Below are 57,299 nucleotides of genomic sequence, written 5' to 3'. Positions count from 1 at the left end.
TGACCGACAGCGGAGAAAAGCTGCTCAGCCTGGCGCAGGAAATGGAGCAAAGTGCGTTGGCCATCGAAAGGCGCCTTGCGGGGGACAGCGCACAGCCAGAAGGTGTGTTGCGCATTTCTTCCGCTGACTGGTTCGCCTGCTATGTGCTCGCCCCGGTCCTGAACGAACTGGGGCGACGTTATCCGCTGATCGTGCCCGAGGTCATCGCGGGGCATCGATTGTTTGACCTTGCTCGTCGCGACGCCGACATTGCGTTTCGGATCGTTCCTTTCACCGAACCCGATATCGTTCACCGCAAGCTGACTACCCTGAGCTATGGGTTATACGCCGCCGTCGGATCTCCTGACCCCGAGCCACAGGGTGACGGGGTTGGTTTGATTACCATGAGTATTGCCCAGTCTCATTATCCCGATGTGCAGTGGCTGCAGCGGCGTTACCCTCTGGCCCGTACTGTGTTCACCAGTAGCAGCCGTACAGTCCAGGCGCAAATGTGCGCGCAAGGACAGGGTGTCGCCGTATTGCCCCGCGTCCTGGGCGACCAGTTAACGGCGCTGCGGCTGATTGATCCGCATGAACCGCCACCGGGTCGCGACATATGGATGGGTTACCACCAGGACATGCGGCAGATGGACAGCCTTCGTGCCCTTGCCGACCTTGCCTCGAGCATGATCGGCTCGCAGGAAGGCCGTTGACTCACTCTGCCGGGCGCATGGCTGCCGTTTGCAATGGCGCAGCAGGTTGGCGCGCCAGGGTAAGGCTGAGCCCCGCGCCCAAGGCCAGGCATGCCGCGATGCAGAGTATGGAAACGGTGAAGGCATGGGTGATGGCCGCCGCGTCTGTATCCGTGCCCAGAAGGGTGTAGAAAATGCCGCCTATTATCGCCACGCTCAGTGACGTGCTGATTTGCAGGGTGGAACTGGTAATGCCCGCAATCATGCCGGAGTACGCCGGCGCCACACGTCCTGTGATCATGCGCATCAATGTCGGAAGGGCCAGTCCTTGTCCGAAACCGATCAGAAACAGAATGACGGCAAGGGGCAGTGCAGGGGGCGTGACGGCCATCGGTGTGTGCGCCACGAGCCAGGCCAGGAGCACGAATCCCAACACTTCAAGCCCCATCCCGACCGGATTGACGTACGCGCCCAGAAAACGCCTGAATTGAGGCGTGGAGAGCGGTCCCAGCAAAAATCCCGCGCCGAAAGGAAGGAAGACGAGGCCTGCATTGAGTGGGCTCGTATGCAGCGCTCCCTGTAGATAAATGGAAAACAGCAAGAAAAACACGCCGATCGCGTAAAAGGTCAGGGCGACGAGCAATGCCCGGCCCAGCCCTGGCGCGCGCAGTGCGGCAGGATTAAGCAACGGTGCGCCTTGCGCCTGATGCAAACGGGCTTCGTAGCGCCAGAACAGCCAGGCCAGCAGCGGCACCGCTGCAAGCGACAGCCAGGCCCACAAAGGCCAGCCCGCTTCACGCCCCTCGATCAGTGGAACGATCAGAGCCGCAAGCGTCACCATCGACAACAGCGTTCCGCCCAGATCCAGCTTGCTTGTCTGTGGTGCGCGGGTTTCCTTGACCACCGGAATGGCGATCAGAATGACCAGCAACGCAATCGGTAGATTCACCAGGAATATCGCCCGCCAGCCCAAATCCATCAGGTTGAGCGATATCAATATCCCGCCAAGTGCCTGGCCGACCACCGACGCCAGGCCAAAGACCGCGCCATACAGGCTTAGCGCCAAGGGCTTTTCGGACTCGGGGAATATTGCCTGCACTGAGGCGAGTGCCTGAGGTGCCATGATGGCTGCCGTCACGCCTTGCAGCGAGCGTCCGGCGATCAACACCCAGGGTGACTCGGCGATGCCGCAGATAAGTGAGGCAACTGCGAAACCAACCAGGCCAAGGAAAAACATCCTCATGCGACCATAGATATCACCAAGCCGTCCGCCGGTGATCAGTGTCACGGCATAAAGCGCCGCATACGAGGAGATGATCAACTGTTCGGCGGAGGAGGCCGTGCCCAACGATTGCTGAATCGAGGGCAGCGCTACGTTCACGATGAAAAAATCCAGCGGCGGTAAAAACGCACCAACCAATAAGATGGCGAACATCAACCAGCGCCGCGGTTCTGATGGGGCGACTTTTTTCTGAAGCATAAGGTCTCCTGTCTGAAACCATTCGGTCCCAGAATATTCTCGATTGCGGGTCATGCTCTGAATCAGCTGGCTCCAATCTAAACGATCAAACCTTCGCTTACGCCTCACATAATTGAACGGCCAATGTTCATTTATGGCAGTGCCGCTCAGCTCCTGACTCCTCTCAAAATGGCCGCACTGTGGTTTCAGTCGAGCCACACAACCGAGACTGAGGAGTCAGATATGTCAGGTAAATTCGCTAATCAGGTTGCAGTCGTCACCGGCGCATCCACCGGGATCGGATTTGCGATTGCCCAGGGCTTGATTGCCGAGGGGGCGAAACGCGTCTACATCACTGGGCGTTCTGCAACCACGCTGGAAGCGGCGGTGGCCAAGCTCGGCGATAGAGCGGTCGCGGTCATTTCCGATGTCGCGCGCCAGGCTGATCTGGATAAGCTCAAGGCGACGATTGAGGCCCGCAACGATCAGTTGGACTCAGTGTTTGCCAACGCGGGTATTTGCGAAAAAAACCCGCTGGGCGAGACCACTGAGGCGGCTTACTTCAACATGTTCGACATTAACGTGAAGGGCGTCTTTTTCACTGTGCAGACGTTGATGCCTTTGTTGAAAAATGGCGCTTCGATCGTGTTGACGGCTTCTATCTGCTCCAGCAATGGGATGGAAGGGCTGAGCCTCTACAACGCATCCAAGGCTGCAGTGCGATCCTTCGCAAGGACTTGGGCCAACGAACTCAAAGGTCGCAAGATTCGAGCGAATGTCCTGAGCCCTGGCTTCACCCGTACCCCTCTGATGGATAACGGCTTGAAGATGAGCGAAAGCGACATTGTCGCGCTGCGCCAACATGTCGAGCGGATCACGCCGCTGGGGTATATGGCCCAACCTGAAGAAATCGCCTCGTCGGCGCTGTTCCTTGCATCCGCCGATGCGAAATATGTCAACGGTGTGGAGCTGATGGTCGACGGCGGCCTGTCGCAGATCTGAATACTCGCTCAACCGTAACGCAGCCCACGCAGAGGGTTGCTTTCAGCGCTTTTGCGAAGCCTCAGCAGGAAACCTCATCATGAACATTGAAGAACTGACCACCCGACTGGACGCCCTGGAAAGTCGCGCCGCCATCGAGTCGCTGATCAGCGCCTACGCCAATGCTTTCGACCGCATCGATGCGTCGCTTCTGAGCGCGATCTGGCACGAAGAATCGACACTCGATCTACCGGGTTTCGGCCAGGCCGGAAACCGTGACGAAATCCTGGCGATGGCGCAAAACAGCTGGCGCCAGATGCCACATATGCACCACTGGATGGCCAACCCGCTGCTCCAAATCGAGGGTGACAGCGCGGTGGGTACGGTGGCTGCGGATTGCCTGTTCCATGACATTGAAAAAGGCCCGGTGCAAGTCAGCGGGTTGTACCACGACAGGTTTGAACGTCGGGACGGAAAATGGGCGTTCTTGTCACGTCGTTTTGAACTGCATTTCCTGACACCGTTGAAAGATTGGGTACCCATTTTGGGTGATGAAAAGTACGCAGTGGAGCAACATCAGAGCCTGAGCACGCTTTCAAAGGGATAACGTGCTTGCATGATGTTCAGTGAAGGCGCGAACGACAAACGCTGCCCGCTGATGTCGTTCAAGCTGCTGGGAATGACAGCGAAAAACGGATAGTTCCGGGTTTCGGCTGTTCGACACGTACGTGCCCCCCATGCAGCTGCATGATTGCCACGACGATGGCGAGGCCAAGCCCGTAGGAGTCGGAGTTCTGGTGGCGAGACGCATCGCCGCGGTAAAAGCGGTCGAAGAGTTTGCCCAGGGTTTCATCGCTCAGTACAGGCCCTTGGTTCTCGACCTCAATCCGGGCACCGCCGTTGGTTTGCGTCACCCGCATCAGAATCTCGGTGCCCTCGTAGGCATAGCGAATCGCGTTCGCCACCAGGTTGCTCAAGGCTCTGCGCAGCAGCAAGGGGTCGGCGAGCACGTTGCCATCGCCTGTTATCCGGAAGCTCATTTGCCGCTCTTCGGCCAAGCCTTCAAAATATTCGGCAATACGCTGTGATTCGTCATGCAGCGATAGCTTTTGGCGCTCTACCACTGCTTGCGCTTCATCGGCGCGCGCAAGGAACAGAATGCTCTCGACGATGCGCGAGATCCGTTCGAGCTCTTCAAGGTTCGAAGCGATCAGTGCCTGATAGTCGTCCTCGCTGCGGCGCTGGCGAAGGGCGACCTGGCAATGCCCCATCAGCGATCCCACCGGCGTGCGGATTTCATGGGCAAGGTCGGCGGAAAACTGCGTCAACCGCTGATAACCCTGGGCAAGGCGATCGAGCATCGCGTTGTAGGCGTCACTCAGCTGTTGCAGTTCAACCGGCGTATCGGCGCTGTCCATGCGGCTGTGCAGACGCTCGGGCGTTATGGCTGCCGCATGGGCGGCCATTTTGCGCAACGGGCGCAGCCCTCGACGCAGTACCAGGTAACCCAGCAACGCGGTTGCCAGAAAGGCAAGGGCAACGGCCAGGTAGATACGCTCGCGATACGCCGCGAGCATTGCCATTTCCTTGCCCATGAGGTGCGCGGCCGTCAGTCGGACTTCACGTCCACCCGACGTCGTGACGACGGTCGCGGCGCGCAGCATTGTCCCCGAGTCGGTCACGCCGCTGCGCAGGTCACTGACGCTCAGCTTTGTATCCTGGCCGATCACCGGCAGTTCAGGCAGCGTGACGTTGAGTGGGTTGACCTGGATTACCGGTGGCTGCCCCGGCTCTTCAATGATGAAGATGTCGTCTTCACTGTCGAGCATGTTCTTGAAAATCTGCGGGCTGTCGCGCAGCTTTTCGATGGCGAGCTCGTAGTGCAGCAGCTTGCGGAAATGCTCCAGACGGCCCATGACCGCATGATCGCTGTATACCAATACCGAGGCTTTCATCGTCTGATACAGATAAACGCCTGCACCGGCCACGGCCAGCATCGCTACCATGGAAAACGCCACGGTCGATCGCAGGGTCAGAGAGGGTTGGCGTCGGGACCGCATGGCCTCACCTCGCAGACATAGCCAATACCGCGAATGGTATGGATCAGCTTGATCGGGTAGGGCTGGTCGACCTTGTTGCGCAGGCGCTTGACCGCTACGTCCACCACGTTGGTATCGCTGTCGAAATTCATGTCCCAGACTTCCGAAGCGATCTGTGTCCTGGACAGCACATCGCCTGCCCGACGCAGAAACAGATGCAGCAGGGCGAACTCCTTGTTGGTCAGCACAATCACCTGCTGTTGGCGTGTAACGCGGCGCCGCACCAGATCCAGCTCCAGGTCGGCGAGGTGAAAATGGTCGGCTTCGCGCACTACACCGCGACGCAAAATGGTGCGGATGCGTAACAGCAGTTCGGTAAACGAAAAAGGTTTGACCAGGTAATCATCGGCGCCCAGTTCCAGACCGCGAATGCGGTCTTGCAACTGGTCGCGCGCGGAGAGGAACAGCACGGGTACGTCTTGTCTGGCGCGCAAGAGCTCGATGATCTGAAACCCGTCGATCCCGGGCAACATCACGTCCAGCACGATCAGGTCATAGGTCGTATGCAAGGCCATGTGCAGGCCGTCGGCACCATGCTGGGTCCAGTCGACGTTGTAACCGGACTCGCCGAGCCCCTTTTTGAGGTACTCACCTGTTTTGGTGTCATCTTCGATCAGCAGGATATGCATCGTGAGGCGCGCTCGGGTCTCTTCATTGCAGGATTCATTCCGCGACACGGGTATCTCGGCTGTGCAGTGTAACGAGATGAGCCGGCGCAGTCGGTTACATTTCTGTCATTCAAGGGCAGGGCTGGCGAATGACAAAAATGTCATTCGGCGGTCATCGTGACGTCCCGGTCTGCGGTCGAGGATGGCGGCACATCAACCCATGAGGAATCGTCGCCATGCAACTCAAACACGCCCTGTCTACCACATTCGGTTTGTTGATGCTCAGTGCTGCCGTCATTGCCACCGCGGCCGACATGCCGGTCATCAAGCCGTTGCGCGGTACGGTGGAGAGCGTCAGCAACAACACGCTGACATTCACTGTCCGCTCCGGCGCCCAGCAGACTATCGGACTGACAGACAAGACCGGTATCAACCGGGTATCGAAGGCCAATATCGACTCGATCAAATCCGACAGCTTCATTGGCTCGGCGGCCATCCCGCAGGCCAACGGAACATTGAAGGCGCTGGAGGTCACGGTATTCGATGCCAGCCTCAAGGGCAGCGGCGAAGGTCATTACGGCTGGCAGAACGCGGATGGCAGCACAGGCACCATGACCAACGGTACCGTGGGCAAATTGTCCAAAGCTGACGGCCGCACATTGACCGTCAACTACAAGGGCGGCGAGAAACAAATCGTCGTACCGGATGATGTGCCAATCGCCTACGTCGAGCCAGGCAAAGCCGATGAACTGGTCAAAGGTACGAAAATTGTCGTGTTCCCCGCCGCAGATGGCACCACCGCACGCGGCATCGCGGTCGGCAAGGATGGCTTCCAACCACCGATGTAATCACCTGAAAAAGGCTGGGGCGCTGTCGTCTGGCAACGCTCCGCTACATGGATGGCTTCCAAGGGGAAACACGTGAGACAGAAAAAGCTTCATCCCTGGCCGATTCGCCTAACCCACTGGCTCAACGCCGCCTGCATGGTCTGCATGTTCATGAGCGGCTGGGCCATTTACAACGCCTCGCCGCTGTTCGGCTTCAGGTTTCCGGTGGCGGTTACCGTGGGCGGATGGCTGGGTGGGGCGCTGGCCTGGCATTTCGCATTCATGTGGCTGCTGCTGGTCAATGGCGCGATCTATGTGGTGTATGGGGTCGTCAGTCGCCACTTCAAACGCGAGTTGCTGCCCATCGGGCTTGCCGCGTTGAAGCATGATTTGACGGATGCTTTGCGCTTTCGGCTGGTGCATGAAAAGGGTGTCTATAACGCAGTACAGCGCCTGATGTACTGGATGGTGCTGGCGGCAGGCGTGCTCGTCGTCATCTCGGGCGTGGCGATCTGGAAACCCATTCAACTGCAAGAGTTGGTCGCGCTGCTGGGCGGCTATGACGTTGCTCGTTATGTACATTTCGGGGCGATGGCGATGATTGCTGCATTCGTCGTGATTCATCTGGCCTTGGTGATTTTGGTACCGAAAACCCTGCTGCCAATGATTACGGGTGGAGTGCGGTCTCTTGATACCGGGAAAAATGGCCATGACTGAACCCAGGAAAAAAACTCTTCAGCGCGTCAGGCTTGAGCCTGCGCAACAGCTTGAACTTGAGAACATTCAGCGCCGCCATTTTCTTCGTGCCGGCTTGACCGTGGGCGCGATGTCGATGCTGACCGGTTGCAACCTGCAGGACGGCGATCAGGTCGACAAGGTCCTTTGGGCCATGTCGCGCTGGAACGATCGGGTCCAGGCCTGGCTGTTCAGCGGACATAAACTGGCGCCGACCTTCACCCGCGCGCAGATCACCACGCCATTTCCGTTCAACGCATTCTATGGTCAGGACGACATCCCGGAGGTGGACTTGGCAAGTTACTCGCTCGCCGTCTCCGGCCGGGTCAGGGACAAGGCTCCATGGACACTCGAAAGCTTGCGCAAACTGCCGCAACGTGGCGATATCACTCGGCTGATCTGTGTCGAGGGCTGGAGCGCCATCGGACAATGGGGAGGCGTACCGCTCAAAACCTTTCTGGAACACATCGGGGCCGACACCACAGCGAAATTTGTCGGCTTCAAATGTGCTGATCATTACTACTCCAGCCTGGACATGCCGACGGCCTTGCACCCGCAGACACTGCTGGCACTGGATTACGCTGACGTCGCGTTGCCGCCCGAGTACGGCTATCCCCTCAGGGTTCGAGTACCCACCAAGTTGGGCTTCAAAAACCCCAAGCATGTTGTCGAGATTTTCGTGAGCAACGACAACCCGGGCGGGTATTGGGAAGACCAGGGATACAACTGGTTCAGCGGGATCTGATGAGGAAAAAACCTGGACACTGAACGGCCGATTGGAAACAGGCCGCGTTAGCGCAACTCCTTCCTGTTGCTACACAGTAGCGCCAGGAACACTGGCGCGACTCATGACATCAGGCTTGATACAAGGCGTTCCTATGACCGGTATATCTGCAGTACCACCCGCTACATCAATCTTGCCGACTCCAGAAAACAAGATGCGGGCAACGACCAACGGAGCGGACTTCCGCTCCCAATTGCAGGCTCAGTCCAGGTCAGGCGTGCAGCAGGCGGACACGACCAGCGCACAGGTGTTATCTGATTCGGCCTCGAATGGGTCACGCCGACCGGAGATAGAAGCCATTCTTCAATTATTGGCATGGCGCAAGAGCGCCGACAGCATCCCGAGCAGACCAGGTCGATCAGTGCCAGGTACGCGAGCCAGTGGTCTGGATATTGCGGACTTCAACTTTCCCGATCGAGACGTTTTAGCTAGCAGTGAGGTTATCGAACAGGCCTGCGCAAATGAGGAGGGTAGAGGGCCCTACTCAAAGTCCTTTGATGAGCGGACCGTGTGTACTTTCAATGGCGAAGAAAGCCAATTCCCTTCTGACGTTATCTGCGAAGAGGGGTTGAATGCGTTCGCTACCGCAGTGGCTCTTTCCCCGATAACCCTCACCTGGTTACCGATTGAAATTGTTAGAGCACCACTACGATCGCCTGGCATACGGATTTTCCGCCGTCGCAAGCCCTCTTCAGCCGAGAGTTACCTTCTCGACCGGTCAAATCCAGAGGAGGGGGGTTAGAAACAGACGGATCTCGATAGCTCTTTCGCCGTAGACCAGTATTTCTACGGAGAAAGCAGCTACGCCAATGCTCGCCTCTATCTATGATGGTCTTTCGATTTCTCAGCGACATGGAATGTGATCTGGTTGCAGCTCAAACCACTACGCCATATTTTCTATCTGGCATATGGACCAAGTGTTTGATGGACGACTATAGACGTGCTCGCGAAGCGATCTCCTTGATCGCCCCGCGAATTGACTTGCCCTTAAGTCTCCGTCACTCCAGCCATACACCAACCTGCTGCTCAGTTCCCTCTATAAAAACCAAAGTCTCAACCTGACCTGCTTCGATCAAGTCCTGGCGAACGCCTTTTATCATCTCCAGTTGCGCAGCCCTGTCTACCAGCTCAACGCGTGCTACCGAAGCCTTCATGGATAGGCGGGCGTCAGATTTTGCTTTGCGAATCGCAGATAGCACGGCACTAACGCTCACCAATAAGCTTTCAATAGACGCGTCAGTAGAAGCATCCCCTTGCGGCCAAGACGCATTGTGCACTGAGCCGCAATTCCAGGATTGCCAGACTTCCTCACACACAAATGGCAGAAATGGCGCAAACAGTCGCTGCTGCACGCTCAGTGCATCTGCCAAAGCATTACGGGCCGAATGGCCTTCCGGTCGATAGGCACGACGCTTGACCAATTCGACGTAATCATCGCAAAACCACCAGAAGAACCCTTCGATACGCGACAACGCCACGCTATAGTCGTACGCCTCCAGCGCGAGGGTAGCGTCCTGGACTACGCCCTCCAAGCGTTTAAGCATGGCCTGATCCAACGGTTGGTCGATATCCCCGTTGTCATCCCTCTCAAAGCCTTGAACCAACCTTGATAGATTGAACAGCTTGACGGCCAAACGGCGGCCGATCTTCATCTGCTGCTCTTCAAAGGCTGTATCACTACCGAGCCGCGCTGAAGCGGCCCAGTAGCGCACACCGTCGCTTCCATACTGGTCGAGCAAGGCTAGAGGCGTTACCACGTTCCCCTTGGACTTGGACATTTTCTTGCGGTCGGGATCAAGGATCCACCCGGAGAGCGCGACATTGCGCCATGGCACACAACCCTCTTCAAAATGGCTGCGTACCAGTGTCGAGAATAGCCAGGTACGGATTATGTCGTGACCTTGGGGCCTGAGATCCATAGGGTATATTTTCGCGAACAGCTCGTCGTCATCTCCCCAGCCTCCGGCGATCTGAGGCGTCAGGGAACTGGTGGCCCAGGTATCCATGATGTCTTGTTCGCCGATAAAACCATTCGGTTGACCTCGTTGCTCGGGCCTATAGCCGGGCGGGGTGTCTAGACTCGGATCAACTGGCAAGCTTTCCTCGTAGGCAATAATCGGAGCGCTGTAGTCCGCTTCGCCTTGTGCGTTCAGGCTGTACCAGAACGGAATCGGCACGCCGAACATGCGCTGACGACTGATTAACCAATCACCATTCAAACCACCGACCCAATGCTCGTAACGCCTGAGCATATGCGGCGGATGCCAGTTCAGCGCCCGGCCAGAGGTAAGTAACGAGTCCCGCAGGCTCGTATCGCGTCCGCCATTACGCAAGTACCACTGCCGAGTGGCGAGAATCTCCAAAGGTCGGTCACCCTTCTCGAAAAACTTTACCGCGTGTTGAATTGGTCGTGGTTCATCTCGCATAGCGCCACAGTCGCGCAACATCGATACGAGTTGCGTACGAACCTGGGACAAATTACGACCGGCCAAGCCTGCATAGGCCTGTTGGCTGCGCGGTGTCGTCAACCAGGAGGGCGTCTCAAGCAACAGGCGCCCATCTTTTCCCAGTATTGACCGAGTGGGCAACTGCAACTCTCGCCACCAAATTACATCGGTAAGATCGCCGAAGGTGCAGACCATCGCCAACCCGGTACCCTTGTCAGGATCACCCAAAGAGTGTGCTAACAGCGGTACGTCCAAGTCAAAAATCGGCGAGCGTACGAATTGCCCAAACCGCGGCTGATAACGAACGTCGTCCGGGTGAGCCACCAGCGCCACGCATGCCATCAGCAGCTCAGGCCGAGTTGTAGCAACCCTCAATGTGGCACCATCAGCCGCTTCAAAGCTGAGTTCGTGATACGCGCCAGCGACCTCGCGCTCCTCAAGCTCTGCCTGAGCCACGGCCGTCTGGAAGGTCACATCCCACAGACATGGGGCTTGCTGGCTATAAAGCTCGCCGCGTTGATAGTTGCGAAGTAACGCGCGCTGACTGGCACGTTGGGAGCGTTCATCAATGGTGGCGTACGAAAGGCTCCAATCAACCGACAAGCCCAGTTGCACGAACAGTGCACGGAAAGCTTGCTCATCAATGGCCGTCAGTTCATGGCACAACTCGATAAAGTTGCGCCTGCTAATGACAGCAAAATCAGCTCGTTTTAATGGAATGGGCTCAGGCGGTTTAAAATCAGCCTGATACGCTGCAAGCGAGTCGCACCTTACGCCATAGAAGTTCTCGACCCTGCGTTCGGTAGGCAAGCCGTTGTCGTCCCATCCCATGGGGTAGAACACAGCCTTGCCTCGCATGCGCTGGAATCGAGCGATGATATCTGTGTGGGTATAGCTGAAGACATGACCGACATGCAACGAGCCTGAGGCGGTAGGTGGGGGTGTATCGATGGAGAACACAGCATCACGTTGGGCCGTGCGGTCAAAGGCATACGTACCTTCGAGTTGCCAACGCTGAGACCAGCGTGTTTCAAGGTTTTCGAGCGAGGGGGTGAAGGTTTGATCGTTTAGAACTTCATCACGTTTAACGGTGACATAGCATCCTCCTGTTAATATCAAAGGGCGCAACAGTGGGTATACGCCGAGGTGAGATATATATTAAATCGCCTTCGAAAAGTAAACCCCCTTAATCAATACTTACCCATCGTAGTTCGGCGCAACTGGCCGCTTGTCCAAGAGGATGCATTCAGATTTAAATCACCTGCGGGGTCCATTTATGCGGTAGCAGTTCGGCGATATCACTTGCACGCTGTGTTGGCAGTCGCGCCAGAACGTCACTTCAGAGGTTTACCTTCAAACCCTTTCGCATTTGAATGTTCTGCCGTGTCATCCAAACGGTTGTATGTCCCTACTGCTCCCGAGCTTCGCGCTGGGATGGTCTGACTTCAGTGATTGCGAGTTCACGGCGGCTCTTCAGGTCGTTAGAAAGTTCTGTCTGCCGCCGAGATTTAAAGACCTTAAGCAAGCCTTAAAAGTTACTAAGCCCGTACCGGCATGTCCTTGTCAGGCATGAAATGGATAGTCAATGTAGCCATGCTGATCGCCCCCGAAAAAACTGCTCGGGTCCGCCGTATTGAGCGTCAGGCCATCATGAAGCCGACGCGGCAGATCAGGGTTTGCCAGGAATGGTCTGCCGAATGCAATGATGTCAGCGCGGCCCGAGGTCAGCGCTTGTTCGGCGGAGTCGGCGTCATATCCGCCCGCCAGTATCAACACACCGTTCCAGGTGTGGCGCAGTTGGGCGATGATCGCGTCCCAGCGCGGGTCGAAATGTTCGTCCTTGACTGTGCCGACCATCGCTGGCTCGACCAAGTGGAGGTACGCCAGATGCCATTGGTTGAGCGCTTCGACAAGGTGGCCGAACGTCGCCTCTGGGGTGTCATCGCCCATGCCCATGAAGCGCCCCATCGGCGTCAGGCGTACGCCAACGCGCTCGGCACCGACTTCTTCAGCAACTGCCGCAACCACTTCCAGCAGAAAACGCGCGCGATTCTCCACGCTGCCGCCATAGGCATCGTCACGCTGGTTGCTGTTGCTGTTGAGAAACTGGTCGAGCAGGTAGCCATTACCGGCATGAATTTCCACGCCGTCCATGCCCGCATTCAGCGCGTTGCGCGCGGCCAGGCGGTAGTCCTCGACGATGTCTGCGATTTCCGCCGTTTCCAGAGCGCGCGGCACGGGTACATCACCCCAGACGCCGTTGCCGTTTTCATCGACGATAAAAGTCTTGCCGGGCACCGGCAGAGCGCTAGGTGCTACGGGCAGGCCGGCGTCGGGTTGAAAGCTGGGATGTGAAACACGACCGACGTGCCACAGTTGCATGAAGATTAACCCGCCAGCCTCATGCACCGCGGTGCTGACTTCTCGCCACCCTTGGACCTGTTCGGGGGTGTAGATGCCCGGCGTCCACGCGTAACCCTGAGCCTGGCGAGAGATTTGTGTGGCTTCGGTGATGATCAGTGCCGCGCTGGCACGTTGGCGGTAGTACTCGGCGTTCATGGCCGTCGGCACATCGCCCGGTTGGCCGGCGCGTGAGCGAGTCAATGGCGCCATGGCGACGCGATGGGCAAGGGTGTAAGGACCAAGTGCGATGGGTTGGAACAGACGACGGGTCATGGGTAGCTCCAGATTTCAATAAATGGGATTCAAATGCGGCAGCAGGGCTGCGAAGCAGTGCAGGTAAATTAACCGGCGGCCGCGAGGGTGATAATCCATGACCGGCGCCACGCTGTTTTGCGCATGACGCAATGGCGCCCGTGCTCATCACCGATGAACACGGGCGTGGCTCAGGCGGGTTGTGTCGAGCGGGTCAGCGGCAGGTTCAGCCAGCGGCGCCCGGTCGCGTTGGCGACGGCATTGCCAAGGGCGGCGGCCATCGGGCCCTGCGCGATTTCAGCGGCACCGAGAAAGGGTTGTCCGGGCTGGTCGAGCAAATGCACATCGACTTGTTTCGGCAGTTGGGTGAAACGCAGAATCGGATAACCGCTCCAGTCGTAGCTGCGAATGCCCCCCGCGTCGTAAGCGACTTTTTCGTACAGGGTCCAGCTGGCAGACTGCACGATTGCGCCCTCGATCTGATTGCGCAGGCCATCGGGACTGACGATCTGGCCGACGTCCACCGCCGTGACCACATGATCGATGCGGATCTCGCCGTTCTGCGGATGCACCCGCAGCTTCACCGCGATGGCGCAGTAACCCATGATGTTTTTATAGCGGGCAAAGGCGAAACCGATGCCTGCGCCGGGCTCGCTGCTTTTTTGCGGCCAGCCGATAGCATCACGCACACGCTCCACGACCGCGCGAGCACGTGGGTCGCTCAGATGGGTCAGACGCAAAGCGACCGGGTCGATTCCGGCCTTGATCGCCAACTCGTCGATACTCGCCTCGATGGCGAATATATTGATATGCGCACCGAGCGAACGCATGGCCGAGGTGCGAAAGGGCATTTCGGTGACGAAGTTCATGTTGATGCGCGTCGAGTTCAGGTCGTACAGCGGCACTGCGTTGCGATCACCATCCCCTTCGGGCTGGGCGATCGGCACCGACGGTGCCGAGGTGTAGGGCTGCGCCAGCAGGCGGGCCGGCAACAGGCGTCCGGCGTTGACGATGCGTTCGTTGTGCGGAGTGGTCCATAACTCGTAGGCCCAGTCCTGCAAGCGGCCCTGCGTGAGGCCGACGTCGACTTCAGTGACCATCGCCGAGCTATAGGGCTCCCAAAGATTTTCCTGTTCGCGCATCCATTGCACGCGCACCGGCGTACCGGGCACGCGCATGGCAAGCAATGCCGCATCGGCGGCGGCATCATCGGCACCGTTGTGCCCGTAACACCCTGAGCCCTCGGTATGGATACAGCGCACCCGCGCAGGGGGCAGGCGCAGCATTTCGGCAATGCCGGCGCGCAGCGGGTAAACGCCTTGGGTGTGGGTCCAGACGGTGAGAGCGCCGTCCTTGAACCAGGCCACCGCACAGGACGGGCCTATCGAGCCATGCATCAGATATTGCTTGGTTACCCGCGCCTGGAAGCGCGTACCGGCCTCGCCGCTTGGCGTGCCGTTGTTGCTGATCGGATAGCGCCGCGAGGGCAGGCGTTTGAGCAGGCCATGAATCTGCGCCTCATCTGGAATCGCCTCGCCGTCGCTCCATTGCGCAACTTCGCTGGCACTGCGCATGGCTTTGATCGCTTGCCACTCGTCGCGGGCGACCACCGCCAGATAGTTTCCGTCGCGGATCACCTTGACCACGCCAGCTAGCGCCTCGATGGACGCTTCATCGAATGCTTGCAGCACGCAGCCCGGACGTGGAGGGCGGATCACCCGCGCATGCAGCATGCCCGGCAGGCGCATGTCCTGGACGAATGCCGCGCCGCCGCTGACTTTCGCCGGGATGTCGAGGCGCGGCAACGAATGCCCGATCAGTTTGAAGTCGGCGGTGTCCATCGCCGGTGACTGAGCCTTGGCGTATTGGTGCACATCGACATGCTTGACCGCCTCGGCGTAACTCATCCGCTGACCGGCTGGGCCTTCGATCGTACCGTTGCGGGTGCTCAGCAGCGCCCCATCGACATGCCAACTGCGCGCGGCGGCATCGACAAGCATTTCTCGCACCTGCGCGGCAGCGTTATACAACGCGGTACCGCTGTCGAAAATGCTGTGGCTGCCGGCGGTGTAGCCTTCGTTGGGCGTCAGCGCAGTGTCGGCGGTGAGCAAGTCGATAGATGTTGCCGGCACCTGCAAACGCTCGGCGGCAATTTGCAGCAGTGCGGTTTTCACCCCGGTGCCCAATTCGACCTTACCGGTGTAGACGGTAATGCCGTCGGCGCCAATGCGGATCCAGGCGTCGAGATAGGGGTTGGTGCGCAGGCTTCCGGGGAGGTCGGGGGCGAGTACCACGGTGCCGAGCGTATCGACTTCCGTATCAGCCAAAACACGCCGCGCCACCGGCATCAGGGTGAACGCCATCAGCAACGCACCGCCGCGCAGGAAGGCGCGCCGACTCGGGTTCAAACCATTCGAGTCACTCATGTCAGGCTCCCGTTTTGCCCGGCCACCTGTTTGATCGCCTCGATGATCCGCAAGTGCGTACCGCAGCGGCACAGGTTGCCGGCCATGTGTTCGCGAATGGTGGTCTCGTCCGGGTGTCGATTGCGTTCAAGCAATGCTTGCGCGCGCATCAGCATGCCCGCAATGCAGTAGCCGCATTGCGCGGCCTGTTTCTCGATGAACGCCGCTTGCAGAGGGCCAGGTTTTTCCGCGCTGCCGAGGCTTTCCACGGTGCGGATTTTTTTCCCATCGAGGCCGGCGCAGGGCGTCAGGCAGGCGAACACCGGCTGATCATCGACGATCACCGTACAGGCGCCGCACTGACCGAGACCGCAACCGTACTTGGCGCCGTTGAGGTTCAAATGATTGCGCAGCGCATACAGCAGCGGCATGTCCGGCTCCAGCTCAAGCGGTTGGACGGCTCCGTTGACGTTGAGAGTGATCTGGCTCATTTCGTCTCCTGACGTAACGCTTCGATGGTGGAAGAGAGTTCGGCCCAGGGCTGATCGGGTCTGGCTTGCTGGCGCAGATACGCGGCGAGTGCGCCGAGTTGCGCGTTGTCTAGGCTGGCGGCGAAGGCTGGCATCATCGGGCCGGGCGATCCGGGCGATCCGGGCGATCCGGGCGTGGCGGGCAAGCCTTCGAGCACGGTTTTGAGGAAGTTGCGTGGACTGGCCGCTTGCAGCGCCGAGGTGCTTTGCAGTCCCGGGCGCCCATCGATTACGCGCATCGGCGCCGCCGGGCCATGGCACCCGGCGCAGGCGCCGCTGAAGAGCAGGGCGCCGGTCGCATGGTCTGCCGGTTCACTGGCGGGCGTCTTCGACGGCGTCTGCGTCACTGTGTGCGGACTCTCCAGGCTGAGCAGGAATTCGGCAATCGCTTCGGCTTCACTGGCTGGCAAGCGTGCCAGACTCAGGCTGACCGGACGCATCGGGCCGGCGGGCGTACCGTGGCCATCGACTATGTCTGCGCGCAGATAGCCAACCAGTTGCTCGCGACTCCACGGGTTGTCGCGTTGGCCCAGACCGACCAGCGCTGGCGCTTGCCAGCCGTCAACGCTGCCGCCCTGCAAATATTCCGATGATTTTTCCGCGCCGATCAGGTTCAACGGCGAATGACAGCCGGCGCAATGGCCCGGACCGTCGACCAGATAACGCCCGCGATTCCACGCATCGTTGCGCTGTGCTACCGGCGTCGGTGGCTCACCGTGCAGGTACAGCAAGTTCCAGAACGACACCAGCGGGCGAATGTTCATCGGAAAATTCATCCGGTTTTGCTTGGCCGGTGCGTGCACGGCGGGGCCACTCATCAAGTAGGCATAGGCGTCGGCGATGTCTGCTTCGCTCATGCGCCGGTAGTGCACGTAGGGGAACGCCGGATAGAGGAAGTGGCCATCGCGAGCAATGCCCTGACGCATCGCCCGTTCGAACGCCGGCATTGACCATAGACCGATACCGGTCTGCGCATCCGGGGTGATGTTGGTGCTGAACAGGGTGCCAAACGGCGTCACCAGTGGCAGCCCACCGGCCAGATACTCACCGCCGGGGCGGGTATGGCAGACCGCACAATCGCCTGCCTCGACCACCCGCGCCCCTCGTTGCAACTGCGCGGCATCGAATGTCGTCGGGCGTTCGATGGGCGCAATCGGCGGGCGCCACATCAGCAAAACGGCGCCGATCAGGCCGAGCACGGCGACCAGCGCCACGCAGATCCATAGCGTTTTGGATTTCAGGAAGTGGCTGTTCATGGGACGGAGAAAAACGCGGCAGGCAATGGCAGAACGGATGGGATACGGGTCATGAAAACGCTCCTTGTGACGGCCGGGGAAGGGCGCCGACCTGGACGACTGCGCCAAGGGCCAAAGCGTAGAGAAACCACCAGCGCTGGAGAATTAGCGGCGCACGCAACAGCGTGTTGCGCCAGAAGCAATGCCTGCGACGTTGCGCGGGACGCATCACTGCGTTGCCTGCCACATGGATTCTGCGCATCGACACATGGCCGTAGCCTTGGCACCACTTTCTTGAACTTAACGAGGTGTCATCATGCTCACGGGCAACCCGGCCGTTGCGACCAACGCCGAACAGTCGGCGTCACTTTCCGGCCTGATGGTCGCGTTCCTGGCGTTCTGCTGTGGTGCGGTCGTGGCCAATCTCTATTACGCTCAGCCGATCGTTGAGCTGATTGCACCGCAGATCGGGCTGTCCAGCACCAATGCCAGCCTGATCGTTTCGCTTACGCAGTTTGGCTACGCGCTGGGCCTGTTGCTGCTGGTGCCGCTGGCCGACCTGATGGAAAACCGCCGTCTGGTGGTCGGCTTCACCCTCGCGGCGAGTGTCACGTTGTTGTGCGCCGGCCTGACCCATTCGCCGTCGATGTTCCTGGTGCTGTCTTTGCTGATCGGCCTGACGTCGGTGGCCGTGCAGATCCTTGTGCCACTGGCGGCGCACCTGGCGCCCGAGGCCAGCCGTGGCCGCGTCGTCGGCAATATCATGAGCGGTCTGCTGTTGGGAATTCTGTTGTCGCGGCCACTGTCGAGCCTGTTGGTCGAAGTGTTCGGCTGGCGCGGGGTGTTTTACAGCGCTGCGGCCCTGATGGCGGTCATCGCTCTGATTACAGCGTTGGCACTGCCGCGTCGGCTGCCAACTCATAAAGCCACATATGCAGCGTTGATCGGTTCGGTGTTTGCCTTGGCCCGGCGTTATCCGGTGTTGCGTCAGCGCTCGCTGTATCAAGGGCTGCTGTTTGCCAGTTTCAGCCTGTTCTGGACCCTCGCACCGATTGAACTGATGCGTCACCACGGCTTCACTCAGTCACAAGTGGCGATCTTCGCTTTGGTCGGTGCGGTGGGTGCCATTGCGGCGCCGATTGCGGGGCGTCTGGCCGATGCCGGGCATGGTCGCCGTGGCACGTTGGTCGCGTTGTTGCTGGCGCCGGTGTCGCTGTTGATCGCCGCGCTACCGGGCAGTGGCTATATCTGGCTGGTGGTGTGTGCGGTGCTGCTGGATTTCGCTGTGCAATTGAACATGGTGCTCGGCCAGCGTGAGGTGTACGCCCTCGATCCACACAGCCGTGCGCGCCTCAACGCTGTGTACATGACCAGCATTTTCGTCGGCGGCGCGGTGGGATCTCTGGTCGCGAGCCCGCTGTACGAGCATTTCGGCTGGAACCTGTCCGCCGTCGCGGTGGCGGTACTGCCAGCGCTCGCGCTCGGGCTGTTCCTGAGCCGCAAGGCCGATGTCTGAAAAACCGGCGGGTGCGTTCAAGCACGGCGGTACAAGACGACGGGCGAACAGTGATGCACAATCATCCGCGTTCCCTTTCGACCGGACCCCGCTTATGGACAAGTTGCTGGCACTGAAGATGTTTGTTGAAACCGTGCGCTGCGGGGGCTATTCCTCGGCAGCGCGCAAACTCGGGATTTCAACGTCGTCAGTGACACGGCAAGTGGCTGGGCTGGAACACGAGCTTGGCGCGAGCCTGCTCAATCGCACCACGCGCAACACCAGCGTGACCGCTGCCGGCCAGACCTATTTCGAAAAAGCCGTGGCAATTCTCGAGGCTATCGATGAAGCCGATGCCGTAGTCGCCGATCGTGGCAGCGAAGCGCAGGGCCGCCTGCGCATCAGCGTGCCGGTGGAGTTCGGTCGGCGTCTTATCGCGCCGCACCTGAGTCGCTTGCTCGAGCGGCATCCGGGTCTTGAGATCAGTCTGTCGCTGAACGATCAGGTCAGTGACCTGCTCAGCGAGCAGATCGATGTTTCGGTTCGGTTGGGATCGTCCGTGGTCAGTGAAGACATTGTCAGCAAACGCGTGGGACATTTCGAGCGGTGGGTGGTGGCCAGTCCGGATTATCTGGGCCGGAGTGCGGCGCTGTGTCACCCACAGGATTTGCTTGAGCATCAATGCCTGCGTTTCGACTACGGGGGCACACACCAGCACTGGACCTTTCAAAATGAAGAAGCGCCCATTCAGCTCAACGTCCACGGGCGCCTGCAAAGCAACAATGCCGACATCCTGCGCGAAGCTGCCATCGGCGGAGGCGGGGTGACGTTGCTGGCTGACTGGCTGGTGCGCGATGATGTGGCAGCCGGCCGGCTGACCCGGTTACTTGAGCATTACGAGGTCAATCCCGGCAGTGCCAGCACTTGCATCAACGCGTTGTACTTACCCAATCACCGTGGGTCCAGCCGGATCAATGTATTTATCGATTTTCTCAAGGAAATCCTCAGTCTCAATCCCTGTAGTACGCAAACCGAGTAGCCGTTTCCAGCTAACGTATCGGCAGTCGACCGGGGGGCATCCCCCACTTGGCCGCCCGGCGAAGCCTTGGGAGGTTGCTGACTTGATTGGTTTCCTGGCGTCGCCACGGCGTCTATCACGGAAAGTGAGTTACAACCGCCGTCGAAACGCCTCGAGAATTTCCCGGGTGCCTTTTTTCATCTGCAATTGCGCAATGGCCTCCAGTGGGTGCCAAAGGCAATCGCTGATTTCATTCTGTGGCCTGGCTGCCCTTGAGTTACCGACCGACGCTTCGAATACATGGTGTTCGGTCCCGCCGTCGCAAATTCGCATCAGGTACAGCAGATGGTCGGCGCTTAGCCCGGTTTCTTCCGCCAGCTCCCTGAGTGCAGCCTCGGCATGGGTTTCTCCGCGCTCGACGGTGCCTCCCGGCAGTGTCCAGCGGCTGTTGGCTTTGCGAACCAGCAGAACGTGGCGATCTTCCTCGCAAATGACGGTCGCTCGAATTTTCATGGCCGTGCTCAATCAGTGACTGTCATTAAATTGAAATATAACTGCAATATTTGAGCCTGACATCAATTGGCTTTGCTCAATCTGTCGATTTTTTTCAATGTCTTATCCAGTACGACCGCGACGGCGCGAGAAAGACCGAGCTTATTTGAGGCAGTCATCGCCCTATCCCATCTGTCCGACCACCAGCACTAGGCTTTCGACCGGTTATCGCCTCAAATGAATCAGCTTCAAAAAAATGAATCCATGTTGGGTGCATTGGCCGGCCCCTCCAGGGGAAGGAAGCGAGATATGACCACCGTTGAAGACTTCAAGATCAAATCCCATGAGCTCCTGGTGGAGCTCGATGCGGCGACCTCGGAAATGATGAAGCTCATATGTATCCATCAAATGAGCGGATCGACCTGGGATGAGGCGGTCAGGCGTCAACATGAAGCCTATGAGCAATGGGTCGCTTATTTGAATGAGCGGGGATAGACGCCCTGAGTGCAGCGAGGGTGAAAATTCTTTGAACGGCGTCTCAACGGCTGTGCCTAATCCTTAAACCGACAAGAGGATTGGGCCATGTCTGAATTAGCCAGTTATTTTTGGATCGCCGTCGCGGTGCTTTTGCTCCTCGTCGATTTATGGGCGATCGTCAGCGTCTTTCGAAGCGACAAGTCGGCTGGCACCAAGGCTGGCTGGGCCCTGTTGCTGATCATTCTGCCGGTTGTGGGCCTGGTCATCTGGGGCGTAGCTGGGCCGCGCGGGATCAAGGAAGGGCCGTCATCGCCGGAGCACAGCAAGGGCTAGCAGCGGCTCTGCGAGCCATCTTTTCATTGGTTTATCCAATTACCGCCGGTGCTTTCGCAGTCTTCCTGGGCTTGTTGCAACTGTTCGATACCGTAGTAGTACCACGTCACCTTGGCATTATCGGGAAGATTGGCCGACCCACCGTGCTTGTCCTTGCTGGTTGAGTGGGGGTTGGCCAACGCTTCCTGGGTCAGCCTCGCCTGGCACGTCGCTACATATCCGTCTGCACAACGCTCGACCTTACGCTTTTGGGTCGTGAGCGTTCCCTTGTTTTCATTGCTGCAGGACCAATCGAGGGTTTCGGCGGGCATGCCTTTGTACTCGTAACAGCTGTGACTTTCGATCACTGGAACGGCCTCGCTCTGGGATCGAGTGATGACGTCGCAGCCTTGAGCCATCACGGCGGCGGGGCTTGCACATGCAATCAACAGCAGGAATCTGGCAATCATGAGGTTTCTCCCTTTGTGGCTTTTGCACCGGTGCCTATCGATTTCGAGGTGCAAAAAAAGCCCGTGTTCCATCGGTTTTCCAACCGGTAGAACTCAAGGGGGCACATGTCGGGCGCGGTGCGTCAGCGGAACTTGGGCAGAGGGCGTTCAGCGGGCTTCAGCGACGTCAGTGCGTTTTGGATCGATGGGGCGTCTTTCTCGATGTCGTTGAGCCGGTCACGGATGCGCACCGCAGTGGGATGCCCGCCTTGGTGGTCGACCCAATCGGCGATTTCCTTGCAGGCTGCCGTAAGCCTGGCCTGACGCGATTCCAGCAAGGTGAGCAGGGTGGTGATGGACTCTTTTTCGGACATGTCACACCTCCATTCAGGGTTGCATTGAGCGTTGATGAGGCAGCACAAAACCCGCCAGGGGCGGGTCATGCTATCGCTTAAAGCGTAGTTGAGTTATGTCGGTTCTGTCGAAGAATCCGGCGCCCGGCTGGACAACCGGTGCACCGGAAACAGGGTTATTTAAATCAGCCGGACTCCTTGACCCAGGACGGCGCGACGCTCGCTCGCCAGCGCACGTCGGTAATACCGTATTTTTCAGCAAGGGGTTTTGAAACCCGCTTGACCTTTTCCCGTCCGAATTTCGGAATGCGCCCGACCCCCGCGTCGCAACTGGCCCAATGCCAAGCTTCGGAGTTATTCATCACTTCGGCGCGAATGATGAATGACTTCGGCTCGCCATGGAGCATGTAGTCGATGATGTAAAGCGATGGCCCGCCCATAAATCCTCCCTAATTAGTTCTATACGGATGGATACGGAGGCGTGCGGAAAATTCCATCGAATTATCCAGACGGTCAAAAATCACGCCAGGTAGTCGCGCAGCCAAGTCGCTGCTCGCTGTCCGGAACCAAACCCGGTTAACCTTCTCCAAGGTGAGCTTCACACCGTGTGCCAGGGATTAACAGACAAGACAGTGCGGTATCAGATAAAGGCAAAACATGAAAAACATCGCCAGGGCGCTGGTTATCGCAGTCCTCGCCATCGGTGTGTCGGGATGCATCGGCCCGCCCATCGAACTGACCCCACAAACCGAGCAAAGCCTGCTGGCACAACCCCCGATCCGTTTCTTGCTGACCTTTGATGACGGGCCCAGTGCCTCGTCTTTCTGGAACCCGAGCCTGGAGGTGCTCGATGCCCTTGCGCACAACCCGGTGCAGCCGGGGATCAAGGCGGTATTTTTTGTCCAGACCCGTGCATTAAGAGCCGGCAACAGCGACATCGGACGCTCGGTGATGCACCGTGAACAGCGCGAAGGTCATATCCTGGGCTTCCACACGGCGACTTACTGGCACACCAATCATCGTTTCCTGAGTCCGGACGAGCTGGAGCAGTCACTGGTCAAGGGCGGGGGCGATATCGCCACCATCACAGGGGCCGCGCCCACCCTGGTGAGGCCGCCGTTCTGGAGCTACGACAGGCGCACCTTCGCCGCTTACCAGCAGCATGGCTTGCACGTATTGCTGACCGACCTGAGCGCCAACGATGGTAAGGTCTGGGGCATCACCGCCAGCCCACGACGGCGAATCAACCTGACGCGCCAGCTCTCTGAAGTGCGCGAACGCATCGCCGCCAGGCAGTTGCCTGCGGTTGATGGGGTGATTCCGGTAGTGGTCACCTTTCATGACCTCAACCGATATACCGCCCGACATGCCCGGGAATACCTGCAAATCCTGCTCGACGCTGCCCGAGCCACGGGCGTGAGGACCGATGCCAAGCCCTTCTATGATGATCATCAGGCGCTGGAACGGGCGGCAATGGCGCGCACGGTTAAGAGCACTACCGAGCCGGTGCACTTGCCTGGCTTGTGGGATTGGTTGTGGGATTCGGATTCCCATTGAGGGGCTCAGGCCTGCGGCGCGGCTCAAGGTTGCGACGCTCGGTTGGCACCCTTGCGCAAACTGAGTGTAAGGTAGGTGGCGTAACCCTGGTTTATCTCGAAAGGAGGTGACAATGAGTACTGCGATGCTGACCAAAATGCATATCAACGGGTATGACGTGCTCAGCGTAAACAGCGGCCCATGGCGGGTCTGCACTCAGGCCGACCGATTGGGCTCCTTTGCTTCCCGTGAGGAAGCACTGGCCTACGCCGCCGCATTGCCGGCCAGGAAAAAACACGGTCGCCAGGCTACGACCGCCAAATAGCGCCGTCAAAGGCGAGGGGAGTTGGCTGCGAACCGAGCCGTATGGTTCGGTTCGCAGTCAATTCCTCCATCTGTGTCAGGTGGGTGCCAGTTCCAGCGGAATTTCCAGGGTGAACAGCGCTCCCTGTCCAGGGCCGTCGCTATGGACATGGAGGTGGCCATTCATTTCAACCGCTGCCAAGGCGCAGCTGTGCAAGCCAAAGCCATGGCCGTCCTTGCGGGTCGTGAAGCCGTGGTTGAAGATGCGGGCCAGGTTCTCGGGTGCAATGCCTTCGCCTCGATCCTTGACGCTGACGCACAGCGTCTTTTGATCGACGACCCGGATTCCCAGGATCATTTCCCGAGGATGATCGCTGACGTGCGACATCGCGAATTTGGCGTTACTGATGAGGTTGATCAGGATCAACAGCAACCTGTGCTTGTCACCCATGATCATAGGGACGTCCTGATAGTCCTTGATGACGGTGACGTGGTGCCGGCTCAGCGCACCCGAGTTCATGCGTAACGCATCTTCGAACAGATCACTGATGCTCAGTGCTTCGATCAACCTGGCGGCTCCGGCATAGGTTTGCTGGGTGGTGACGATTTCCTTGATGTGGTCGATGCTTTTGGTCAGTTGCGCCAGTTCTTCGATAAGCAGTGTTTGCTCGGCGGCGATGGAGTCGACCAGCTCGTTGAAGTAACGGGGCAACAATTTGCCCTTTTCATCGCCGGTGATGAACTGGCCAAGGTCGTCGGCATGTTCATTCATCATTTTTACCGCTTTTCCAAGGCCCAGTGTCTTGCTGCTGCGCAACTTGCGGGTTACCAGGTCCGCGGAAATATTCACGCTGTTGAGCACATTCCCGACGTTGTGCAACACGTTCGTGGCGATCTCGGCCATGCCCGCCATCCGTGCGGCGTCCACCAGTTCACGTTCAGCCTCTTTCAGTTCGCGAGTGCGTTCTTGCACGCGCTCCTCGAGCCGTTCATTGGACGATTGCAGTTCGTGGTTGATCTGGTTGATGACGGCGTAGCTGCGAACCAGCCGAACCGCCAGGTAGATCATCAATAACGCCATGAGGCTGGCGCACACACCCAGGTAGACATGGTATTGACGGTCTGCAGCAGCCGTCCTGCGCTGCGTCTCGTTCAACAGCTCGTTGATGCTATCCAGCTCCTGGGCCACCGGGATCACACTGATACGGTCAAGAAGGTCATTGACGATCGGTTGTTCCTCGATAACAGCTTTGACGTGCTGCGCCAGGGTGACGAAGGGAGGTTGATAGGTCGCGGGTAACTGGCTGATGTATCGTTCCAGTTCATTGAGCTGGTTCTGCACCTCCTTGGCTTTGTCCGAGGTGACATACAATGCGTACTCCAGCGTCGTCAGTGTCAGCTCAAGCACATTGGAAGCCACCGCAAGGCGTTCCGCAGGGCTTTTGACTGTCATCTCCTTGAGCAGTGTTTGAATGTCGTCTTCGATGACCGGCAGCGCGTCCAGGGCGGTGCGCAGCTTGGCGTTGTGTTGCTGGAATTGATCGACCAGTACGGTCTTGTTCTTGACCGCATCCACATAACCTTGGCGCCTGGACGCCCAGAGAACCGCCAGGGGACCTGAGTTATTGAGCTGCTCCAACTGCTCCCATCGACTGCCCGCCTCAGGCGGTGGTGCCAGCGACAGGTTGTTGTTGACGCCGATTTTTTTCCTCAGGATCTTGACGCTCCAGTTGGCATCGGCCTGCTTGAGCTGGCGAATGAAGTCACGGGATTCGAAATAGGTCGATGAGTCGTACGTATAGGACTTGATCAAAAAGAATAACAAGGCGGCAAACACAATCAGCGCAGCAGCCAGCAAAGCAGGCCATTTGTACTTCTTGATAATGTGGGTCACGCGATTCTCCTGTTCAGGGCGCCTGTCGAGGGTGGCGCTGAATGCCCGGGCGGGCAGGAAATGTCAGGGCGTGAAGTGAAGGGCAGAGCGTTGAACCGTCGTAGCGATGTTTGCGTGGGTTTGCTTTTGCCTGGGTACACGTTGAGCTCCCTGCTAACGGTGAACGTCGGGGGTCGTCAGTGACGTGAGTGTAGCGTTAACGAGACAGGTCGATGTCAATGGCCATAAAGACCGAGACGCTGGGCCAGCGCGGCCAGGACTGGCCGCGCTGGTGAGGGGTTACTGGTTCTTGATGTCAATGAAGGGCAGGGCGCCGTTCGGCAGCACGGTGGTGGGTAACACACCATTCCAGCGCTCGGCCTTGGTGAGCTCCACCAGATTCTGGTTGCTGGCCAAGGCCTGGGCGCGTGCCTTGATCGCTTCGGCTTCGGCCTTTCCGCGCAACTCGGTGGCCAGGGCGTCTGCCTTGGCCTGGGCAACTTGCGAATCGGCTTCTGCCTGGGCCTGGGTGACACGAATCTGGGCTTGAACCTGCTCGGTCGCCAGTTGCTGCTCGCGGGTCTTGACCTGCACTTCGGCGGCCATGCGCGCTTCGATGGCTTTTTCATAGGCGTCACTGAAGTCGATGTTTTCGACCTGGACGCTGTCGATGATCACCGGTCCGGTAATCGTCGCCTTGATTGCGGTCGAAATATCGTTGACCAGTTGGACACGGTTCTGCACGGCAGCCACGGCGTTGAACTTGCCAAAGACGTTTTCCACCTGGGTAGGCACCTGGCGGCTGATCATCCGGTCGCGGATGCCCTCAAGGTCCTTGAACTGGGTGTAGACCTTCGCCACATCGGACGGCGCGATGTGCCAGGACACCGACACCTTGAGCTGGGCGGACTGTTGGTCCTTGCTGTAGGCCTGGAGGTCCTCATAAGCGGTGACCTGGCTTTGCACGCTGATCAGGCGTACCGACTCGATAAACGGGGTCTTGAACGACAGTCCCGGCTCCACCACACCGACCAGCGCACCGTTGCGCAGCAGCACGCCACGCTCGGTTTCATCGACCGTATACCAACTGCCAAAGAAGACGCACAACAGGACGATGCCTACGATTGCCGCAACGAGAGAACCGATGGTTTTACTGGTCACTTTTCTTTCCTTGAGTGGAGCGGTGGTTTTTGCCATGACGGTATGTCAATCCTGAAAGACCGAAGCAGGTATTCTGAATGCCAGACACGAAAAAGCCCTGAATAATCAGGGCTTTAACGTTAGAAGATGGCGGAGGCGATGGGATTCGAACTCATGGACCTGTTACAGTCGACGGTTTTCAAGACCGTTGCCTTAAACCACTCGGCCACACCTCCGTATTGCGTTGCGGGCGCCATAATACCCGAATGAAACACACTGTCAAACTCTCTACGTAGCTTGTTACAGAGCGTCTGTTATGATCCTTGCCACTGAATGTTTCAAAACCGGAGGAGTGTCGCCATGCGCGAACAGGATTACGCAGTGAACAACAGCGTGCAGGCTGAGCAGCTAGAGGTTAGCCGCGTCCTGCGCAACACTTATGGCCTGCTGGCCCTCACGCTCGCTTTCAGCGGTGTGATGGCCTACGTCGCACAACAGATGCGGGTGGGTTACCCGAACATCTTCGTCGTGCTGATCGGTTTCTACGGCCTTTTCTTCCTTACCAACAAACTCCGTGACTCGGCCTGGGGCCTGGTGTCGGCTTTCGCCCTGACCGGTTTCATGGGCTTCCTGCTCGGCCCGATCCTCAATCGCTACCTGCAAATGCAGGGCGGCGCCGAAGTGGTCAGCTCGGCCTTTGCAATGACCGCACTGGTATTTGGTGGCCTGTCGGCCTACGTGCTGATTTCCCGCAAGGACATGAGTTTCCTCGGCGGTTTCATCACCGCAGGTTTCTTCGTCTTGCTGGGGGCAGTGCTGGCCAGCTTCTTCTTCCAGATCAGCGGCTTGCAACTGGCGATCAGCGCCGGCTTCGTGCTGTTCTCGTCGGTCTGCATCCTGTACCAGACCAGCGCTATCATCCACGGCGGCGAGCGTAACTACATCATGGCTACTGTCAGCCTGTATGTATCGATCTACAACCTGTTCGTCAGCCTGCTGCAACTGTTCGGCCTGATGGGTCGCGACGACTGATTGCATCCCTGATGAGTGAAGAGCCCGCTTCGGCGTGATGCTCTTCACTTGGAAACACGGCGCTTCTCCTGAAAAGGAAAAGCGCCTTTTTTTGCTTCGTTTTGGAGTCCCTGACCTTTCAGTTGCCTGGACTTGGGGCTTGCCGTCGTCATCGCGAGCAAGCTCGCTCCCACGTGGGAATACCGGCGAGACCTACGCCATCGGTGGCAACCGCCGCTTGACGGGTGTCTTCTTGACGATGGCTGTATTGGTCTCGGCATGGACATTGAGCTTGTCCAACACGGTATCGAGCTGTTCCATCGAGCGCACGTGCAGTCGGGCGATGAAGCAGTCTTCGCCGGTCACCTTGTCGCATTCGGTGAATTCAGCGATGGCCTGGATCTGCCGCTCCACTTCCTGCAACTGCCCCGGCAGCGGGCGGATACGCACGATGGCCTGGAGTTGGTAGCCGAAGCACTTGGGGTCCACCTCGACGGTGTAGCTCCTGAGCACGCCGCGTTCTTCGAGCCGGCGAAGGCGCTCGGCGACGCTGGGAGAGGACAGGCCACTCAGGTTCGCCAGAGCCTTGAGGGAGCGTCGGGAATCTTCCATCAGGGCGCTGATGAGGATCTGGTCGATGTCGTCAGTCATTTTTCAGCTCCGTTAGGCGAATGCTCGAAGTTGCCTTGATAAAAAAGGTCAAAAGCCAGTTTAGCCTTTTTCAAACCATGGAGAAGCCCCCCATCGGCTCGGCATACTGTGCCTCACTTGCTGAAGGAGCCTGAAGATGGACAAGACCCTACGTCGCGGTTCGCTCGAAATGACTGCCGCCATGCTGATCTCCGGAACCATAGGCTGGTTCGTGCTGGTCTCGGGCCTGCCGGTACTGGATGTGGTGTTCTGGCGCTGCGTGTTTGGCGCCGCCACTTTGCTGCTGATTTGCGCCGGTTTCGGCTTCTTGCGTCCAGGTATCCTGACACGCACCACGTTTCTGCTGGCGGTGCTCAGCGGTGTGGCGATCGTCGGCAACTGGGTATTACTGTTTGCCTCCTATTCCCGCGCCTCGATTGCCATCGGCACCGCGGTGTACAACGTCCAGCCATTCATGTTGGTCGGGCTGGCGGCTCTGTTCCTGGGCGAAAGGATCACCGCGCAAAAACTGTTCTGGCTGGCGGTGTCGTTCCTCGGAATGTTGGCAATCGTCAGTTCCCACGGCGAACAAGGGCAGGGCGGCGGTGACTATCTGCTGGGCATCGCGTTGGCGCTGGGCGCAGCGTTGCTGTACGCCATCGCAGCGTTGATCATCAAACGCCTGACCGGCACGCCGCCGCATCTGATCGCACTGATCCAGGTCAGCACCGGCGTATTGCTCCTGGCACCTTGGGCGAACTTCTCAGTGTTGCCACAGCATGCCGGGGCGTGGGCCAGCCTGCTGACCCTGGGCATGGTGCATACCGGTGTGATGTACGTGTTGTTGTACAGCGCGATTCAACGATTGCCGACGGCGATTACCGGCGCGCTGTCGTTCATCTATCCGATTGCGGCGATCTTCGTCGATTGGTTCGCCTTCGGTCATCGCCTCGAACCGCTGCAATGGCTGGGCGTGGCGGCGATCCTGTTGGCGGCCGCAGGCATGCAGCAGGGCTGGGGCATCAAGTTGCGCCGCGCAGCCCTGTCGTGAGGCACCGTTCGGCGTGGCTCAGAAGATGTAGTCGGTGGTCAGGAAGTTGGAATCCCGTTCGCGAATGATGTCGCTGATCAGCGCTTTGTTGCTGTCCTGGAACTTGGTGGCCACCAGCGTACGAATAGAGAAGGTGCGTAGCGCATCGTGAACGGACAAGGTGCCTTCGGCTGAGTTTTTCCGGCCATTGAACGGGAAGGTATCCGGGCCGCGCTGGCACTGGGCATTGATGTTGATACGCCCGACCTGATTGGCGAAGGTGTCCACCAGCTTGCCGACTTCCGCCGGATTGGTGCCGAAAATGCTCAGTTGCTGGCCGAAGTCGGACTCCAGCACGTAGTCGATCACGGTATTGAGATCACGGTACGGCACGATGGGCACGACCGGGCCGAACTGTTCTTCGTGGTAGACCCGCATCGCCGTATTCACCGGATAGAGCACCGCCGGGTAGAAGAACGAGCTGCGTGATTCGCCCCCGTGGGCATTCTTCACTTCTGCCCCCTTGGCGAGCGCATCGGCGACCAGCGAGTGCAAGTAGTCGACCTTGCCCGCCTCGGGCAACGGCGTCAGCGCCACACCGTCCTCCCATGGCATGCCGGGTTTCAGAGTAGCGAGCCTGGCGTTGAACTTCTCGATGAACGCCGGCGCCACGTCCTCATGGACAAACAGGATTTTCAACGCCGTGCAGCGCTGGCCGTTGAAGGAGAGCGAACCGGTCAAGGCTTCGCTGACGGCGTTGTCCAGGTCAACGTCCGGTAGCACCAGCCCGGGGTTTTTCGCATCCAGCCCCAGGGCGGCCCGCAAGCGGTGCGGACGCGGGTGGAGCTTCTTCAGGTCACTGGCAGCCTTGTTGGTGCCGATGAAGGCGAAGATGTCGATCTTGCCGCTGGCCATCAGTGCGCTGACGGTTTCCCGGCCACTGCCGTAGATCACGTTGATCACACCTGCCGGGAAGCTGTCGCGAAAGGCCTCCAGCAATGGCCGGATCAGCAACACGCCGAGCTTGGCTGGCTTGAACACCACGGTGTTGCCCATGATCAGGGCGGGAATCAGCGTGGTGAAGGTTTCGTTCAGCGGATAGTTGTACGGGCCCATGCACAAGGCCACGCCCAGGGGGACGCGACGGATCTGCCCGAGCGTGTCCTGTTCCAGCTCGAAGCGGCTGGAACGCCGGTCCAGCTCCTTGAGGGCGTTGATGGTGTCGACGATGTAGTCGCAGGTGCGGTCGAATTCCTTCTGGGAATCCTTGAGATTCTTGCCGATTTCCCACATCAGCAGCTTGACCACGGCCTCGCGTTGCTCGCGCATGCGTGCCAGGAAGGTTTCCACGTGACGGATGCGCTCGGCGACGCGCATCGTCGGCCACTGGCCTTGGCCGCGGTCATAGGCCCGGACGGCGGCGTCCAGGGCGGTGAGGGCGGTCTCGGCATCCAGCAGCGGTGTGCTGCCGAGAATCATTTGCTCGTCGCCCAGCTCACCCGCCAGGTAAACGGGGCTGCGCACGACGGCCAGCGGTCCTTGCCAGGTTTTCAAGGTGCCGTCGACCAGGTACTCGCGCTGTTCGATCCGGCCTTCGAGGCGGTAGGCGTCCGGGATGTCGGCGGCGCTGGGAAACAGGTTGGCGAGGAAAGGGGCGGTGGTCATGTCGTTACTCCATCAATGAAATGAGCCATGGGCGGACGGCTTGCAGGTATAAATCGCTTTTAGCGTTATACGCCTTAATGGAGGTGTTTTTTAAGTGGCGCGGCAGATCGCTTCTGCCGGGCTTGCGCAGGAGTTGCCGAAGGCTGCGATCTTTTGACCGTTCGCTTGAGATTCAAGTGCCCTGGGAAAAGTCGCAGCCTCGCTTCGCTCGACAGCGCCTACAGGCGCAGCATTGGACAGCGCTCCAATGACTCACCAGCGCATCCGTACCCCCATGCTGGTGATGACGCCATTGAGGTCATTGTCATCGACGTCACTGCTGTAATCGGCACTGACATACAGACTTACCGCCGGCGTGACCCGTGCCACCAGGCCCAGGCCGACTTCGACGGTAGAAGATTTTCGGCTGCTGCTGATCTTGTCGACCTTGTCCAGGGACAAGGTATCGGCGCTCTGCACCGTGTGCCACAGGTTGGTTCGCACATAGGGCTCCATGCCCAGGCCATTGACCTGGTAGTGACCTTTGAGTCGCGCACCGACGCGGCCGCTCCAACTGCTCAGTTCATTGCCGGTATTGCTGTCGGCATTCGGCGTATCGAGAGTGATGCGCTGGTTGATCAACTGCGCCTGGGGTTCGACCACCCAATGAGTCCCGATGCCAATCGGAAAGCCGCCTTCGACCGACAGTGTCACCGCACTGCCTTCGGCTGCCTGGCGCTGGCCTTGTTCGGTGCGGCTGTAGCCATTGACCCGGCCACCGCTGGCGCTCAGGTCCACGTGCCAGCCCGCAGGTCCGGTCAGGCTCCAATAGGCGCCGAGGCTCGAGCCTTTGAGGTTGAGGGCATCCTTGCCTGGTTCGGCCATCACAGGCGTCACCAGCAGGCCATTGACCGTTGAAATGATCTGGTTTTGTCCGCTGATCAGGCCCATGCGTTGGGTGTGGCCGCTGTCGTTTCGCAATGTGAACAGAGCAGGGCTCTTGTCGGAAGCGGGGACACTGCCGATGTCAACGGTACCGAGGTCGTGGGATCGTGTTCGGCCATACCAGGGTTGCGTTGTCTCCTCGGCAGGCCAGGCCTGTACTTCCATGGAGGAAAGCAGCAACAACGAAGTGGAGAGGGTGTGGAAGGTGATGGTGATCTCTTGTGGACGGAGGGAGGTTTTCATGGGGGCCTGCCTTGCAATCGCATGCATCTCTCGCTTTTTGGCGTCTCTCCTACCCCGAATGAGGGGCGACCGAATGGATTGAGGCAAGCCTCTGGCGGCCCGTCGTGACGGGTTCCAGAGGCCTGCCCCTGACTGTATTTCCGGGGGTAGTACGGTGTAGTCAAGAAGACTGAGGGCGGCGCGTCAAGAAAATGAACGATGAATGGCATGACGAAATCAGCGTCAATAAGACGCTGATTTCAATTGTTTATTAATGCGCGTATTTGGGCGTCAAATCACCGTCGTGGTTCCTGTCTACCAACTGATCCGTAAGCCGATTCTGCCGGCCACGGCGCGTTGCTGGTTGCTGTCGAAGTTTTGGCTGTAGTCCGCGCCGGCGTACATGGCGACTGTGGGCGCCAGGCTCACGGTGACGCCAATGCCCAGGTCGCCAGTGGACGCGCGTTGTTGGGTCTCGACCCGTTCGCTGTCATCGAACGTCACCGAGTCGGTGCCGGAAAACGTGTGCCAGAGGTTGGCGCGCAGGTAGGGTTCCACGGGCATGCCGCTGACCTGGTAGCGGCCCTTGAGGCGGGCCCCGAGACGGCCGGTCCAGGCACCGTCGGAATCGAACTCGACCTTGGAGACCCCATCGTTTTGCGTGTCCAGGGACACTTTCTGGTGGATGATCTGGGCCTGGGGTTCGACGACCCAGTTGGCGGTCACCGCGAAGGGATAGCCGGCCTCCGCCGAAACGGTCAGGGCGTGCCCACGGTTGTCGATTTTCAAGCCGCGTTCGGAGCGGTTGTCACCATTCAATCGCGTGCCCATCACCACTGTGTCGACGTAGCCGCCGCTGGGATCGGTGAGCGTCCAGTACAGTCCATAGCTGTCGCCGTCGAGTTCTATCTTGCCGGCGTGTCGATCTTCGAAACCCAGGTTGAACCCTTTGACATCGCCGTTCAGCTCCGTGTGACCGACGAAGAAACCGATGCGTTGGGTCTGGCCGCCGGACAGCGGGGAGCTGTACAGATCGTTGCCCACCTGAAACCCCTTGATCGACCCATCGAACTTTGGCGTCACCGTACCGGCCCAGGTTTGCTCCAGATCCTTGCCATAGATCCGGCCCCAACCCGCACCGAACGCCCCGGTTTCCGTGAGCAGGCGCTGGTCGCCCTGGCGGTCATGGAACGTGCCGAGGGCCATCAGGGTCAGCTGCGCCGCCGCCGGCGGAAGTACCGACCAGGTCGGCACTTCCGGGCGATACAACGGGATGGGCGCCGCGCCGGGCACCGCAGTTGGCAACGGCGGTAGCGTCGGGACCGGTGGCGCGCCTGGTGCGGGAGGCGCCGTTGGGATAGGCGCCGGTACTGGCCCGGCGACCACGGTAGAGCGTAGGTACCAGTTGTTTTCATTGCCGGTCACGCCGCCCTTGAACAGCCGGTAGTCGAACGCACCAGCCGAGACGGATTGCGCCAGCGAAAAGGCGCTGGCGTCGCTGACCGCGCCGCCCTGGGCTTGGACCACTGCGATACCGTCCTGGGTCGTCAGTGCACCCGTGCCGCCCAGGTTCGTGACGGTGATGGCTGTGCTGCCGGTGAGAGTCCCGCCATTGACTACCAGCTTGTCGCTGGGCGAGTCGTCGGCGCCGAGTGCGGTTTGAAGGCGTAACTGGCCGTTGTTACCAACATAGTTGCCCTGGACGGTAAGCGTGTCGTTGGTGCGGGTATTGCCTAGGGTGAGGTCCACCGTGCCGGCATTGTTGAGTGTCGCCAGTTGTCCGGCAGTAAAAGGAGCGATGACGCCTTGGGTCGCTGTTAGCGTGCTGCCGCTTTCGAGATTGAGCGTCCCGGTGCCGGTAGCGCTGTCACCCAAGGTCAGCGTGTCGTTAAGATCCAGACGCGAGCCTTGGGTAAGGTTGACCGTTTCCCAATTGAGGTAACGGGCGCCGGTGCTGGAGGTGCTGCTACTGAAGGTCAGGACGTCCTGGCCCAACCCACCGTTCAAGCTGGGTGTGGTGGCAAGCAGGGTTTCATCGAGGTTGCTCAGCAATGCCGTGTCGTTGCCTTCGCCCATCAGGATGGCCGAGTGAATGAGACCGCCGCTCCACTGCAGTTGGTCATCGCCGGCACTGGCCCGGACTTCGCCGAGGATTTCGCCACCGCTGACGGTAATGCTGTCGTTGCCGCCGCTGACACTGACATTGCCGCCGATCCGTCCCGCGGAGAGGATGATGGTGTCCTGGCCGAAACCGGTCACCAGGTTGCCGATGATGTTTCCGCCGGACATATCGAAAACATTGTCATCGAGTTTCATGTCGACCCGGCCGATGGTGCCGCCCGTCATTTCGGCCTTATCACCGTCCTCGAACGCATCAACGATGGTCCCACCGGTCATCTTGAACGTATCGATGCCATCACCCTGAGCCAGGGATAGGATCCTGCCGCCACTCATGATGAAGTCGTCCTCTCCGGAACCTTGCTGGACATCGCCGTCAATCACGCCGTTGGCGTCGATCACGATTTCATCGATCCCGGCGCCGAAGGTGACGTCGCCGGAAATGACGCCGCTGCCGTTGGCGGGCAGGGTCAGGCTGTTGTTACCCGCGAGGTCCGTCAACCCGGGGCTGGTGCCGCTGTCGCAGACATAAGTGTCATCGCCTGCGGTTGGTGTCAGCGTGCAGGCCGCCATGGCGGCGGGTGCGGGGAACAGGAAAGGGGCCGATACCCATAAAGCGTTGAGCAGCCGATTGAATCGTTTGTTGTGCCGAATCATGTGCTATCCCTCTGCGTCGGCATTTCGCAAATGCCGGTTCCAGCATTGGTTGCACAACAGATGGCACACAGGGCCTGGCAACGCTCGCTGTATGGATGGCACCCTAGCAACGAATAAAGGGCGTCGCTACTGTCAGAACTTACAGGTCAATGCGCAGAAACAGTGGGCAGGATAAGCCCTACAAATGCACTTCCACCGAAAGTGGCAGGTGATCGCTCAGGTGCGTCCAGGGTTTGTTCCCAAGTATTTGCGGGGCATGGCTGCTGGCGTTACGCAGGTATATGCGGTCCAGGCGCAGCAGCGGGAAACGGGCCGGGTAGGTCCTGGCCGGGCGACCGTGATGGTGCTCGAAGGCTTCATGCAGCGAGCCATGGCGGGCGAGGGTGAGGTTGCCGCGCAATTGCCAGTCGTTGAAGTCGCCGGCGATGATTACCGGGGCATCCTCAGGCAGCGAATCGAGCAGCTGGCAGAGCAGTTTGAGCTGTAATTGGCGATGGCTTTCCAGGAGACTCAGGTGCACACAGATCCCATGGACTGCGGCGTGGCCCGGCACATCCAGCACGCAATGCAACAACCCACGCCGCTCCGGACCGGTGATGGACACGTCGAGATTGCGGAACTGGCGGATCGGGTATTTGGAGAGCAGGGCGTTGCCATGATGGCCATCGGGGTAGACCGCATTGCGGCCGTAGGCGAAATCGCTCCACATGCTGTCGGCGAGGAATTCGTACTGGGACGTCTGGGGCCAGTTGTCGTAGCGTGACGCGTGTCGGTCGTGTTCGCCCAGCACCTCCTGCAGGAACACCAGATCGGCGCCGGTACTGCGCACCGCTTCGCGCAGTTCGGGCAGGATGAAACGACGGTTGAGGGCGGTGAAACCCTTATGGGTGTTGACCGTCAGGATCCGCAGCCGATGAACCGCCGCGGGCGCGTCCGATGGCATTGGTTCGACGGCGCGCCAATCGGGATCTTGAGACACGTTCACTCCTGAATCAGACGTACTTGTTCATGCGACTGACCCAAGGTGCCGGCAGTTCCGGATTTTTCATATCCTTGCCGATCGCTATCGCGAGCAGGCTCGTTTCCACAGGGCGCGCAGGCGTGCGCAGATGTTGCAGTACCCCGCAAATCCAATGTGGGAGCGAGCCTGCTCGCGATTGGCGGAGGTCTGAATCACCGCCCTCCGCGAACAAACCCAGCTTTACAGGTGCGTATTCAGATGAAGACAATCTCATAGGGCAACCCCATCCGGTCAAGGATGACCCTGGGTAACAGTGGGGCGATGCCGCTCGCCGGTTCGCCTGCGAGTTGGCTGACGTAGGCGTACATGGCGTGACGCTTGCGGGCGGTGGTCCAGACGTCGAGACGCAGTTTGCGGGCCCGGTGCCAGGGGATTTTATTTTGCTCGCGGACCGGCCAGTGCCAGGCCCACACCGGCAGTTCGTTGAACGCCACCCCGATCCTATCGGCGGCCAGGGCCCCGGCGCGGCCGACGGTGTCGTGATCGCTGTCGCCATCCTGGCGCCAGGTGCTGAACACCACGTCACCGGGGCGCAGGTGGCGAGCAATGAAGCTGGCCAGTTCGGCCTCGTGTTCGGCCAGGGCCTTTTCCGGGAAACCACCGCGCACCCATTGCAGGCCATTGGCCGCAATGCCCAGGCGATGCAGGGCGTCCACGCTTTCCTGGGGATGAGGGCGGTGTGGACGCAGGCGTTCGTCGCTCCACAACGGTGAACCGGGGTGGGCCAAGTCTCCGTCGGTGACCGAGATCAGCAACATGGGTTGGGCCAGATTGCTCAGCAGTTGCAACAATCCGCCACAGGCCCCGACCTCATCGCCTGGATGGGGGGCGAGGATGACCGCGCGGGCGCCGGCGGGAATGAGCGTCTGGGTACTGATGATCGGAATATCGGCCAGTTGCGCAGCACTGTTCCAGATTTGCGGGTGCTGCCGGCCAGGCAAGCGAGAGGCAGGTTTCATAAGCGACATCCTTGTATGTGTTCAATCTTTCAGCCATGCACCGGATCTACTGTCCGGTGGCTCCGATGTGGGCATGACTGCGATTCACAGCGCTCCTAATCCTGGAGACTACCGCAGGTGAAGTATTGACCATGTCGGCCGATTCGTCTCGTGACATGTGCGTCTGCACTGCATTTTTTTCTTCAAACTGGCGGGTGTGCAGCGAAAACCGCGTCCTTGCGGTCCTCATGGCAGCTTACAGCGGGTGTTTCATTCCTCGTCTTCGCGTTGCAGCTCGAACAGCAGCAGCGAGCGCCCGGTGACGGAGTATTCGGAATCGAACTCGAAGCGCTCCTGTCCTCGAACGGCCGGTTGGTTGGTGTCGACCATGCAGGTCCAGAAACTGCCCTCGGGGACTTCCGGCAAGCTGAAATTGACGATGTCATGGTGCGCATTGACCACCAGCAGCAGCGTCGCATCGCCGCCCTTGCGTCGAATGCCGGTCTCCTGGGCTCGCCCGTCCATCAGCATCCCCAGGCAACGGCCATGGCCGTCCTGCCATTGTTCAGTGGTCATTTCGCTGCCGTCCGGGGCCAACCAGGTCACGTCCTTGACGCCGATGTCCTCGTTGTAGTTACCCACCAGGAATCGTCCGCGCCGCAGGATCGGGTAGGTCAGGCGCAATTTGATCAGGCGCTTGACGAACTTGAGCAGTGCCGCGCCGTCCTCGCTCAGGTCCCAATTGACCCAGCCGATCTCACTGTCCTGGCAATAGGCGTTGTTATTGCCGTGCTGGGTACGGGCAAACTCATCGCCGGCAACGAGCATCGGAGTGCCTTGGGCCAGCAGCAGGGTGGCGAAGAAGTTGCGCATCTGCCGATGGCGTAGCGCATTGATCTCCGGGTCGTCCGTCGGGCCTTCGACGCCATGGTTCCAGGACAGGTTGTTATTGCTGCCGTCCTGGTTGTTCTCGTCGTTGGCTTCGTTGTGCTTGTCGTTGTACGACACCAAGTCATTCAAGGTGAAACCGTCGTGGGCGGTGACGAAGTTCACCGAGGCGTACGGACGCCGGCCACGCTGGTTGAACATCTCGCCCGAGGCCGTCATGCGGCTGGCGAAATCGGCGAGTTGGCCGTCATCCCCTTTCCAGAAGGCACGCACGGTGTCGCGGAACTTGTCGTTCCACTCGACCCAGCCCGGCGGGAAATGTCCCACCTGGTAGCCTCCAGGGCCACAGTCCCAAGGTTCGGCGATCATTTTCACCTGGCGCAGCACCGGGTCCTGGCGGCAGGCAACGAGGAAGCTGTGGCGTTCGTCAAAGCCGTCATGGTAACGGCCGAGAATGGTCGCCAGGTCGAAGCGGAAACCATCGACGTGCATCTCCGTGGCCCAGTAGCGCAGGGAATCGGTGACCATTTGCAGAACGCAAGGATGGCTCAGGTCCAGGGTGTTGCCGGTGCCGGAGTCGTTGATGTAGTAGCGCTTGTCATCGGGCATCAGCCGGTAGTACGAGGCGTTATCGATGCCGCGCATGGACAGGGTGGGGCCTTGCTCGTTGCCTTCGGCGGTGTGGTTGTAGACCACGTCGAGGATGACTTCCAGATTGGCCTCGTGCAGGTGGGCGACCATCTCCTTGAACTCGGCGATCTTGCCGCTGGCCAGGTAGCGTGGGTCCGGGGCAAAGAAGGCGATGCTGTTATAGCCCCAATAATTGGTCATGCCTTTGTGCAGCAGGTGCTGGTCATTGACGAAGGCATGGATGGGCAGCAGTTCCACCGAGGAAACCCCCAGCTTGCGGATATGCTCCAACACATCGTCGACCATCAGCCCGGCAAAAGTCCCGCGCAGATTCTCGGGCACCGCAGGGTGGCGCATGGTGAGGCCACGCACGTGAGTTTCATAGAGGATGGTCTTGTCCCAGGGCACGCTGACGCGATGGTCGTGGCCCCAGGTGTGCGCCGGATCGATGACTTTGCACTTGGGGACGAACGGGGCGCTGTCGCGCTCATCGAAACTGAGGTCGCCGTCGGGGTGGCCAATGGTGTAGCCGAACAGGGCTTCGGACCACTTCAATTGACCGACCAGTTGCTTGGCGTAAGGATCGATCAGCAGTTTGTTCGGGTTGAAGCGATGGCCGTTCGCCGGGTCGTACGGGCCATAGACCCTATAGCCGTAGATCAATCCCGGATGGGCATCGGGCAGATAACCGTGGTAAATCTCGTCGGTGTATTCCGGCAGCTCGATGCGTTCGAGTTCGACTTCGCCGGCATCGTCGAAAATGCACAGTTCGACCTTGGTGGCGTTGGCTGAAAACAGCGCGAAATTGACCCCGAGGCCATCCCAGGTTGCACCCAGTGGAAAAGGCAGCCCTTCACGAATCCGCGAAGCCTCGATCACGGGCGGCGGCGTGGTTTTGTTTGGACGGGTCATAGTTGCTCCTGCAAAAGACAGACAGATATAGCGATGCGGTTCACTTGAGAGGGGTGGGTTCACCCTTCACCTGTGGCGAGGAAAGTCATCCCCGCTGTGTGGGACAAGTTGCTCTTTGTGGGAGCAAAGGGTTGCGGCGATGAAGCGATGCGCTTGTTTCGCGAGCAAGCTTTGCTCCCACCTGGCAAGGAGACCGATGGGAGATGAATCAAACCGCTGGTGGTTTGCGCGCCGCCCGGGGCTTTTTATCCGCAGGCTTTTGTGCCTCGGTGGTCGCGACCGGCTTGGTCGCCGGCTTGGCCTTGGGGGTCGCGCTTTTTGGGGCGCTTTTGGCAGCGGTGCTCTTGGTCGCCACGGGGGGCTTGGCGCCATCCGCTTTGCTGGCCGTTGACTTGCTCGCCGCCTTGGGAGGCTTGCTGGGCGCCAGGGCTTCGGCTTCGGCGAGTTTGCGCGCCATTTCCCAGTGGCGTTTTTCCTGCCCGCTGGGCTTACCCTCGGACTCCCAGATCTGATAGGCGAATTCGCGGATGCGTTTATCGTCGGTACTCATCGCAGTGCTCCTGATTCAACTCAAGATTGGATAAAGACATTGACCGGGAAATCCCCCAGTGCGGTGCTGATCAGCAGTTCTCTTTGGGGTGTGACTGTTGCACTTGAAAAAAGTCCCTTCAGTTTTTCCTCCTCGGCGGCGAACGGTAACAACACGCGGGTATCGCCCCAATCCGACGCAGCTACCAGCGGCACGGCACTGTTTTCCAGCAAGTGCGCCGCATGGATAGGCACGACAATGATCGCCCTCTGTTGCCCGTCCTCACGCATGAAGGCCAGTACCCGTTGGGCCTGTTCGCCGAGCACTTCCAGTGGCTGGTAGCGACCCTGGCGCCATAGCGACGGATACTCGGCTCGCACGGCCAGTGTCCTGGCGATCAATGCCTGTTTGACTCGCCCGTCACGCCAATCGCGTATCAACGCGGCGGGGGAGCTGTCGGCCCGTAGCGCCTCGCGGCGGGCCTGGAAATCCACAGGGCGGCGGTTGTCCGGGTCAACCAGGCTGAAATCCCAGAACTCGTTGCCTTGGTACAGATCCGGTACACCGGGCACGGTCATGCGCAGCAAAGTTTGCGCCAGACTGTTGAGGGCACCGGCCGGCGCGATGGCCTGGACCGCCTCGGCGATGGCGCTGCGCAACGGCAGCCCCTCATCACCCAGCAGCAACCGTTCGAGGAACATCTGCGTCGCTTGCTCATAAGCGTCGTTGACGGCCGCCCAGCTGCTTTGCAGCTTGGCTTCACGCAAGGCCTTGCGTTGCCATTGCCACAGGCGTTCGTTGTAGTCGGCCAGGGCCTTGTGGTCCTGCAGGTTGAGGTCCAGCGGCCAGCTTCCGAGCAGCGCCTGGTACAGAATCAGCTCATCACCGGCCGAAGGCGCAGCCGGGTCGCTGTGCAGCGAAGGCGCAAGGATGCGCCACTGCTCCACGCAGGCGGCATACCAGTCGGCACGCTCGCTGAGCACGGCCAGCCTGGCGCGAGTGTCTTCGCCGCGCTTGTGGTCGTGGGTGGCGGTGGTGATCAGGTTGTCGGGAAAATGTTCGAGGCGCTCAAGGCAGGCGTGGTGGAACACCTCGGCCGGGGCGCTGAAGCGCTCGGTGTCATAGCCCACGTCATTGCGCGACAACAGCACCGCCGAGCGATAGAGCGCGGTGTCTTCCACGGCTTTGGCAGCGGCTGGCGAAGTCAGTTGCTGGAAGCGCACGCAGGCATGGCGCAGGCGTTTACGCTGGCTGCCGCGCGGACGTTGCCGCCAGGGCATCCCACCGAGCCAGCCGGCCAGGCAATCGAGCACTGGCCAGTCAGCTTCGCTGAGGGTCTGCCGGGCGCCTTCCAGGGCCTGGTTGAAGAACACTTCGTCTTCGGCCGAGCGCCCCAAAGGCGTGATGTAGGTGCGATACACCGGGAAATGCACGATCAGCTCCTGCAAGGCCCGGCGGATCGCGCCCAGGGTCAGGTCGCGGGTCATCACATCGTCCCGGGCCACTTGCAGCAGGGCCTGGGCAACGCTTTCGAAGTCGCCGGCCAGGGAACCATTGAGAATCTGCTGGCGGGCCAGGCGCGCTTCTTCAATGAAGTGCGCTGGTCGCTCACTGTGCCGGCTCCAGAATTCGGCAAGGGGCTCGGCACCGGTCGGGTCATGCTGGAGCAGCGAAATCTGGTTCATGAACTCGTAACCGGTGCTGCCGTCGATGTTCCAGTCCCGTCGCAAGGTTTCGCCATCGCCAAGGATTTTCTCGACGAAAATCGGCAGATGCCGCGACGGCGAAAGCGAATCGACGCGTCTGCGCAATTTGCGGCAGTAACCGCGAGGGTCGGCAAGGCCGTCGATGTGATCGATCCGCAGCCCGTCCACCAATCCTTCACCGATCAGTTCGAAAATCTTGGCATGGGTCGCCTCGAATACCGCCGGACGCTCGACCCGCAGCCCGCCCAGTTCGTTGACGTCGAAAAAGCGCCGCCAATTGATGTCATCCGCCGCTGTGCGCCAACTGGCGAGGCGATAGCTCTGACGTTCCAGTAACTGGTGCAGGCGCTCGAAGCCCTCGGACTGGGTGGAGTCGTAGCCACCCAGGTTGTCCTCGATGGCGCTCAGGATGCCGGTATCTGTCGCCAGGCTTTGCAATTCTGCTTGCAGTGGGCGGGCGAGGGTGTGGGCATCGGTCTGGTAATTGAGCGTGGTGAAGCGCTCGGCCAGGGACTTGAGCGACTCGGCTTGCTCGGCGGGCAGGGTTTCTGCGGGTTTGAGCAGTTCGCCGTAGTACATCGGGCAAATGGGGAAGTGGTGTTCGTAGTGCTCGACATAGAAGCGGCCATGGGCGGCATCGAAGCGCAGTTTCAAGGTGCCTTCCTGCAACGCCACGCCGTAGTCGCTGCCCAGGAACGGCAGCAACAACTGGCCCTCCATCAGCGGGTCCGGGGAGTGCCACTGGATGTCGAAGAATTCACCGTAGGGACTCAGGCGGCCCCATTCGAGCAAATCCAGCCACCAGGGGTTGTCATTGCCGCCAACGGCCATGTGATTGGACACGATGTCGAGGATCAAGCCCATCCGGTGCTCGCGCAAGGCTGCGACCAGGCGCTTGAGCGCGGGTTCGCCGCCCAGCTCGGGGTTGACCAGGGTCGGGTCGACGACATCGTAGCCGTGCATCGAGCCGGCCCGGGCCTTGAGCAGCGGCGAGGCATAGATGTGGCTGATGCCCAGCGCGGCGAAGTACGGCACCTGGGGGATGGCATCGTCCAGGGTGAAGCCTTTATGAAACTGCAGGCGCAATGTTGCCCGCAGGGGTTGGATCAATGTCTGCTTCATCGGTCACGCTCGTTCGCCTGAAGTCTGGCACAGGCGAGTATTTCCAGACGCCGGGCGGCGTCCGGCTCATCCAGCAATGCCTGGCTTTGCTGGGCCAGGCGGCGGCGCCAATTGGGGTGGGTGTCGATGGTGCCCGGCAGGTTCGCCTGTTCTTCGATGCCCAGGGCGTCTTCCAGTGGCAGTAACACCAGCGGCGCGCGGGTGTGGCCGAGGAAGCGCACGCTGGCATCCAGTACCTGGTCGGTCTCGCGATGTTCTTCGCGAAAGTTCTGCGGATCCTGGTTGAGCACGTGGCGCAGGCCTTCACGTTCGCGCTCGCGGTGTTTGCGCCAGTCCATTTCGGTGTGGGAATCGATCAGGTCCAGCCGGGCGTTCCAGTCGATGTCGTGACCGTGCCACCAGCCATTGAGCGTCGGCAAGTCATGGGTGCTGGTGGTCGCCAGGGCATTGTCCGGCCAGTCGAGGATTGGCTTGAAGTGGGTGTTGTCCTGTTCGAACAACAGCACGCGCATGCCCAGGATCGAGCGGGCGCTGAGTTTTTCCCGCAGGCCATCGGGAACGGTGCCGAGGTCTTCGCCGAGCACGATGGCTTGATGACGATGGGATTCGAGTGCCAGCAGGCGCAGCAGGTCGTCTACCGGGTAATACAGGTAGGCGCCATCGGAGGGTGGGGCATCGTTAGGAATTACCCAGAGCCGTTGCAAGCCCATGACATGATCGATGCGCAAGCCGCCGGCGTGGGCGAAGTTGGCTCGCAACATTTCAATGAATGCGCGAAAGCCGTTACGCACCAGGCCTTCCGGGGAAAACGCCGAGATCCCCCAGCCTTGGCCGGAGCGGTTGAGAATGTCTGGCGGGGCGCCCACCGTCAGCGAAGCGAGCAGTTCGTCCTGCCGACTCCAGGCCTGGCTGCCACCGCCATCGGCACCCACCGCCAGGTCGGCGATCAGGCCAATGCCCATGCCGCTGGATCTGGCTGCGCTCTGGGCGCGCTCCAGGCAGCGGGCGATCAACCATTGGCAAAAGGCGTGGAAGCCGATCTCATCGGCGTTTTCTTCGGCAAAATGGGCCAAGGCCGCACTGCGCGGATCGCGCCATTCTTCCGGCCACTGCCGCCAGTCGAGGCTTTCGCCCCGGGCGGCGCGTTCGGCCTGCAAGGCCTCGAAGCGGCAATGGTTCTCCAGGGCTTCGCCGCTGGTGTGACGGAAACTGCTGAAGTCTTCATGTAGCGGATGCTCGCCCTGGCTGAAGCCGTCGTAAAGGGCGCGCAGAATTTTCTGCTTGGCCTGGGCGGCGACCGGCCAGTCGATCAGCGGCTGCTCTTCCAGGGTGCGCAGTTGATTGGTCAGGCCGGTGGCGTCGATGGCGGTGCGCAGGGCGCGTTCGCCGAGGATGGTGCCCGGCGCCGCGTACAGGCTGTTGAGGAACAGTCGGCTCGACGGTGAGTAGGGGCTGTAGCGCCCGGTGTCGCTGCTGAACATGGCATGCATCGGGCTGATGGCAATGGCCTCGGCCCCGCGCTCGCCGGCCACCCGTGCCAGTTCCTCCAGGGCTTGGGTGTCACCGAAGCCTCCGTCACCGGGACGCCTGAGGGCATACAGTTGCGCACTCAAGCCCCAGGCCCGTGGCGTCGGGTCGTCCACCGCATCGGCCACGCTGTAGCAACGGGCCGGCGCGACGGCCAGGGTGAAGTGCTGGTCCTGGATGCTGACGTGCTGATAACCCACCGGGACCATCCCCGGCAGCTTGGCGTCGGCGTCGAGGTTCAGGTTCAGTGTCGCGCCATCTTCAAGTTTGATTTCGCAGGGCGTCCCGGCCTCGAAGTAGCGGCTCAAGTCCAGACTGACTCCGACATCGGCGGTGATCAGCGGTGGCAATTGATGGTTCTGTTGAGCCTCCTGCAACTGCAGCAGGCTGGCGTCGATTTCCTGGGCGCTGCCGGCTGGGTGGCCCAGGCCGGTAAGGACCGAGCGCAAGACGGCCGGCGAGACTTTCTGGGCCCGGCCATTGGCATCGATCCAATCCACTGCCAGGCCCGCTCGTCCGGCGAGGATTTCCAGTTGCGCATCGCTCATAGGCGCTCTCCAGTGATGTTGGGCAAGGTTGTCGCCTGCGTCAGACTGACCAGCGCGCTGTAGGGCGCAAGGACGCCCTGTTGCAACAGACCCTCGAGCTGCTGCGGATGTTCGAAAAGAATGTGCACCTCTTGCGGGGCGCTGTGTTCGACGGGCTGATCACTCAGGTTCAGGTCGATGCGCAACACACTGCCATCGCCTAGCCGCCAGCGTGCGCTGACGGCGCCATGGCCCAGCACATCGGCCCCCAGGGCCTGGGCACCGGGCAGGCGTGGGATGATTTCTTCACGGCGAATTTTCAGCAGTTGCCGATACAGCGCCTCGTTGGCCTGTTGCTCCGGGCCTTGCGCTTCCAGGCTCGGGCGTGAAGCCTCGAAGGTGCTGGCCGCATTGGGGTCGGGAATCTGTTCGCGTTTCTGCGGATCGGCAAAGGCACTGAAGGCCTTGAACTCGCTGCGTCGGCCTTCGCGCACGAGTTCTGCCAGCTCGCCGTAGTGGCTGGTAAAGAACAGGAAGGGTTGTTCGGCCGTCACCTCGTCCCCCATGAACAGCAGCGGGATCATCGGTGACAACAGCAACAAGGCCGTCGCCGCTTGCAGGGCCTGGGGCGCGGCGAGCTGATGCAGGCGTTCGCCCAGGGCACGGTTGCCGATCTGGTCATGGTTCTGCAGGAACAGCACGAACGCGCTCGGCGGCAGGTGGCCGCTGGGTTCGCCCCGGGATTCGCCATGGCGATTGATGTGGCCCTGGAAGACGAACCCCTGGCTGAGGCAACGTGCCAGTTGCTCCGTCGGTTGCTCGGCATAGTCGGCGTAGTAAGCGTCGGTTTCACCGGTCAGCAGCACATGCAAGGCATTGTGCCCGTCGTCGTTCCACTGGGCGTCGTAGCCTTGTTCCAGCAGGCTGGCCTGGTTGTGTTCGTTTTCCACGGTCAGCCAGACATGCCGGACCGGGTCCACCTGCTCGCGCACCCTGGCCGCCAGCTCCTGGAGAAAATCCGGGTCTTCAATGGCGTGTACCGCGTCCAGGCGCAGGCCGTCGAAACGGTATTCCAGGAGCCACATAAGCGCGTTGTCGATGAAAAAGTCCCGTACCTCACGGCGCCGGAAATCAATCGCCGCGCCCCAGGGCGTGTGCTTGTCTTCGCGAAAGAAGCCCTTGGCGTAGCGGTGCAGGTAGTTGCCGTCGGGGCCGAAGTGGTTGTAGACCACATCGAGGATGACGGATAACCCGTGGCCGTGGGCGCTGTCGATCAGATGCTTGAGCTGTTCGGGTGTGCCGTAGGACGCCTGGGGTGCGTAGGGCAGGACGCCGTCGTAGCCCCAGTTGCGATCACCGGGAAACTGCGCCAGCGGCATCAGTTCGATGGCGGTGATGCCCAGTCCGGCCAGGCGTGCCAAATGCTGTTCGACGCCGTTGAAACCACCCAGGGCGCCGACGTGCAATTCGTAGATCACGGCTTCGTGCCAGGGGCGGCCGGACCATTGAGTGTGCCGCCATGAATAGGCATGCGGGTCGACCACCACGCTGTGGCGGTCGATATCGCCGGCCTGGGCGCGAGAGGCCGGGTCCGGCACTTCCAGCTCGCCATCGATGTTGTAGCGGTAACGGGTGCCAGCGGGGCAACGGGTCTGGATCATGAACCAGCCGTCGGCTTGGGGCAGTAGCGGTATCGAATCTCCAGTGTCGAGCTCGACACTGACAAAAAAGGCATCCGGGGCCCAAAGGGCGAAGCGGGTGTGCTCCTCATCCAGCATGACCGCCCCGTGGGTCCATGTATCAGGCGTCCTTGACGTCATTGTTACCTCATTGTCTGGCCGATTTTCCCAGTGACTTAGCCACCAGCTGTTCGTAGAGTTCGGCATAGGGTTCCACGGCCTTGCACCAGTTGAACGGTGCCGACATGGCCCGGCAGCGCATGGCGTTGAGCAGGTCGGGGAACTCGAAGACCTTGAAGGCCCGGCTCAGGGCCTGTTTGTAGCTTTCCACGGTGGACTCATCGAACAGGAAGCCGGTGATGCCATCTTCGATGGTGTCCGCCAAGCCTCCGGTATTGCGCGCTACCGGCAGTGAGCCGAAGCGCTGGGCGTACATCTGGCTCAAGCCGCAGGGCTCGTAGCGCGACGGCATCAGCAGGAAATCGCTGCCGGCGAACATCCGCCGCGCATCGGTTTCATTGAAGCCGATGCGCACGCCGATGCGTCCGGGAAAGCGCAGCGCCAGTTCGCGCATGGCCTGTTCTTCTTCCGGTTCGCCGCGGCCAATGATGGCGATCTGGCCACCAGACTCGACGATGAACTCGGCGACCGCTTCGGTCAGGTCCAGGCCTTTCTGGTAGACCAGGCGCGAAACCACCGCGAATAGCGGGCCTGTGGAGTCATCGAGGCCAAAGAGTTCACGCACGTGGTTTGCGTTGATTGTCTTGCCTTCCCAGTCGCCTATGGCGAACTGGCGGAACAGATGCGTGTCGGTGGCCGAGTCCCAGCTCTCATCGATGCCGTTGGGGATGCCGCTGAGCAGGCCTTGTTGGGTCTTGGCCGCGAGGAAACCGTCGAGCCCGCAACCGAACGCCGGAGTAGTGATCTCCTGGGCGTAGGTGGCACTGACGGTGGTGATATGGCTGGAATAAGCCATCCCGGCCTTGAGGAACGACAGCTTGCCGTAGAACTCCATGCCTTCCTGTTGCAGGGCGTGCTCAGGGATACCCAGTTCCGGGCAGGACGCCAGGCTGACCACGCCCTGGTAGGCCAGGTTGTGGATGGTGAACAGGGTCGGGGTGCGTTGCCCGCGCCAATGCATATAGGCCGGCGCCAGCCCGGCTGGCCAGTCGTGGGCATGGACCAGATCCGGGCACCAGTGGATCTGCGCCAGATTGGCGGCGATATCGGCGGCGGCCAGGCCCAGGCGGGCGAAGCGAATGTGGTTGTCGGGCCAGTCGCGACCATTGTTGGCGCCGTAGGGGGAGCCTTCGCGGGCAAACAGTTCCGGGCAGATCAGTACGTAGATCACCAGGCCGTCGGCCATGTCCATGCGCCCGATCTTGCAGGGCGGCAGTGCTGCGTGGCCGCCCAGTTCGCCGATGATGTGGATCGGATTGCCGCTGTTCATCACTTGCGGATAACCGGGGATCAGCACCCGGACATCATGCAACCCGGCCATGGCCCGGGGCAATGCGGAGGAGACGTCGCCCAGGCCGCCGGTCTTTACCAGGTCGGCGATTTCCGAAGTGACGAACAATACTTTCTTGCGGTTGGGATTCTGTCGAACGACGGGGAGCAGTGCCTTGCCGCCGGTGGCCAGCACCGGTGCCGTTGGCGATTCGGCCGCCGGCGGTAATTGCGAACGGACTTGTTGTGGTTCCAAGGCAGCACTGATCATAAATATCTCCCATTTTCTCGATCTGTTTCCGGCAAGCGCCAGAGCTGTTGTTTCATTGGCCGAATCCTGCGGCCAGGCGCACAAGCGCTACGCAAGGAAAGCGAACGGCTACCCAATGCGGCGAAGCGAATCAGCTGTGAAGGAGCTGTTGCAATGACCAGTGCAAGGACTGCACCAGTCGCTGTTGCCCTACCTCTAACCTGACCTGTCGCCGTTGCGAAAAGTTTCGACTTTTTTTCGTCTGGATGACCGGTCGGTTTTCCCCCCGGTTAGGCAGTCTAGGTCAGAACTTAGAGCGGTGCGGCTCGGTTCGTCGCATTGTCCGACAATCACAGTTTTTGTCGGCAATCTCCTACACGACAAAGAGGGATACGCACCGACGAAGTGCAGTTTCCTGAAAACAAAAAGGTGTAGGGGGGCAGCCTTGTGTCATCGGCGTGCGCGATGGAATGGCGTGGCGCACCATTGGGGGGCGGGCGCAATAGAGGCGTTTTGATGGCTATTGTCTGCGCTGGAAGCGCACTATTCTGTGGGAGCGGGCTTGCTCGCGAATGCGGTGTATCAGCCAGCAAATGTGTGACTGACAAACAGCATTCGCGAACAAGCCCGCTCCCACAGAGAGGTATCCAGGATATTTGGGGCTGGGGCTCAGCCCGTCGGCGTCAGCAACCGAATCGGCGTGCCCGCCGCCCAGGCCAGCAGGTCTTCGATCATCAGGGAATAGAACCGCTGGTAGTTCTGTCGGCTGACGTAACCCACATGAGGCGTGGCCAGTACGTTATCCAGGGTTCGGAAGGGATGGGCGGCTGGCAAGGGCTCCTGGGCGAACACGTCCAGGGCGGCGCCAGCCAGGCGCTTGTGCTGGAGGGCGTCGATCAGGGCGGCTTCATCGACGATCGGCCCGCGTGAGGTGTTGACCAGCAGGGCCTCGGCTTTCATCCAGGCCAGCGCCTGGGCATCCACCAGGCCGCGGGTACGTTCGCCGAGCACCAGATGGATCGAGAGGATGTCGGCCTGTTCGAACAAGGCCTGCTTGCTGACGTAGGTCACGCCGACTTCGGCGGCCCGCTCGGCACTGAGGTTCTGGCTCCAGGCGATCACCCGCATGCCGAATACCTGGCCGAACTGCGCCACCCGCGTACCGATGCTGCCCAGGCCGAGGATCGCCAGCGTCTTGCCGTGCAGGTCGCCGCCCAAGCCTTGCTGCCAGAGGCCGGCGCGCAGGGCATTGGCTTCCTGTACCAGGTTGCGGGTCAGGGCCATGATCAGCGCCCAGGTCAGTTCGGGCGTGGCGTGCTTGTAGCTGTCGGTCCCGCACACCTGGATACCCAGTTCGGCGGCGGCCTTCAGGTCCAGGGCGGCATTGCGCATGCCACCGGTGAGCAACAGCTTGAGATTGGGTAGGCGGCGCAGCAGGCCTTCGTCGAACAAGGTACGTTCACGCATCACGCAGATCACTTCGAAGCGCTGCAGGCGCTCGGCGAGGGTGTCGCGGTCGGCGGGGTAATCGTGGACAAATGTCACCTGGCCGATGCGGTCCAGCACCGACCAATCCACCACGCCACGTGCCACATCTTGCCAATCGTCTATGACTGCTATTTGCACCGCCATGGAACACCTCGTCAGGGAATGGGTTTGTCCAGCCAGCCCAACAGGGCCTTGTGGAACCGGTCCGGCTCTTCCATCTGCGGGGCATGCCCCAGATTGGGGAACTCCACCAGGGTCGAGCGGGGGATCAGCCGGGCAGCCTGCTTGCCCAGTTCCTCGTAGTGACCCAGCCTGGCCTTTACCGCCGGCGGCGCGATGTCGCTGCCGATGGCCGTGGTGTCGGAGGTACCGATCAGCAGCAGGGTGGGTACGGTCAGGTCCTTGAGCTCGTAATAGACCGGCTGGGTGAAGATCATGTCGTAGATCAGCGCCGAATTCCACGCCACTTGCCGATGCCCCGGGCCTTTGTTCAAGCCGGCGAGCATGTCTACCCAACGCTCGAACTCAGGCTTCCAGCGGCCTGCGTAATAGGTCGTGCGCTCGTAGTTGCGAATACCCTCGGCGGTGACTTTCAACTCCCGCGCGTACCATTGATCCACGGTGCGATAGGGGACGCCCAAGGCTTTCCAGTCTTCCAGGCCGATGGGGTTGACCATCGCCAGGCGTTCGACCTGGTCGGGAAACTGCAAGGCGTAGCGGGTGGCGAGCATGCCGCCGGTGGAATGACCGAGGATGATGGCTTTCTGCACGCCGAGGGCCTTGAGCAAGGCCTGGGTGTTGCTTGCCAATTGCTGGAAGCTGTACTGGTAATGCTCGGGTTTGCTCGATGTGCAGAAGCCGACCTGATCCGCCGCGATGACCCGGTATCCGGCCTCGCTGAGGGCCTTGATCGAATCGCCCCAAGTGGCGGCGCAGAAATTCTTGCCGTGCATCAGCACCACGGTGCGGCCATTGACCTTGCCTTGGGCTGGCACGTCCATGTAACCCATCTGTAACGACTGGCCCTGGGACTGGAAGGGGAAATGCTTGAGGGTGTAGGGGTATTCGAAGCCCTCCAACTGCGCACCGTAGGCCGGGCCTTCAGGCGGGTTGGCGGCCTGGGCGAGCAGGGGCAGGGCGGCGGTGAGGAACAGGCTGGGCAACCAGCGCGCGGTGATGCGGGACATGGTCAATCTCCTTATGGCCGCCGCCGATCCTGGTGCGGCCCGATTATGGCGACATTAACCACAGGCAATCGAACGACGCGAACGTTCAGTCCATCCAGCCCAAAGTCGCCAGGGCGAGAGCGCCATAGCGCAGGCCCTTGGCAAGAGTCACGAGCAGCAGGAAGCGCCGCCACGGTTCGCCCATCACTCCGGCCACCAGGGTCAACGGATCGCCGATGATCGGCAACCAGCTGAGCAGCAGTGACCAGCGACCGAAGCGTTGGTAATGCCCACGAGCCTTGTCCAGGTGGGCGGGACTGACCGGAAACCAGCGCCGGTCCTTGAAATGCTCCAGGCGCGTGCCCAGCCACCAGTTCACCAGTGAACCCAGGACATTGCCGAACGTGGCAACCCCCAGCAACAGCCAGGCTTCATGGCGCTGGCTGAGCAGCAAGCCGACCAACAACGCCTCGGATTGCAGCGGCAACAGGGTTGCCGCGCCGAAGGCCGCGAGGAACAGGCCGATGTAGGCTTCGCCCATCAATGGGCCGGATAGTCCGCCACTACGGTTTGGGTCCCGTCTTTTTTCAGGCCGATCACTTGATAAGCGTCGCTCATGCCATCCATTTCCATGCCGGGCGAGCCCATGGGCATGCCCGGTGCGGCCACGCCGAGCAAGTCATCGCGCTTGCTCAACGCCAGCACCTGGTCGGCAGGGACGTGGCCTTCGACGAATTTGCCGTTGATCTCGGCGGTGTGGCAGGAACGCAGGTTCGGCGCCACGCCCAGGCGCTGTTTGACCAGGCTCATGTCGGCTTCGACATGGTCGTTGACCTTGAAGCCGTTTTCTTGCAGATGCGAAATCCACTTTTTGCAGCAACCGCAATTGGCATCGCGGTGTACATCAATGGTGACCGGTTCGGCGGCCTGGGCCAGGGTGGAGACGAACAGGGCGCTCAAGGCGAGCAAGTGCAGGGGATGGGCCATGGAGGTGGTCTCGTATCAAACGGTTTGAAGGGAGGATAACAGAGTAGCGAGCGCGAGCTGACAGGGGGCTGAGGCGGGGATTACACAATTGTCAGGTTGGGAAGGAGACAATTCGCAGAGGAATGGAAAACCACTGAACCCTGTGGGAGCGAGCCTGCTCGCGATGATGGCAGCACAGGCGCCATCACCGCAGTTGACCCACCGCGATCGCGAGCAGGCTCACTCCCACAGGTTTTGTGGCGGGAGCAGATTCAGCGCACCTTGAACCGCCCCATGATCGCATTCACCCGAGCATTGGCTTCCAGCAGTTGCCGAGTGTTGGCTTCGCTGGCCAGGCCGCCTTCCACCAGTTCTTCCACCATGTGACGGATCTGCACCATGCTGCGGTTGATTTCCTCGGTCACCGCGCTCTGTTGCTCGGCGGCGGTGGCGATCTGGGTGCTCAGGCTGTTGATCTGGCTGACCGAACCTGCCATTTCGTCCAGCCCGGAGTTGACTCGGGATGTGGCATCGGCGGCCGACTGGCAACTGGCCTGGGTGTTTTCCATGGCCGAGACCGACGAGCTCACGCCTTGGGTCAGGCGGGTCAGCATTTCGTTGATTTCCGAGGTGCTGGCCTGGGTGCGGGCGGCGAGGGCACGTACTTCGTCGGCCACCACGGCAAAACCACGGCCTTGCTCACCGGCCCGGGCGGCTTCAATGGCGGCGTTGAGGGCCAGCAGGTTGGTCTGCCCGGCAATGGCACCGATGACACCGAGAATCTCGGTGATGCGCTGAGCGTCCTGTTGCATGCTCTCGACCTTGCGAGTGGCGCTGGCCACTTCATCGATCAGTGCGACCACGCTGTTGGACGCCTCACCGACCACTACGCGGGAGCGGTCGGCATGCTCGTTGGCGCGCTGGGTGAACGCTGCTGTCTCGGCGGCATTTTGCGCGACGCTTTCGGCCGTGGAGCTCATCTGGGTGATGGCAGTCACGGTCTGGTCGGTTTCCGAGGCGTGGCGCATCAGGATTTCACTGGTGTGAGCCGAGGTCCGTTGCAGGTCGCCCAGGCTCGATGCCATGGCGCCAGTGGCCTGGGTGACCTCGCCGATCATGCTTTGCAGGTAAGCGATGAAGCGGTTGACCGAATGACCGATCGCCCCCAGTTCATCCTCGGCCCGAATGGTGATACGTCGAGTCAGGTCGGCATCGCCCGTGGACAAGGCGTCGATGTTGCCCTTGAGGACCTTCATGCGGTGGGTCAATTGACGGATCGCGTAAAGCTGCATCAACACCAGCAGGATCACCATCGGAATCTGCAGCAGGCTCAGTGTGCTCAGTACGTCGTCGCGCTGGGCGGTGATCAGCCGGGTTGGCAATGCGGTCGCAAGGAACCATGGCGAACCCTCGATAGGGCGCATGAAAAACGTGCTGGCCTCGCCCTTGTTGTCGAACTCGACCCGTTGCAGCGGCTGGTCGCGCTTGGCCAGGCCAGCCTTGACCTGGGCGGCGAATGGCGAGGTTGCCGCCAGTTCACTGATGTTCTTCAGTACGATCGGTCCGCTGATGCGCGAACTGTTGCTGATGATCTTGCCGTCGCCTTCGACGATCAGCATCTCGGCGCTCAGGTCGGCTTCCTTGCGCGCCACCAGGTCATTGAAGAAACCCAGGGTCACGTCGATGGTGGAAACACCGTAAGGCACGCCGTTCTTCTGGATGGCCATGGCGCAGTTGGTGCGTGGTTCGGCGCTGGCGTCGTCTTTATAGGCCGCGGCCCAGGCGCATTTGCCAGGCGGGGTGGCCATGCCGCCCTTGTGCCAGGGTTGTTCGTAATAGTTGGGGGCAGCGTCGCTGTTCCAGAAGGTATTGACCACCAGTTTGCCGGACGCGTCGCGGTGCCAGAACGTGCTGAATTTATTGCGTCCCTCGGCCCGCTGGTTGGGCAGCGGCCAGATCCCGCCGCCGAAGACTTTCAACTCACCGTACTGGTCCACCAGCCCCGGCAATACCTTGTCGATGGCGTCGCTGTCGAGCAGCGGGATGGTCTGGGTAATGCTGCGCTGCTGCGCCTGCACCTTGTTCAATTCGCCCTGGATCTGCTCGGCGACCTCGGCGATGCGGTTCAAGGCCACTTGCTCTTCGGTCTGGCGCAACTTGGGCGCGACCAGATAGCTGATGCCCACCACGGTCAGGATGGATAACACCAGCATGAATACAATCAGGAACAGCGTGTAGCGAGCCTGAATAGTTCGGAATGAGGGCATGGGGGGAGTCCTTGCACGAAGGCGACTTTCTGGAGCAGGCGGATGGGCAGTCCTGTATGTATCGGCCTGCGGTGACGCAGCTTTAGGAGAGGGCAAGGAGGATGGAGCGGTTGGCGAGGAAGCGGCTCCCTCGCCAGGGGGCGTTAGCGGGGCATGTCGAAGCCCGGGCCGCCACGGTGATCAGGTCGATCCCCATGACCACGGTCGTGGGGGAAAAACAGGCAGCCACTCAGGGTCAGGGTGGACAATAAGGCAAGCAACAGGCTGATACGACGAAACATACATAATTCCTCATGATTAACCACCGCGGTTGCGCGAATACGCTCCTTCGGCTGTACCATGGGACCCCGTTGGCAGCCCGTCATCCCCGCAATTCGGTAGGGACTTGGCAAGCCTTCGGATACAGAACGGATACATTCAGGAAATTGGTAATGACTCATTCACAACGTTTGAAATACTCGATTCTGATCGTCCTCGTCGTCCTGGCAATCATGCTGGGACTGTCCTGGATGCAAGGCAAAGGCATGATCAGCGAGCAGCTGTTTCAATACATCGCCATCGCCGTGGCGGTCATCGTGGTGGTGATCAACGGTGTGATGCGGCGCAAGGTCAAGTCCTGAGCGCCGGCTTCAATCCTCGGCCCGGAGCACGGCCATCGCACTGGGGTGCAGGCAGTAGCTTTTATCCGGGTTGAGGGTGACGACTCCCTCGCTGCACAGGCGCTTCAACACCTCGCGCACACTGAGAAAGGACAATGGAATGTCCAGCCCCAACAACTGGCTGTGCACGCCGCGCACGCCCAGGCTGCGGTTTTCGTTGGCGGCCTTGAGCAGCGCATCGATGACTTTGAGGCGAATCAGGCTGGTCCTGAGCCCGAAACTCTTGAGCAAGCGCCTGATGTGGTCGTTGCCGCCTCGCTCTGCCGGCTTGTCGAATACACGGTGGGGGGCGCTCAGCGAGACGCCGCTCGGCCTTGGCTTGCCCTCCATGGGCTGTTGCGCGTTACGCATGCAAAAACTCCTTACCAGCCTGATCAGAAAAGGTCACGGATACTCTCCTGTAATAGGACGAACGAGGACGCGCAATCATGAGGACCGTGATGTGAAAAAATTGCCCATGCTTCGTCAAACCCCCGTATTCAAACGGCCGCCAGCCATTAATTTTTTTTCATCCGGTTCGTTTCCAAGGGTAGGCACATTCCGGTTCAGCACGCGGTATGTGATTTCCCAGGCGGGCCGAGTGTTTGTCTACTGTCGCACCGGTAGCCGTCCTGGTTTCTGAAGTTTTTATCAGGAGTGAGCGTGAGAATGTCCGGGCAGTTATCGAGGATTGGCCTCGCAGGCGCTTTTCTGGGGATCGCCCTCGGGCTCAGTCCCGTGGTCAATGCGCAGGATGATGGGCAGCAGGCCAGTGCCGAGATCCGTCGCACCCGTTTTGGCGTACCGCATATCCGGGCTCAGGATGAACGCGGGCTGGGTTATGGCATCGGCTATGCCTACGCCCAGGACAACCTGTGCCTGCTGGCCAATGAGATCGTCACGGTCAACGCCCAGCGCTCGCACTATTTCGGGCCGCAGCAGGTCACGGTCGAACAGCGGGAGAACCGCGTCAGCGATGTGTTTTTCAGTTGGCTCAACACACCGCAAGCGGTTTCCGGTTTCTGGCAGGCCCAGACGCCTCAAGTGCAGCAACTGGTCGAAGGCTACGTGGCGGGCTACAACCGTGCGTTGGTCGAGCGCAAGGCCAAAGGCCTGCCGGAACAGTGTGCCGGCGAGTGGGTGCGGCCGATCACGGCGCTGGACCTGGTCAAGTTGACTCGTCGACTGTTGGTGGAAGGCGGCGTCGGCCAGTTCGCCGAGGCCTTGGCTGGCGCGCAGCCGCCCCAGGCGACGGCACTTGCGGGTGCTTCGGCCAACGGCTTCGCTGCCGCCGCAACCCGCCAGCAGCGTTTTGCGCTGGAGCGTGGCAGCAATGCGCTGGCCATCGGCAGTGAGCGCTCGTTCAACGGCCGTGGAATGTTGCTGGCGAATCCGCATTTTCCATGGTTGGGCGGCATGCGTTTCTACCAGATGCACTTGACCATTCCCGGCAAGCTGGATGTCATGGGAGCGGCCCTGCCGGGCCTGCCGATGATCAACATCGGCTTCAGCCAGCACCTGGCCTGGACCCACACCGTGGACAGTTCAAAACACTTCACCCTGTACCGCCTGCAACTCGATCCTAAAGACCCGACCCGCTACCTGCTCGACGGCAAGTCTGTGCCGATGAGCCAACAGACGGTCGCGGTCGACGTCAAGCAACCTGACGGCCAAGTGCAGGCGATTTCCCGAGTGGTCTATGGCTCGCAGTTCGGCCCGATCGTGCAATGGCCCGGCCGGCTGGACTGGGATAACCGGTTCGCCTACAGCCTGCGGGACGCGAACCTGGAAAACGATCGCGTGCTGGCCCAGTGGTACGCCATGAACAAGGCGGTCACGCTCAAGGATCTGCAGGACGCCGTCCATGAGATCCAGGGCATTCCCTGGGTCAATACCCTGGCGGTGGACGATCAGGGCCAAAGCCTCTACATGAACGTGTCGGTGGTACCGAACGTCGACGCCGATAAATTGGCCCGGTGCAGCGACCCCAGGGCCGGGCTGCAACTGATCGTGCTGGATGGGGCACGCAGCGAATGTGCCTGGGCTATTGATCCCAAGGCGGCGCAGAAAGGCATCTATGCCGCCGACAGGCTTCCGCAGTTGCTGCGCCGCGATTATGTGCAGAACTCCAACGATTCGGCCTGGATGGTCAATCCGTCGCAGCCGCTGTCCGGTTATTCCCCATTGATCAGCCAGCAAGGCCAGCCGCTGGGGCTGCGGGCGCGGTTTGCGCTGGAGCGGATGGCCGCGCTGGCCAAGGATGGGCCGGTGAAGGTGGAGGATTTGCAGCGCATGGTCATGGACGGTCAGGTTTACCTGGCCGACCAGGTGATGCCGGATCTCCTCGGCGTTTGTGCCGGTGACCTGGGGCCGGATGCGTCGGCCCTGGTCGAGGTTTGTGCCAGCCTCAAGGCCTGGGATCGTACGGCGGGCCTGAAGAGCGGCCTGGGGTTCG

General features: G+C 60.3%; 49 protein-coding genes and 1 tRNA gene (2 of these 50 cut by a window edge). 16 read left to right on the top strand and 34 right to left on the bottom strand.

Annotation, left to right across the window (positions count from 1 at the left end; all coding sequences use genetic code 11):
- Positions 1-692, top strand: the 3' portion of a protein-coding gene (locus AC30D9_RS01855) for a LysR family transcriptional regulator (protein WP_307572171.1). The gene continues 169 nt to the left of window position 1, outside the view; only the last 692 of its 861 coding nucleotides appear in the window; the start codon falls outside the window, past its left edge; the stop codon is at positions 690-692.
- A 1-nt stretch (position 693) separates the two neighbouring features.
- Here the strand turns inward: AC30D9_RS01855 and AC30D9_RS01850 are convergent, their stop codons facing one another.
- Complete coding sequence (locus tag AC30D9_RS01850) at positions 694-2,151, bottom strand: MFS transporter (protein WP_490143294.1); 1,458 nt, start codon at positions 2,149-2,151, stop codon at positions 694-696.
- A gap of 222 nt (positions 2,152-2,373) precedes the next feature.
- Between AC30D9_RS01850 and AC30D9_RS01845 the strand changes: the two genes are divergently transcribed.
- Together AC30D9_RS01845 and AC30D9_RS01840 are read left to right on the top strand one after the other, a co-directional pair.
- Positions 2,374-3,132, top strand: a complete 759-nt coding sequence (locus tag AC30D9_RS01845; protein WP_490143293.1) for an SDR family oxidoreductase — start codon at positions 2,374-2,376, stop codon at positions 3,130-3,132.
- Between the two features lie 79 nt (positions 3,133-3,211).
- Entirely contained in the window at positions 3,212-3,718 is a 507-nt protein-coding gene (locus tag AC30D9_RS01840) for a nuclear transport factor 2 family protein (RefSeq protein ID WP_490143292.1), read from the top strand.
- Positions 3,719-3,776: 58 nt separating this feature from the next.
- Here the strand turns inward: AC30D9_RS01840 and AC30D9_RS01835 are convergent, their stop codons facing one another.
- Together AC30D9_RS01835 and AC30D9_RS01830 are read right to left on the bottom strand one after the other, a co-directional pair.
- Positions 3,777-5,171: a heavy metal sensor histidine kinase gene (locus AC30D9_RS01835; protein ID WP_490143291.1), complete on the bottom strand. Its 1,395-nt coding sequence runs from the start codon at positions 5,169-5,171 to the stop codon at positions 3,777-3,779.
- Entirely contained in the window at positions 5,144-5,839 is a 696-nt protein-coding gene (locus tag AC30D9_RS01830) for a heavy metal response regulator transcription factor (protein ID WP_134924472.1), read from the bottom strand. Before AC30D9_RS01830 ends, AC30D9_RS01835 begins: the two co-directional genes overlap by 28 nt.
- 215 nt (positions 5,840-6,054) lie before the next feature.
- Between AC30D9_RS01830 and AC30D9_RS01825 the strand changes: the two genes are divergently transcribed.
- From AC30D9_RS01825 to AC30D9_RS01815, 3 genes are all read left to right on the top strand, one after another.
- Entirely contained in the window at positions 6,055-6,666 is a 612-nt protein-coding gene (locus AC30D9_RS01825; protein ID WP_109755454.1) for a hypothetical protein, read from the top strand.
- A 72-nt stretch (positions 6,667-6,738) separates the two neighbouring features.
- Positions 6,739-7,362, top strand: coding sequence for a cytochrome b/b6 domain-containing protein (locus tag AC30D9_RS01820; protein ID WP_305470967.1), 624 nt, complete (start codon positions 6,739-6,741; stop codon positions 7,360-7,362).
- Positions 7,355-8,125: a molybdopterin-dependent oxidoreductase gene (locus AC30D9_RS01815; RefSeq protein WP_490143290.1), complete on the top strand. Its 771-nt coding sequence runs from the start codon at positions 7,355-7,357 to the stop codon at positions 8,123-8,125. The genes AC30D9_RS01820 and AC30D9_RS01815 overlap by 8 nt, the downstream gene beginning before the upstream one ends.
- A 1,037-nt stretch (positions 8,126-9,162) precedes the next feature.
- Here the strand turns inward: AC30D9_RS01815 and valS are convergent.
- The 5 genes from valS to AC30D9_RS01790 form a co-directional block, all read right to left on the bottom strand.
- The gene (valS, locus tag AC30D9_RS01810; RefSeq protein WP_490143289.1) at positions 9,163-11,739 is read right to left on the bottom strand and encodes a valine--tRNA ligase; all 2,577 of its coding nucleotides are present in this window, start codon (positions 11,737-11,739) and stop codon (positions 9,163-9,165) included.
- 435 nt (positions 11,740-12,174) lie between these two features.
- Positions 12,175-13,287, bottom strand: coding sequence for an alkene reductase (locus AC30D9_RS01805; RefSeq protein ID WP_490143288.1), 1,113 nt, complete (start codon positions 13,285-13,287; stop codon positions 12,175-12,177).
- 170 nt (positions 13,288-13,457) lie between these two features.
- Entirely contained in the window at positions 13,458-15,692 is a 2,235-nt protein-coding gene (locus AC30D9_RS01800) for a xanthine dehydrogenase family protein molybdopterin-binding subunit (RefSeq protein WP_490143287.1), read from the bottom strand.
- The gene (locus AC30D9_RS01795) at positions 15,689-16,162 is read right to left on the bottom strand and encodes a (2Fe-2S)-binding protein (protein WP_134924468.1); all 474 of its coding nucleotides are present in this window, start codon (positions 16,160-16,162) and stop codon (positions 15,689-15,691) included. The genes AC30D9_RS01800 and AC30D9_RS01795 overlap by 4 nt, the downstream gene beginning before the upstream one ends.
- Positions 16,159-17,457 carry a cytochrome c gene (locus AC30D9_RS01790; protein WP_490143286.1) on the bottom strand — a complete coding sequence of 433 codons (1,299 nt, stop codon included), beginning with the start codon at positions 17,455-17,457 and terminating at the stop codon, positions 16,159-16,161. The genes AC30D9_RS01795 and AC30D9_RS01790 overlap by 4 nt, the downstream gene beginning before the upstream one ends.
- A gap of 295 nt (positions 17,458-17,752) precedes the next feature.
- Between AC30D9_RS01790 and AC30D9_RS01785 the strand changes: the two genes are divergently transcribed.
- Together AC30D9_RS01785 and AC30D9_RS01780 are read left to right on the top strand one after the other, a co-directional pair.
- Entirely contained in the window at positions 17,753-18,952 is a 1,200-nt protein-coding gene (locus tag AC30D9_RS01785; protein ID WP_490143285.1) for an MFS transporter, read from the top strand.
- A gap of 94 nt (positions 18,953-19,046) precedes the next feature.
- Positions 19,047-19,970, top strand: a complete 924-nt coding sequence (locus AC30D9_RS01780) for a LysR family transcriptional regulator (RefSeq protein ID WP_134924465.1) — start codon at positions 19,047-19,049, stop codon at positions 19,968-19,970.
- Positions 19,971-20,099: 129 nt separating this feature from the next.
- Here the strand turns inward: AC30D9_RS01780 and AC30D9_RS01775 are convergent, their stop codons facing one another.
- On the bottom strand, positions 20,100-20,462 hold the full coding sequence (locus tag AC30D9_RS01775) for an NUDIX hydrolase (RefSeq protein WP_307572181.1): 363 nt from the start codon (positions 20,460-20,462) through the stop codon (positions 20,100-20,102).
- Positions 20,463-20,750: 288 nt separating this feature from the next.
- On the opposite strand from AC30D9_RS01775, the gene AC30D9_RS01770 reads away from it, so the two are divergent.
- Positions 20,751-20,936: a hypothetical protein gene (locus AC30D9_RS01770; protein WP_134924463.1), complete on the top strand. Its 186-nt coding sequence runs from the start codon at positions 20,751-20,753 to the stop codon at positions 20,934-20,936.
- 87 nt (positions 20,937-21,023) lie between these two features.
- On the top strand, positions 21,024-21,251 hold the full coding sequence (locus AC30D9_RS01765) for a PLD nuclease N-terminal domain-containing protein (RefSeq protein WP_134924462.1): 228 nt from the start codon (positions 21,024-21,026) through the stop codon (positions 21,249-21,251).
- A gap of 23 nt (positions 21,252-21,274) precedes the next feature.
- Here the strand turns inward: AC30D9_RS01765 and AC30D9_RS01760 are convergent, their stop codons facing one another.
- From AC30D9_RS01760 to AC30D9_RS01750, 3 genes are all read right to left on the bottom strand, one after another.
- Complete coding sequence (locus AC30D9_RS01760) at positions 21,275-21,700, bottom strand: hypothetical protein (protein WP_307572184.1); 426 nt, start codon at positions 21,698-21,700, stop codon at positions 21,275-21,277.
- 122 nt (positions 21,701-21,822) lie between these two features.
- The gene (locus AC30D9_RS01755) at positions 21,823-22,053 is read right to left on the bottom strand and encodes a hypothetical protein (RefSeq protein WP_490143284.1); all 231 of its coding nucleotides are present in this window, start codon (positions 22,051-22,053) and stop codon (positions 21,823-21,825) included.
- A 164-nt stretch (positions 22,054-22,217) separates the two neighbouring features.
- Positions 22,218-22,472 (bottom strand): DUF6555 family protein, encoded by a 255-nt coding sequence (locus AC30D9_RS01750; protein WP_053125507.1) that lies wholly within the window; start codon positions 22,470-22,472, stop codon positions 22,218-22,220.
- A 217-nt stretch (positions 22,473-22,689) separates the two neighbouring features.
- On the opposite strand from AC30D9_RS01750, the gene AC30D9_RS01745 reads away from it, so the two are divergent.
- The gene (locus AC30D9_RS01745; RefSeq protein ID WP_490143283.1) at positions 22,690-23,589 is read left to right on the top strand and encodes a polysaccharide deacetylase family protein; all 900 of its coding nucleotides are present in this window, start codon (positions 22,690-22,692) and stop codon (positions 23,587-23,589) included.
- Positions 23,590-23,701: 112 nt separating this feature from the next.
- Positions 23,702-23,893, top strand: a complete 192-nt coding sequence (locus tag AC30D9_RS01740) for a DUF2188 domain-containing protein (RefSeq protein WP_163858505.1) — start codon at positions 23,702-23,704, stop codon at positions 23,891-23,893.
- Positions 23,894-23,968: 75 nt separating this feature from the next.
- On the opposite strand, the gene AC30D9_RS01735 is transcribed toward AC30D9_RS01740, so the two are convergent.
- From AC30D9_RS01735 to AC30D9_RS01725, 3 genes are all read right to left on the bottom strand, one after another.
- Positions 23,969-25,765 (bottom strand): DAHL domain-containing protein, encoded by a 1,797-nt coding sequence (locus tag AC30D9_RS01735; RefSeq protein WP_490143282.1) that lies wholly within the window; start codon positions 25,763-25,765, stop codon positions 23,969-23,971.
- 279 nt (positions 25,766-26,044) lie between these two features.
- Positions 26,045-26,905: a prohibitin family protein gene (locus tag AC30D9_RS01730; RefSeq protein ID WP_109754200.1), complete on the bottom strand. Its 861-nt coding sequence runs from the start codon at positions 26,903-26,905 to the stop codon at positions 26,045-26,047.
- A 127-nt stretch (positions 26,906-27,032) separates the two neighbouring features.
- Positions 27,033-27,120, bottom strand: a tRNA-Ser gene (locus AC30D9_RS01725).
- Positions 27,121-27,244: 124 nt separating this feature from the next.
- On the opposite strand from AC30D9_RS01725, the gene AC30D9_RS01720 reads away from it, so the two are divergent.
- Positions 27,245-27,916: a Bax inhibitor-1/YccA family protein gene (locus tag AC30D9_RS01720; protein ID WP_014338124.1), complete on the top strand. Its 672-nt coding sequence runs from the start codon at positions 27,245-27,247 to the stop codon at positions 27,914-27,916.
- A gap of 192 nt (positions 27,917-28,108) precedes the next feature.
- On the opposite strand, the gene AC30D9_RS01715 is transcribed toward AC30D9_RS01720, so the two are convergent.
- Entirely contained in the window at positions 28,109-28,546 is a 438-nt protein-coding gene (locus AC30D9_RS01715) for an Lrp/AsnC family transcriptional regulator (RefSeq protein WP_134924457.1), read from the bottom strand.
- A gap of 136 nt (positions 28,547-28,682) precedes the next feature.
- On the opposite strand from AC30D9_RS01715, the gene AC30D9_RS01710 reads away from it, so the two are divergent.
- Entirely contained in the window at positions 28,683-29,576 is an 894-nt protein-coding gene (locus AC30D9_RS01710) for a DMT family transporter (RefSeq protein ID WP_490143281.1), read from the top strand.
- An 18-nt stretch (positions 29,577-29,594) separates the two neighbouring features.
- Here AC30D9_RS01710 and AC30D9_RS01705 read toward each other — a convergent pair whose 3' ends face one another.
- From AC30D9_RS01705 to AC30D9_RS01625, 17 genes are all read right to left on the bottom strand, one after another.
- On the bottom strand, positions 29,595-31,220 hold the full coding sequence (locus AC30D9_RS01705; RefSeq protein WP_490143280.1) for an NADP-dependent glyceraldehyde-3-phosphate dehydrogenase: 1,626 nt from the start codon (positions 31,218-31,220) through the stop codon (positions 29,595-29,597).
- A 252-nt stretch (positions 31,221-31,472) separates the two neighbouring features.
- On the bottom strand, positions 31,473-32,387 hold the full coding sequence (locus AC30D9_RS01700) for an autotransporter domain-containing protein (protein ID WP_134924455.1): 915 nt from the start codon (positions 32,385-32,387) through the stop codon (positions 31,473-31,475).
- Between the two features lie 294 nt (positions 32,388-32,681).
- The gene (locus AC30D9_RS01695; protein WP_490143279.1) at positions 32,682-35,141 is read right to left on the bottom strand and encodes an autotransporter family protein; all 2,460 of its coding nucleotides are present in this window, start codon (positions 35,139-35,141) and stop codon (positions 32,682-32,684) included.
- Between the two features lie 178 nt (positions 35,142-35,319).
- Positions 35,320-36,084: an endonuclease/exonuclease/phosphatase family protein gene (locus AC30D9_RS01690; RefSeq protein ID WP_373459198.1), complete on the bottom strand. Its 765-nt coding sequence runs from the start codon at positions 36,082-36,084 to the stop codon at positions 35,320-35,322.
- 272 nt (positions 36,085-36,356) lie between these two features.
- On the bottom strand, positions 36,357-37,121 hold the full coding sequence (locus tag AC30D9_RS01685; protein WP_490143278.1) for a PIG-L deacetylase family protein: 765 nt from the start codon (positions 37,119-37,121) through the stop codon (positions 36,357-36,359).
- Between the two features lie 249 nt (positions 37,122-37,370).
- Positions 37,371-39,530, bottom strand: a complete 2,160-nt coding sequence (gene glgX / locus AC30D9_RS01680; RefSeq protein ID WP_109754191.1) for a glycogen debranching protein GlgX — start codon at positions 39,528-39,530, stop codon at positions 37,371-37,373.
- A gap of 208 nt (positions 39,531-39,738) precedes the next feature.
- Positions 39,739-40,080: a DUF2934 domain-containing protein gene (locus tag AC30D9_RS01675; protein ID WP_116832509.1), complete on the bottom strand. Its 342-nt coding sequence runs from the start codon at positions 40,078-40,080 to the stop codon at positions 39,739-39,741.
- A 20-nt stretch (positions 40,081-40,100) separates the two neighbouring features.
- Positions 40,101-42,887, bottom strand: coding sequence for a malto-oligosyltrehalose synthase (locus AC30D9_RS01670; RefSeq protein ID WP_490143277.1), 2,787 nt, complete (start codon positions 42,885-42,887; stop codon positions 40,101-40,103).
- Positions 42,884-44,962 carry a 4-alpha-glucanotransferase gene (malQ, locus tag AC30D9_RS01665; RefSeq protein ID WP_307572195.1) on the bottom strand — a complete coding sequence of 693 codons (2,079 nt, stop codon included), beginning with the start codon at positions 44,960-44,962 and terminating at the stop codon, positions 42,884-42,886. Before malQ ends, AC30D9_RS01670 begins: the two co-directional genes overlap by 4 nt.
- A complete protein-coding gene (gene treZ / locus AC30D9_RS01660) occupies positions 44,959-46,761 on the bottom strand; it encodes a malto-oligosyltrehalose trehalohydrolase (RefSeq protein WP_490143276.1) in 1,803 nt (600 codons plus the stop codon). The genes malQ and treZ overlap by 4 nt, the downstream gene beginning before the upstream one ends.
- Positions 46,762-46,768: 7 nt before the next feature.
- Positions 46,769-48,340 carry a glycogen synthase GlgA gene (glgA, locus tag AC30D9_RS01655; RefSeq protein WP_307572197.1) on the bottom strand — a complete coding sequence of 524 codons (1,572 nt, stop codon included), beginning with the start codon at positions 48,338-48,340 and terminating at the stop codon, positions 46,769-46,771.
- 648 nt (positions 48,341-48,988) lie between these two features.
- Positions 48,989-49,951: a D-2-hydroxyacid dehydrogenase family protein gene (locus tag AC30D9_RS01650; RefSeq protein WP_307572198.1), complete on the bottom strand. Its 963-nt coding sequence runs from the start codon at positions 49,949-49,951 to the stop codon at positions 48,989-48,991.
- An 11-nt stretch (positions 49,952-49,962) separates the two neighbouring features.
- Positions 49,963-50,994: an alpha/beta fold hydrolase gene (locus AC30D9_RS01645; protein WP_490143275.1), complete on the bottom strand. Its 1,032-nt coding sequence runs from the start codon at positions 50,992-50,994 to the stop codon at positions 49,963-49,965.
- 85 nt (positions 50,995-51,079) lie between these two features.
- Positions 51,080-51,514, bottom strand: coding sequence for a YqaA family protein (locus tag AC30D9_RS01640; protein WP_490143274.1), 435 nt, complete (start codon positions 51,512-51,514; stop codon positions 51,080-51,082).
- Entirely contained in the window at positions 51,514-51,960 is a 447-nt protein-coding gene (locus AC30D9_RS01635; protein WP_109754182.1) for a DUF411 domain-containing protein, read from the bottom strand. The genes AC30D9_RS01640 and AC30D9_RS01635 overlap by 1 nt, the downstream gene beginning before the upstream one ends.
- Positions 51,961-52,211: 251 nt before the next feature.
- On the bottom strand, positions 52,212-54,206 hold the full coding sequence (locus tag AC30D9_RS01630) for a methyl-accepting chemotaxis protein (RefSeq protein WP_307572199.1): 1,995 nt from the start codon (positions 54,204-54,206) through the stop codon (positions 52,212-52,214).
- Positions 54,207-54,349: 143 nt separating this feature from the next.
- On the bottom strand, positions 54,350-54,487 hold the full coding sequence (locus tag AC30D9_RS01625) for a hypothetical protein (RefSeq protein ID WP_014338251.1): 138 nt from the start codon (positions 54,485-54,487) through the stop codon (positions 54,350-54,352).
- A 150-nt stretch (positions 54,488-54,637) separates the two neighbouring features.
- On the opposite strand from AC30D9_RS01625, the gene AC30D9_RS01620 reads away from it, so the two are divergent.
- A complete protein-coding gene (locus tag AC30D9_RS01620; protein ID WP_003202135.1) occupies positions 54,638-54,826 on the top strand; it encodes a hypothetical protein in 189 nt (62 codons plus the stop codon).
- 9 nt (positions 54,827-54,835) lie between these two features.
- Here AC30D9_RS01620 and AC30D9_RS01615 read toward each other — a convergent pair whose 3' ends face one another.
- Positions 54,836-55,216 (bottom strand): fe2+ zn2+ uptake regulation protein, encoded by a 381-nt coding sequence (locus AC30D9_RS01615; RefSeq protein WP_134924448.1) that lies wholly within the window; start codon positions 55,214-55,216, stop codon positions 54,836-54,838.
- Between the two features lie 297 nt (positions 55,217-55,513).
- Between AC30D9_RS01615 and pvdQ the strand changes: the two genes are divergently transcribed.
- On the top strand, positions 55,514-57,299 hold the 5' portion of the coding sequence (pvdQ, locus tag AC30D9_RS01610; RefSeq protein WP_490143273.1) for a bifunctional acylase PvdQ. Its footprint extends 563 nt past the window's final position; only the first 1,786 of its 2,349 coding nucleotides appear in the window; its start codon is at positions 55,514-55,516; its stop codon lies beyond the right edge, outside the window.

Source organism: Pseudomonas sp. DF11 (assembly GCF_058148565.1).
The sequence above is the reverse complement of the archived record's forward strand: the minus strand, read 5'-3'. Positions and strand labels throughout refer to the sequence as shown.

What these genes read in the sequence shown, in the direction of transcription:
- AC30D9_RS01850 (WP_490143294.1), bottom strand. Translation starts at nt 2,151, where the DNA reads ATGCTTCAGAAAAAAGTCGCCCCATCAGAACCGCGGCGCTGGTTGATG.
- AC30D9_RS01845 (WP_490143293.1), top strand. Translation starts at nt 2,374, where the DNA reads ATGTCAGGTAAATTCGCTAATCAGGTTGCAGTCGTCACCGGCGCATCC.
- AC30D9_RS01840 (WP_490143292.1), top strand. Translation starts at nt 3,212, where the DNA reads ATGAACATTGAAGAACTGACCACCCGACTGGACGCCCTGGAAAGTCGC.
- AC30D9_RS01835 (WP_490143291.1), bottom strand. Translation starts at nt 5,171, where the DNA reads ATGCGGTCCCGACGCCAACCCTCTCTGACCCTGCGATCGACCGTGGCG.
- AC30D9_RS01830 (WP_134924472.1), bottom strand. Translation starts at nt 5,839, where the DNA reads ATGCATATCCTGCTGATCGAAGATGACACCAAAACAGGTGAGTACCTC.
- AC30D9_RS01825 (WP_109755454.1), top strand. Translation starts at nt 6,055, where the DNA reads ATGCAACTCAAACACGCCCTGTCTACCACATTCGGTTTGTTGATGCTC.
- AC30D9_RS01815 (WP_490143290.1), top strand. Translation starts at nt 7,355, where the DNA reads ATGACTGAACCCAGGAAAAAAACTCTTCAGCGCGTCAGGCTTGAGCCT.
- AC30D9_RS01805 (WP_490143288.1), bottom strand. Translation starts at nt 13,287, where the DNA reads ATGACCCGTCGTCTGTTCCAACCCATCGCACTTGGTCCTTACACCCTT.
- AC30D9_RS01800 (WP_490143287.1), bottom strand. Translation starts at nt 15,692, where the DNA reads ATGAGTGACTCGAATGGTTTGAACCCGAGTCGGCGCGCCTTCCTGCGC.
- AC30D9_RS01795 (WP_134924468.1), bottom strand. Translation starts at nt 16,162, where the DNA reads ATGAGCCAGATCACTCTCAACGTCAACGGAGCCGTCCAACCGCTTGAG.
- AC30D9_RS01790 (WP_490143286.1), bottom strand. Translation starts at nt 17,457, where the DNA reads ATGAACAGCCACTTCCTGAAATCCAAAACGCTATGGATCTGCGTGGCG.
- AC30D9_RS01785 (WP_490143285.1), top strand. Translation starts at nt 17,753, where the DNA reads ATGCTCACGGGCAACCCGGCCGTTGCGACCAACGCCGAACAGTCGGCG.
- AC30D9_RS01780 (WP_134924465.1), top strand. Translation starts at nt 19,047, where the DNA reads ATGGACAAGTTGCTGGCACTGAAGATGTTTGTTGAAACCGTGCGCTGC.
- AC30D9_RS01775 (WP_307572181.1), bottom strand. Translation starts at nt 20,462, where the DNA reads ATGAAAATTCGAGCGACCGTCATTTGCGAGGAAGATCGCCACGTTCTG.
- AC30D9_RS01770 (WP_134924463.1), top strand. Translation starts at nt 20,751, where the DNA reads ATGACCACCGTTGAAGACTTCAAGATCAAATCCCATGAGCTCCTGGTG.
- AC30D9_RS01765 (WP_134924462.1), top strand. Translation starts at nt 21,024, where the DNA reads ATGTCTGAATTAGCCAGTTATTTTTGGATCGCCGTCGCGGTGCTTTTG.
- AC30D9_RS01760 (WP_307572184.1), bottom strand. Translation starts at nt 21,700, where the DNA reads ATGATTGCCAGATTCCTGCTGTTGATTGCATGTGCAAGCCCCGCCGCC.
- AC30D9_RS01755 (WP_490143284.1), bottom strand. Translation starts at nt 22,053, where the DNA reads ATGTCCGAAAAAGAGTCCATCACCACCCTGCTCACCTTGCTGGAATCG.
- AC30D9_RS01750 (WP_053125507.1), bottom strand. Translation starts at nt 22,472, where the DNA reads ATGGGCGGGCCATCGCTTTACATCATCGACTACATGCTCCATGGCGAG.
- AC30D9_RS01745 (WP_490143283.1), top strand. Translation starts at nt 22,690, where the DNA reads ATGAAAAACATCGCCAGGGCGCTGGTTATCGCAGTCCTCGCCATCGGT.
- AC30D9_RS01740 (WP_163858505.1), top strand. Translation starts at nt 23,702, where the DNA reads ATGAGTACTGCGATGCTGACCAAAATGCATATCAACGGGTATGACGTG.
- AC30D9_RS01720 (WP_014338124.1), top strand. Translation starts at nt 27,245, where the DNA reads ATGCGCGAACAGGATTACGCAGTGAACAACAGCGTGCAGGCTGAGCAG.
- AC30D9_RS01715 (WP_134924457.1), bottom strand. Translation starts at nt 28,546, where the DNA reads ATGACTGACGACATCGACCAGATCCTCATCAGCGCCCTGATGGAAGAT.
- AC30D9_RS01710 (WP_490143281.1), top strand. Translation starts at nt 28,683, where the DNA reads ATGGACAAGACCCTACGTCGCGGTTCGCTCGAAATGACTGCCGCCATG.
- AC30D9_RS01705 (WP_490143280.1), bottom strand. Translation starts at nt 31,220, where the DNA reads ATGACCACCGCCCCTTTCCTCGCCAACCTGTTTCCCAGCGCCGCCGAC.
- AC30D9_RS01700 (WP_134924455.1), bottom strand. Translation starts at nt 32,387, where the DNA reads ATGAAAACCTCCCTCCGTCCACAAGAGATCACCATCACCTTCCACACC.
- AC30D9_RS01695 (WP_490143279.1), bottom strand. Translation starts at nt 35,141, where the DNA reads ATGATTCGGCACAACAAACGATTCAATCGGCTGCTCAACGCTTTATGG.
- AC30D9_RS01690 (WP_373459198.1), bottom strand. Translation starts at nt 36,084, where the DNA reads ATGCCATCGGACGCGCCCGCGGCGGTTCATCGGCTGCGGATCCTGACG.
- AC30D9_RS01685 (WP_490143278.1), bottom strand. Translation starts at nt 37,121, where the DNA reads ATGAAACCTGCCTCTCGCTTGCCTGGCCGGCAGCACCCGCAAATCTGG.
- glgX (WP_109754191.1), bottom strand. Translation starts at nt 39,530, where the DNA reads ATGACCCGTCCAAACAAAACCACGCCGCCGCCCGTGATCGAGGCTTCG.
- AC30D9_RS01675 (WP_116832509.1), bottom strand. Translation starts at nt 40,080, where the DNA reads ATGAGTACCGACGATAAACGCATCCGCGAATTCGCCTATCAGATCTGG.
- AC30D9_RS01670 (WP_490143277.1), bottom strand. Translation starts at nt 42,887, where the DNA reads ATGAAGCAGACATTGATCCAACCCCTGCGGGCAACATTGCGCCTGCAG.
- malQ (WP_307572195.1), bottom strand. Translation starts at nt 44,962, where the DNA reads ATGAGCGATGCGCAACTGGAAATCCTCGCCGGACGAGCGGGCCTGGCA.
- treZ (WP_490143276.1), bottom strand. Translation starts at nt 46,761, where the DNA reads ATGACGTCAAGGACGCCTGATACATGGACCCACGGGGCGGTCATGCTG.
- glgA (WP_307572197.1), bottom strand. Translation starts at nt 48,340, where the DNA reads ATGATCAGTGCTGCCTTGGAACCACAACAAGTCCGTTCGCAATTACCG.
- AC30D9_RS01650 (WP_307572198.1), bottom strand. Translation starts at nt 49,951, where the DNA reads ATGGCGGTGCAAATAGCAGTCATAGACGATTGGCAAGATGTGGCACGT.
- AC30D9_RS01645 (WP_490143275.1), bottom strand. Translation starts at nt 50,994, where the DNA reads ATGTCCCGCATCACCGCGCGCTGGTTGCCCAGCCTGTTCCTCACCGCC.
- AC30D9_RS01640 (WP_490143274.1), bottom strand. Translation starts at nt 51,514, where the DNA reads ATGGGCGAAGCCTACATCGGCCTGTTCCTCGCGGCCTTCGGCGCGGCA.
- AC30D9_RS01635 (WP_109754182.1), bottom strand. Translation starts at nt 51,960, where the DNA reads ATGGCCCATCCCCTGCACTTGCTCGCCTTGAGCGCCCTGTTCGTCTCC.
- AC30D9_RS01630 (WP_307572199.1), bottom strand. Translation starts at nt 54,206, where the DNA reads ATGCCCTCATTCCGAACTATTCAGGCTCGCTACACGCTGTTCCTGATT.
- AC30D9_RS01625 (WP_014338251.1), bottom strand. Translation starts at nt 54,487, where the DNA reads ATGTTTCGTCGTATCAGCCTGTTGCTTGCCTTATTGTCCACCCTGACC.
- AC30D9_RS01620 (WP_003202135.1), top strand. Translation starts at nt 54,638, where the DNA reads ATGACTCATTCACAACGTTTGAAATACTCGATTCTGATCGTCCTCGTC.
- AC30D9_RS01615 (WP_134924448.1), bottom strand. Translation starts at nt 55,216, where the DNA reads ATGCGTAACGCGCAACAGCCCATGGAGGGCAAGCCAAGGCCGAGCGGC.